General features: G+C 69.0%; 43 protein-coding genes, 1 tRNA gene, 2 pseudogenes and 1 riboswitch. Of the genes and pseudogenes, 23 read left to right on the top strand and 23 right to left on the bottom strand.

The genetic code is table 11. The features are described from left to right. Nucleotides 1–245: 245 nt before the first annotated feature. Both E0500_RS08645 and E0500_RS08640 read left to right on the top strand, forming a co-directional pair. Nucleotides 246–1043, top strand: a complete 798-nt coding sequence (locus E0500_RS08645) for a helix-turn-helix domain-containing protein (RefSeq protein ID WP_309505000.1) — start codon at nucleotides 246–248, stop codon at nucleotides 1041–1043. Nucleotides 1044–1141: 98 nt separating this feature from the next. Beyond that, nucleotides 1142–1579 (top strand): SsgA family sporulation/cell division regulator, encoded by a 438-nt coding sequence (locus E0500_RS08640; RefSeq protein WP_131558479.1) that lies wholly within the window; start codon nucleotides 1142–1144, stop codon nucleotides 1577–1579. A gap of 65 nt (nucleotides 1580–1644) precedes the next feature. Here E0500_RS08640 and E0500_RS08635 read toward each other — a convergent pair whose 3' ends face one another. Then, nucleotides 1645–3177 (bottom strand): YibE/F family protein, encoded by a 1533-nt coding sequence (locus E0500_RS08635; RefSeq protein WP_165934835.1) that lies wholly within the window; start codon nucleotides 3175–3177, stop codon nucleotides 1645–1647. Nucleotides 3178–3248: 71 nt separating this feature from the next. After that, nucleotides 3249–3405, top strand: a riboswitch (TPP riboswitch). Between E0500_RS08635 and thiC the strand changes: the two genes are divergently transcribed. From thiC to E0500_RS43630, 3 genes and pseudogenes are all read left to right on the top strand, one after another. Next, nucleotides 3399–5246, top strand: a complete 1848-nt coding sequence (gene thiC / locus E0500_RS08630; protein WP_131558481.1) for a phosphomethylpyrimidine synthase ThiC — start codon at nucleotides 3399–3401, stop codon at nucleotides 5244–5246. It overlaps the preceding riboswitch by 7 nt. A 327-nt stretch (nucleotides 5247–5573) precedes the next feature. Continuing rightward, the gene (locus E0500_RS08625; RefSeq protein WP_131558483.1) at nucleotides 5574–6098 is read left to right on the top strand and encodes a hypothetical protein; all 525 of its coding nucleotides are present in this window, start codon (nucleotides 5574–5576) and stop codon (nucleotides 6096–6098) included. A 10-nt stretch (nucleotides 6099–6108) separates the two neighbouring features. Next, nucleotides 6109–6219 (top strand): annotated as a pseudogene (locus E0500_RS43630) (thiamine biosynthesis protein ThiC); the annotation flags it as partial. Nucleotides 6220–6532: 313 nt separating this feature from the next. Here the strand turns inward: E0500_RS43630 and E0500_RS08620 are convergent. The 3 genes from E0500_RS08620 to E0500_RS08610 form a co-directional block, all read right to left on the bottom strand. Then, the gene (locus tag E0500_RS08620) at nucleotides 6533–7405 is read right to left on the bottom strand and encodes a hypothetical protein (protein ID WP_131558485.1); all 873 of its coding nucleotides are present in this window, start codon (nucleotides 7403–7405) and stop codon (nucleotides 6533–6535) included. Between the two features lie 194 nt (nucleotides 7406–7599). Beyond that, complete coding sequence (locus tag E0500_RS08615) at nucleotides 7600–8694, bottom strand: metallophosphoesterase (RefSeq protein WP_309505212.1); 1095 nt, start codon at nucleotides 8692–8694, stop codon at nucleotides 7600–7602. 221 nt (nucleotides 8695–8915) lie between these two features. Beyond that, nucleotides 8916–10028, bottom strand: coding sequence for a LacI family DNA-binding transcriptional regulator (locus E0500_RS08610; protein WP_131558489.1), 1113 nt, complete (start codon nucleotides 10026–10028; stop codon nucleotides 8916–8918). A gap of 417 nt (nucleotides 10029–10445) precedes the next feature. On the opposite strand from E0500_RS08610, the gene hisC reads away from it, so the two are divergent. The 3 genes from hisC (at nucleotide 10446) to cydB (ending at nucleotide 14622) form a co-directional block, all read left to right on the top strand. After that, nucleotides 10446–11525 (top strand): histidinol-phosphate transaminase, encoded by a 1080-nt coding sequence (gene hisC / locus E0500_RS08605; RefSeq protein WP_131558491.1) that lies wholly within the window; start codon nucleotides 10446–10448, stop codon nucleotides 11523–11525. Nucleotides 11526–12088: 563 nt separating this feature from the next. Next, the gene (locus tag E0500_RS08600; RefSeq protein WP_131558493.1) at nucleotides 12089–13597 is read left to right on the top strand and encodes a cytochrome ubiquinol oxidase subunit I; all 1509 of its coding nucleotides are present in this window, start codon (nucleotides 12089–12091) and stop codon (nucleotides 13595–13597) included. A gap of 20 nt (nucleotides 13598–13617) precedes the next feature. Beyond that, entirely contained in the window at nucleotides 13618–14622 is a 1005-nt protein-coding gene (cydB, locus tag E0500_RS08595; RefSeq protein ID WP_131558495.1) for a cytochrome d ubiquinol oxidase subunit II, read from the top strand. Nucleotides 14623–14650: 28 nt separating this feature from the next. On the opposite strand, the gene E0500_RS43625 is transcribed toward cydB, so the two are convergent. Then, entirely contained in the window at nucleotides 14651–14878 is a 228-nt protein-coding gene (locus tag E0500_RS43625) for a hypothetical protein (protein ID WP_258573620.1), read from the bottom strand. Here E0500_RS43625 and cydD point away from each other — a divergent pair. Beyond that, on the top strand, nucleotides 14783–18226 hold the full coding sequence (gene cydD, locus E0500_RS08590) for a thiol reductant ABC exporter subunit CydD (protein ID WP_258573215.1): 3444 nt from the start codon (nucleotides 14783–14785) through the stop codon (nucleotides 18224–18226). The genes E0500_RS43625 and cydD overlap by 96 nt on opposite strands. Nucleotides 18227–18488: 262 nt before the next feature. Beyond that, complete coding sequence (locus E0500_RS08585) at nucleotides 18489–19553, top strand: M23 family metallopeptidase (protein ID WP_131558498.1); 1065 nt, start codon at nucleotides 18489–18491, stop codon at nucleotides 19551–19553. Between the two features lie 117 nt (nucleotides 19554–19670). On the opposite strand, the gene E0500_RS08580 is transcribed toward E0500_RS08585, so the two are convergent. After that, nucleotides 19671–20561, bottom strand: coding sequence for an HAD family hydrolase (locus tag E0500_RS08580; RefSeq protein ID WP_165934836.1), 891 nt, complete (start codon nucleotides 20559–20561; stop codon nucleotides 19671–19673). A 283-nt stretch (nucleotides 20562–20844) separates the two neighbouring features. On the opposite strand from E0500_RS08580, the gene E0500_RS08575 reads away from it, so the two are divergent. Further along, entirely contained in the window at nucleotides 20845–21756 is a 912-nt protein-coding gene (locus tag E0500_RS08575) for an LLM class flavin-dependent oxidoreductase (RefSeq protein WP_131558502.1), read from the top strand. A gap of 82 nt (nucleotides 21757–21838) precedes the next feature. On the opposite strand, the gene E0500_RS08570 is transcribed toward E0500_RS08575, so the two are convergent. The 3 genes and pseudogenes from E0500_RS08570 to E0500_RS08560 all read right to left on the bottom strand — a co-directional run bounded on the left by E0500_RS08570 (nucleotide 21839) and on the right by E0500_RS08560 (nucleotide 24826). Then, the gene (locus tag E0500_RS08570) at nucleotides 21839–22387 is read right to left on the bottom strand and encodes an RNA 2'-phosphotransferase (RefSeq protein ID WP_131558504.1); all 549 of its coding nucleotides are present in this window, start codon (nucleotides 22385–22387) and stop codon (nucleotides 21839–21841) included. 300 nt (nucleotides 22388–22687) lie between these two features. Further along, nucleotides 22688–22952 (bottom strand): annotated as a pseudogene (locus tag E0500_RS08565) (MerR family DNA-binding transcriptional regulator); the annotation flags it as partial. Between the two features lie 92 nt (nucleotides 22953–23044). Further along, nucleotides 23045–24826, bottom strand: a complete 1782-nt coding sequence (locus tag E0500_RS08560) for an SDR family oxidoreductase (protein ID WP_131558505.1) — start codon at nucleotides 24824–24826, stop codon at nucleotides 23045–23047. A gap of 500 nt (nucleotides 24827–25326) precedes the next feature. Between E0500_RS08560 and E0500_RS08555 the strand changes: the two genes are divergently transcribed. The 5 genes from E0500_RS08555 to E0500_RS08535 all read left to right on the top strand — a co-directional run bounded on the left by E0500_RS08555 (nucleotide 25327) and on the right by E0500_RS08535 (nucleotide 29504). Beyond that, nucleotides 25327–26316, top strand: coding sequence for an ABC transporter ATP-binding protein (locus E0500_RS08555; protein WP_131558571.1), 990 nt, complete (start codon nucleotides 25327–25329; stop codon nucleotides 26314–26316). Beyond that, a complete protein-coding gene (locus tag E0500_RS08550; RefSeq protein WP_131558507.1) occupies nucleotides 26306–27223 on the top strand; it encodes an ABC transporter permease in 918 nt (305 codons plus the stop codon). Before E0500_RS08555 ends, E0500_RS08550 begins: the two co-directional genes overlap by 11 nt. 220 nt (nucleotides 27224–27443) lie before the next feature. Continuing rightward, on the top strand, nucleotides 27444–28355 hold the full coding sequence (locus tag E0500_RS08545; protein ID WP_131558509.1) for an ABC transporter ATP-binding protein: 912 nt from the start codon (nucleotides 27444–27446) through the stop codon (nucleotides 28353–28355). Nucleotides 28356–28365: 10 nt separating this feature from the next. Beyond that, entirely contained in the window at nucleotides 28366–29085 is a 720-nt protein-coding gene (locus tag E0500_RS08540; RefSeq protein ID WP_131558511.1) for an ABC transporter permease, read from the top strand. 149 nt (nucleotides 29086–29234) lie between these two features. Further along, on the top strand, nucleotides 29235–29504 hold the full coding sequence (locus E0500_RS08535; RefSeq protein ID WP_131558513.1) for a hypothetical protein: 270 nt from the start codon (nucleotides 29235–29237) through the stop codon (nucleotides 29502–29504). Between the two features lie 914 nt (nucleotides 29505–30418). Here E0500_RS08535 and E0500_RS08530 read toward each other — a convergent pair. The 9 genes from E0500_RS08530 to E0500_RS08490 all read right to left on the bottom strand — a co-directional run bounded on the left by E0500_RS08530 (nucleotide 30419) and on the right by E0500_RS08490 (nucleotide 41245). Then, nucleotides 30419–31237, bottom strand: a complete 819-nt coding sequence (locus tag E0500_RS08530) for an HAD family hydrolase (RefSeq protein ID WP_131558515.1) — start codon at nucleotides 31235–31237, stop codon at nucleotides 30419–30421. Continuing rightward, complete coding sequence (gene serS, locus E0500_RS08525; RefSeq protein WP_131558517.1) at nucleotides 31234–32511, bottom strand: serine--tRNA ligase; 1278 nt, start codon at nucleotides 32509–32511, stop codon at nucleotides 31234–31236. The genes E0500_RS08530 and serS overlap by 4 nt, the downstream gene beginning before the upstream one ends. A 676-nt stretch (nucleotides 32512–33187) precedes the next feature. Then, nucleotides 33188–34123 (bottom strand): prephenate dehydratase, encoded by a 936-nt coding sequence (gene pheA / locus E0500_RS08520; protein WP_131558519.1) that lies wholly within the window; start codon nucleotides 34121–34123, stop codon nucleotides 33188–33190. Between the two features lie 169 nt (nucleotides 34124–34292). Further along, on the bottom strand, nucleotides 34293–35762 hold the full coding sequence (efeB, locus tag E0500_RS08515) for an iron uptake transporter deferrochelatase/peroxidase subunit (protein ID WP_131558521.1): 1470 nt from the start codon (nucleotides 35760–35762) through the stop codon (nucleotides 34293–34295). A gap of 8 nt (nucleotides 35763–35770) precedes the next feature. Further along, nucleotides 35771–37921, bottom strand: coding sequence for a copper resistance CopC/CopD family protein (locus E0500_RS08510; protein WP_131558573.1), 2151 nt, complete (start codon nucleotides 37919–37921; stop codon nucleotides 35771–35773). A 23-nt stretch (nucleotides 37922–37944) separates the two neighbouring features. Next, complete coding sequence (locus E0500_RS08505; protein WP_181586916.1) at nucleotides 37945–38544, bottom strand: copper chaperone PCu(A)C; 600 nt, start codon at nucleotides 38542–38544, stop codon at nucleotides 37945–37947. Beyond that, entirely contained in the window at nucleotides 38541–39221 is a 681-nt protein-coding gene (locus E0500_RS08500; RefSeq protein WP_131558523.1) for an SCO family protein, read from the bottom strand. Before E0500_RS08500 ends, E0500_RS08505 begins: the two co-directional genes overlap by 4 nt. A gap of 141 nt (nucleotides 39222–39362) precedes the next feature. Then, nucleotides 39363–40112 carry a YcnI family protein gene (locus E0500_RS08495; protein WP_131558525.1) on the bottom strand — a complete coding sequence of 250 codons (750 nt, stop codon included), beginning with the start codon at nucleotides 40110–40112 and terminating at the stop codon, nucleotides 39363–39365. A gap of 341 nt (nucleotides 40113–40453) precedes the next feature. After that, entirely contained in the window at nucleotides 40454–41245 is a 792-nt protein-coding gene (locus E0500_RS08490) for a hypothetical protein (RefSeq protein WP_131558527.1), read from the bottom strand. A 422-nt stretch (nucleotides 41246–41667) separates the two neighbouring features. On the opposite strand from E0500_RS08490, the gene E0500_RS08485 reads away from it, so the two are divergent. Beyond that, a complete protein-coding gene (locus tag E0500_RS08485) occupies nucleotides 41668–42117 on the top strand; it encodes an ATP-binding protein (RefSeq protein ID WP_131558529.1) in 450 nt (149 codons plus the stop codon). A gap of 317 nt (nucleotides 42118–42434) precedes the next feature. Then, on the top strand, nucleotides 42435–43256 hold the full coding sequence (locus E0500_RS08480; protein ID WP_131558531.1) for a triphosphoribosyl-dephospho-CoA synthase: 822 nt from the start codon (nucleotides 42435–42437) through the stop codon (nucleotides 43254–43256). 174 nt (nucleotides 43257–43430) lie between these two features. Here E0500_RS08480 and E0500_RS08475 read toward each other — a convergent pair whose 3' ends face one another. Then, complete coding sequence (locus tag E0500_RS08475; RefSeq protein ID WP_131558533.1) at nucleotides 43431–44918, bottom strand: aminopeptidase P family protein; 1488 nt, start codon at nucleotides 44916–44918, stop codon at nucleotides 43431–43433. A 99-nt stretch (nucleotides 44919–45017) separates the two neighbouring features. Next, a complete protein-coding gene (locus E0500_RS08470) occupies nucleotides 45018–46574 on the bottom strand; it encodes a PP2C family protein-serine/threonine phosphatase (RefSeq protein WP_131558535.1) in 1557 nt (518 codons plus the stop codon). Nucleotides 46575–47056: 482 nt separating this feature from the next. Between E0500_RS08470 and E0500_RS08465 the strand changes: the two genes are divergently transcribed. Together E0500_RS08465 and E0500_RS08460 are read left to right on the top strand one after the other, a co-directional pair. Then, the gene (locus E0500_RS08465) at nucleotides 47057–47722 is read left to right on the top strand and encodes a bifunctional DNA primase/polymerase (protein WP_131558537.1); all 666 of its coding nucleotides are present in this window, start codon (nucleotides 47057–47059) and stop codon (nucleotides 47720–47722) included. 166 nt (nucleotides 47723–47888) lie between these two features. Next, entirely contained in the window at nucleotides 47889–48590 is a 702-nt protein-coding gene (locus tag E0500_RS08460; RefSeq protein ID WP_309504997.1) for a hypothetical protein, read from the top strand. Between the two features lie 243 nt (nucleotides 48591–48833). Here E0500_RS08460 and E0500_RS08455 read toward each other — a convergent pair whose 3' ends face one another. The 3 genes from E0500_RS08455 to E0500_RS08445 all read right to left on the bottom strand — a co-directional run bounded on the left by E0500_RS08455 (nucleotide 48834) and on the right by E0500_RS08445 (nucleotide 51801). Continuing rightward, the gene (locus E0500_RS08455; RefSeq protein ID WP_131558539.1) at nucleotides 48834–49823 is read right to left on the bottom strand and encodes a DUF5926 family protein; all 990 of its coding nucleotides are present in this window, start codon (nucleotides 49821–49823) and stop codon (nucleotides 48834–48836) included. A gap of 354 nt (nucleotides 49824–50177) precedes the next feature. After that, nucleotides 50178–50810, bottom strand: coding sequence for an ATP-binding protein (locus E0500_RS08450; RefSeq protein ID WP_131558541.1), 633 nt, complete (start codon nucleotides 50808–50810; stop codon nucleotides 50178–50180). Nucleotides 50811–50991: 181 nt separating this feature from the next. Beyond that, nucleotides 50992–51801 carry a glycerophosphodiester phosphodiesterase gene (locus E0500_RS08445; RefSeq protein ID WP_131558543.1) on the bottom strand — a complete coding sequence of 270 codons (810 nt, stop codon included), beginning with the start codon at nucleotides 51799–51801 and terminating at the stop codon, nucleotides 50992–50994. Between the two features lie 326 nt (nucleotides 51802–52127). Here E0500_RS08445 and E0500_RS08440 point away from each other — a divergent pair, with 326 nt between their 5' ends. From E0500_RS08440 to E0500_RS08430, 3 genes are all read left to right on the top strand, one after another. Next, nucleotides 52128–53633, top strand: a complete 1506-nt coding sequence (locus tag E0500_RS08440; protein ID WP_131558545.1) for a S1C family serine protease — start codon at nucleotides 52128–52130, stop codon at nucleotides 53631–53633. Between the two features lie 45 nt (nucleotides 53634–53678). After that, nucleotides 53679–53765, top strand: a tRNA-Ser gene (locus tag E0500_RS08435). A gap of 1787 nt (nucleotides 53766–55552) precedes the next feature. Continuing rightward, nucleotides 55553–57082, top strand: a complete 1530-nt coding sequence (locus tag E0500_RS08430) for a hypothetical protein (RefSeq protein WP_131558549.1) — start codon at nucleotides 55553–55555, stop codon at nucleotides 57080–57082. Nucleotides 57083–57671: the final 589 nt, after the last annotated feature.

Below are 57671 nucleotides of genomic sequence, written 5' to 3'. Positions count from 1 at the left end.
GAGCTCGCTGCGGGGGCGACCCCGCGGGCGGCGCACATCCCCCGTGTTCCCTCGCACGGGCGGCCCTCCTCGTGCTTCGGGAGTGACCCTTGGCCACGGCTGACACCGTACCCGCCGATCCGCAGACCCGGCCCACGACGCCCACCAGAGCGCCGGCTCCCCCCGTGCAGCCCCGTAGCTCACCCGGGGAGCCGCCCGTCCGACCGCCGGAGCCCCGTTCGCCCCGCATCGCGACAGCCACGGCGGTGCGCCTTCCCTCCCCGAAGCCTCCCCCGGCGCCGGCCGGGGAGACGCACCCCACCACTCTCATCGGCTCGGTGCAGCGCGCGATGCGGCTGCTGGAGGCCGTGGCCGCGCGTCAGCACGGGGCGCCTGCCAAGCAGTTGGCCCGGGACGCCGGACTCGCCCTGCCCACGGCGTACCACCTGCTGCGCACGCTGACGCACGAGGGCTATCTGCACCGGGACAAGGGGCTGTTCTTCCTCGGTGAGGCGGCCGAGCGGCTCAGCAGCAGCGGGGCGCAGCAGAAACGTCGCAGCACGGTGAGCGACGTCCTCGCGCACTGGAGGGACATCATCGGCGCCCCCGTGTACTACGCGGTCTACCGCGAGGGCGAGATCGAGGTCATGTGCGTCGCCGACAGCCCGGGAAATCCAGCGGTCGAGGAGTGGGCCGACTTCCGTGAGACCGGGCATGCGCACGCCGTCGGGCAGTGTCTGCTGTCGCAGCTCGGCGAGGAGGCGCGGAGCGATCACCTCGACCGCTATCCCGTGCGGGCGATCACTCCGTACACGGTGCGTGACGAGCAGGCCCTGTCATGGCGCCTCAACCGGATCGGACGGATGGAACCGGTGGTCGAGCGACAGGAGTACGCGCTGGGGACGGTCTGTGCCGCGATCCCCCTCACGCTGGGAACGACCGCCGCGACCATGGCCATTTCGCTGCCCCTCCATCAGTCCGACCGACTGCTGCCCGCAGCACGGCAGTTGCAGGACGAGATCGGAAGGCTACTGGGGACACTCGCGCTCTCTATCAGCATCTGAAAAATCACTCCTTGTGATCTCTCGTGTACTTTCAGCAAACTGCGGGCAGTGTCAGGGCTGATTCCCGGCCCGTCGATGGCAACTGACGAGGTAGGCGAATGCGCGAGTCAGTACAGGCAGAGGTCATGATGAGCTTCCTCGTCTCGGATGAGCTCTCCTTCCGGATCCCGGTGGAGCTGCGGTACGAGACGTGTGATCCCTATGCCGTGCGGCTGACCTTCCATCTCCCCGGAGACGCCCCTGTTACCTGGGCATTCGGGCGAGAGCTGCTGGTAGACGGCGTGGGGCGGCCGAGCGGTGACGGTGACGTCCATATCGCGCCCGCCGATCCGGAGGTGTTGGGCGAGGTGTTGATCCGGCTTCAGGTGGGCTGTGACCAGGCGCTGTTCCGGTCCGGCACGGCGCCGCTCGTGGCGTTCCTGGACCGTACGGACAAACTGGTGCCGCTCGGGCAGGAGCGTTCCCTCGCCGACTTCGAGACGCACCTCGACGAGGCTCTGGACCGCATCCTCGCGGAGGAGCAGAGCGCGGGCTGAGCCGCGCGCCTTGGGGGTGCCGTAACGCTTCTGCGTGCACGCTGCGGGGACTTCGTATGCCGGTGTCACTGCTTGCGGCGGCGCCCCCTCCCGGTGCGTGCCGGTGTCGCTGCCGCCGCCGGTGTCATTGCCGCCGCCGGCTGAGGAGTCGGGCGATCGGCCGAGACCACCAGCGCGGCCAGGGCAGTGGTCACCGGAACCGAGGCCACAAGGCCGATCGAGCCGACGAGCGTACGGACGATCTCCTCGGCGACCAGCTCGCTGTTGGCCACCGTGCCGACGCTGCTCTGCGCGATCGAGAAGAGCAGCAGCAGGGGCAGAGCGGCACCCGCGTAGGCGAGGACGAGCGTGTTGACGACCGAAGCGATGTGGTCGCGGCCGATGCGGATGCCTGCGCGGTACAGGCCGCGCCAGCCCATCGACGGATTGGCCTCGTGCAGCTCCCAGACCGCCGAGGTCTGTGTCACCGTCACGTCGTCGAGCACACCGAGTGAACCGATGATGACGCCCGCGAGCAGCAGACCGCTCATGTCGATCGACGGGTAGAGGCCGTGGATCAGGCCTGTGTTGTCGTCCGTGTTGCCGGTCAGTGAGGCCCAGCCGATGAACTGCGAGCCGAGCACACCGATCAGCAGCAGCGAGACCAGGGTGCCGAGCACGGCAACCGAGGTGCGGGCGGAGAGGCCGTGGCACATGTAGAGCGCGATCAGCATGATGGCGCTCGCTCCGACCACGCCCACGACCAGCGGATTCGAGCCCTGCAGGATGGCGGGAAGGATGAAGAACGTCAGCACCAGGAAGCTGATGGTGAGCGCGACCAGCGCCATGACACCGCGCAATCGGCCCACCGCCACGACGGCGAGTGCGAAGATCCCGGCGAGCAGCACCATCGGGAACTTCCGATTCACGTCGGTGACCGAGTACTGCAGGTCCTTGGGCGCCGAGGGTTCGTACGCGACCACGACCTCCTGGCCCTGCTCCAGCTGGCGTGACTGATCCGGCTGGACGATCTCGGTGAAGGTGCGGCCCTTGTCCTTGCCGGTGTCGACCGTGATCGTCGCCTTCTTGCAGGTGCCGTTTTCCTGCTGCTGAGCGGATGAACCCTCGGCGGTCGATGTGTCGCCGGTCGGGGGTGTCCCCGAGGCGTTCACGGACTTGCAGTCCAGCTCCTCGACCTTGGTGACCGTGGCCTGTTGTGTCTGCCGGTCGAAGCCGACGCCGGTGCGCTCGTGCGGTGGGGCGCCGCCGGGCCAGAGCACCACGAGGCCCACGACGACCGCCGTCGCGAAGGGGATGAGCACCGCGGCGATGACCTTGCGCAGGTGCCGGGAGACGGGGGCGGCGGGGCCGTGGCTGTGGGAGTGCCCGTGGCTCCCGCTGGAACCCGGGCCGTGCCCTTGCCCTTGCCCCTGTCCACCATGGGGCCCGTGACCGTCATCACCGGCACCGTGACCTCCGTCGGGGCCCCAGCCGCCACCGGATCCATGTCCGGCACCGGAGCCATGCCCGCCATCAGGGCCGCGTTCATGGCCGCGTCCAGGGCCATGTCCGCGTGAGGGCTCCGAGGGTGGGAGCGGGGGCTGTCGCATCCTGGTCACCGACCGATCATCGCAAGAACGGCGGGAGTCCACTGTTCACCGCGCCACATCTGCCGCTAGCGTAGAGGCACCTTTGCACACGCGGGAGCTCGGAGCACCGGGCTGAGAGGGCGCTGACCTCCGCAGACGCGATGTTTCACGTGGAACATCGCCGGGCGGAAACCGCTGCGTCGACCGCTGAACCTGTTACCGGGTAATGCCGGCGTAGGGAGTTCGGTCTCATGACCAACAAGGACGCACGCACACCTGTCTCCAGCCAGACGAACATCTCCAACCAGGCGAACGGGGTGTTCGCCGTATCTCAGGGCGAAATGCCGGAGGAGGAGGGGAAGCCCATCGGCTGGCACAAGGCGTACGTCGGGGGATCACGCCCTGACTTGCGGGTGCCGGTCCGTCAGGTGCACCTCACCAACGGGCAGTCGGTCACCTTGTACGACACCTCCGGTCCGTACACCGATCCGAGCCTCGATACCGATGTTCGCAGGGGGCTCCCCGCTCTCCGCGAGAACTGGATCCTCGCTCGCGGCGACACCGAGGAGTACGCGGGCCGTCCCGCCCGCCCCGAAGACGACGGGATCAAGCACACATCACCGCGGGGTGGGCTGCGCAATCTCGACGCGGTGTTCCCGGGGCGGCCGAGGCAGCCGCGCCGGAGCCGTGACGGCAAGGCTGTGACGCAGCTCGCATACGCGCGGCGCGGGGAGATCACGCCCGAGATGGAGTTCGTGGCCCTCCGGGAGAACGTCCTGCCCGAGGTCGTTCGCGAGGAGATCGCGGCGGGCCGGGCCGTGCTGCCCGCGAACGTGAACCACCCCGAGATCGAGCCGATGATCATCGGCAAGCGGTTCCTGGTCAAGGTCAACGCCAATATCGGCAACTCGGCGGTCACGTCCTCCATCGAGGAGGAGGTCGAGAAGATGACCTGGGCGACCCGTTGGGGCGCCGACACGGTCATGGACCTGTCCACGGGTCGCAACATCCACACCACGCGCGAGTGGGTGCTGCGCAACTCCCCCGTCCCCATCGGCACGGTGCCGCTCTACCAGGCGCTGGAGAAGGTCGACGGCAAGGCCGAGGAACTGACCTGGGAGATCTACAAGGACACGGTCATCGAGCAGGCCGAGCAGGGTGTGGACTACATGACGGTCCACGCGGGCGTGCGCCTGCCGTATGTACCGCTGACGGCCAACCGCAAGACCGGCATCGTCTCGCGCGGCGGCTCGATCATGGCGGCGTGGTGCCTGGCGCACCACAAGGAATCGTTCCTGTACGAGAACTTTGAGGAACTGTGCGAGATCCTCGCCACATATGACGTCACGTACTCGCTCGGTGATGGCCTGCGGCCCGGTTCGATCGCGGACGCCAACGACGAGGCGCAGTTCGCGGAGCTCCGCACTCTCGGGGAACTGAACCGGGTCGCGAAGCGTTTCCACGTACAGACCATGATCGAGGGCCCGGGGCACGTCCCGATGCACAAGATCAAGGAGAACATCGACCTTCAGCAGGAGATCTGCGATGAAGCGCCGTTCTATACGCTCGGCCCGCTGACCACCGACGTCGCGCCGGCGTACGACCACATCACCTCGGGCATAGGTGCCGCGATGATCGCGTGGTGGGGCACAGCGATGCTCTGCTACGTCACGCCCAAGGAGCACTTGGGCCTGCCCCATCGTGACGACGTCAAGACGGGCGTCATCACCTACAAGATCGCGGCCCATGCGGCGGACCTCGCCAAGGGACACCCGGGCGCACAGGAGTGGGACGACGCGCTGTCGGACGCCCGCTTCGAGTTCCGCTGGGAGGACCAGTTCAACCTGGCCCTCGATCCCGACACGGCCCGCGAGTTCCACGACGAGACGCTTCCCGCAGAACCCGCCAAGACGGCTCACTTCTGCTCCATGTGCGGCCCAAAATTCTGTTCGATGAAAATTAGTAAAAGCATCACAGAGCGGTTCGGTGGTGCGGCGGCTGAGGGGGCGTCGCCCGAGGAGATCGCTGAGGGGATGCTGCAGAAGTCGAAGGAGTTCGCGGAGGCGGGGAATCGCGTGTACCTGCCGATCGCTGACTGAGCCTCGCTGCGGGCGGTCCGTGCTTCGAAATGCCCCAAGGGCAAGTCGGTAGCACGGACCACCGTGTCTTCCTTGACGCGGGCCGCTGAACTGCTGGAGCCAACCTGCTCGCGGTACACGCGCGACAGGCGGTCACGATCGCCGGAGTGCCAGGCGTCATCGACGCGCATCGCGCGGGCATTCGGCCGCGAACTGCGGCGGAGGCCACGGTGCGCCGTTCTCAGGCAGCGGCACTCCGCACCTCCTGTCGGCGTCGTTCGGTGGCAGCGTCATCTAACCTCCCGCGATCGATGGAGGGGTCCCCCGATTCGGCGATACTGTTGATTCATGGCAGAGCACGGGAATGGAAAGGGCCACGGCCCGGGGGACAGGACCACTAATGACTTGAGTGGGCAAGTCGACGGGCCGGTGTTTCAAGGGCGTGATTTCGGCGATATCAACATCGGCGCCCAAATGCCTGAAGAAGCAGTTTCCTACTACCGCCGTATGCAAGAGCGCTTGGATGCTGAAGAGCGGGAGAAAGTTGAGCGCCGTGAGGCGGAGGAGCGCAACCGGCGGGAGCTGGCGGAGTCTAAGAGACGGGCGCACCAAGAGGCGTGGAATCGGCGGTGGGATGCTCTGGTTGCAGAGCGCGCAAGGATAAGAAAGCGCGTCGGAGTGGGCTTTTCCATTTGCGGGGGCGGGTTCTCTGTGTCTCTCGTCGGTGGCTGGGTTTTCCCTCACTCAACGTTCTTCGCCTTTGTGATCCTGCTTCTCTTGGTTGCTTCCTTCGTTGGTTTTGTGGTGGGGGCTCAGGGATTCCTTTCGCTGATCAGTAACCAACGAAATATAAACTCACATAAATCGGCCTAGTGTCGTGTGAATCCGCCGCGAACACGGCGGATCCCGGGCCGGGATCGAGGCGGGCATGGTGCAGAAGTCGAAGGAGTTCGCGGCGAGTGGGAACCTGGTGTATCTGCCGATCGCGGACTGAGCCGCGGGGTTCGATGCCCCGGCTCTCCGGGGCATCGCTTCCCTGAGAGCGGAGGAAGACAGCTCTTCGGCTCTCTCAGAGGGAGGGGCTTCATGATGGGGAGAGAACTGGGCAAGGGGTTGTTCGGGCGTGTGTCCGGGAAACCCGGCCGTGCCGCTGCCCTCACCCCAGTGCGGTTCTTCTTCGGCGGAGGCGTTTCGCTCGGCCGGCTTCACAGGCCGGCTCGTGGATCGGTCCTGGCCCATGGCGGGAGCGATGCTCCGGGAGGCCGCCGGGGCCGGAGTGCGGCTCCGGCATGGCGGTTCCCGGTGCGTCACTCCGGCTGGTTGTCCGGTCCTCCGAAGTCCGGGCTCGTGAAGTCCGGGCTGGAGAAGCCGGGGCGGCGGCCCGCGCCGGGGCCGCCCTCGGGGCTGCTGAAGCCCGGACGGTTGTAGCCGAGGTTCGGGATGCGGCTGGGCGGGGTGGACGGGACTGTGGGGCCCATGGCGGTGGCGCCCGGGTCGGTGAGGGCCTCGCGGAAGAACGGCATGATGCCGCGCTCCAGCAGGGCCTCCAGCCACGCTTCCCTCGCCCGGGTCACCTCGTCGTTCAACTCACCCTGGGCTCCGGCGTCCAACGAGGTGGCGCCGTTGCGCAGGGCGGTGAGGAGGAGGCCGACTGCGGCCACGAGGATGGCGGCCGCCGTGATCGCCCCGAAGACCCACCCGGTCGTGGTGAGGGTCTGGGCGATGCCCGGCTCGGGGTCGAGCATCTGCAGGACGTACCCCACGAGCAGGAAGATCGCCGCGGCGGTACCGGCAAGGACGGGAGCGAGGACGGCGACGATGGCTCCGGCGCCCGCCCCGGCCGTCTCGGTGGTCTCCCCCATGGTGGTCGCGAGCCCCACCGCGGTGCCGCCCGGCTCGGCCGAGCCGGAGGTGCCTTCGCGGGACGACGGGTTGGACGGCGCCGGATGGCGCAGTTCCTCGCGGACCTTGACGTAGTAGTCGTATTCGGTCGCCGCGGCAGCTGTGATGAGCCCGGTGGCGTTGAGCGCCATGGTGCGCAGCTGCTCCGGGTTGAGCCGCCGGCCGACTGCGGCGAGTTCCGGGCGGTGTGGTGCGGAGCGCAGCGCCTTGCCGAGGATCCGCTCGAAATCTTGGCGGTCCTCGCTCGGCAGGTGCTGCGGAACGCTGTTCATGTGCATCCCCCGATGCTCCGTAGGGCTTGTGGCTCGGCATGCTGACGAGCCGTCGGGCAGAAACGGAGGGGAGCCTGCTACGGATAAGCCGATGGTAGAGCGATGAAGGTACGCGGTGACAGGGGGTTTCCAGAAAATGGCCCCTGGCCAGCACAGTTCTTCTGCGGTGCTCCGTGGGGGGACACGTGCCCGGAGAACGTTCAGCTGTCCAACGGCAGTTGCTGGACCAGCAGCTTTCCGGCCATGGTCACTCCGCCGTCCATGGCGATGGCCAGTCCGTCCGCATAGATGTGCGGTCCGTCGACCACGGGCCCCGACTCGTCCTCGCCGTCCTCCGAGCCGACCTCGCCCAGGAGGTACGGGATGGGGCTGTGGCCGTGGACGATGCGCGTGCCGCCGTAGACGTCGAGGAGGGAGCGGACGGCGTCGGCGCCGCCCTCGTCGCGGAAGGAGAAGCGCTTGGTGAACTTGCGGAAGAGGTCCCAGACCTCGTCCGCGTCGTTGCGGGCGATGGTCTCGCGGACGGTGTCGTTGACCGCCTCGATGGAGTCGCCGTAGTCGAGATAGGCGGTGGTGTCGGAGTGCACCAGCAGGTGGCCGTCGACCAGCTCCATGGCGTCCAGCCGGGCCATCCACTGAAGATGGTGGTCCTGGAGGCGGTCCATGTCGGTCTTCTGGCCGCCGTTGAGCAGCCAGGCGGCGTGGAAGGTGGCGGTGCCCGCGCCGGAGTTGACGGGGGTGTCGCCGAACCGCTTGGCACCGAGCAGCAGCAGTTCGTGGTTGCCCATGAGGGCCTTGCAGTAGCCGCCGGCTGCGGCCGCCTCGGCGGACAGCCGCATCACGAGGTCGATGACGCCGATGCCGTCCGGGCCCCGGTCGGTGAAGTCGCCCAGGAACCACAGCCGCGCGGTGCCCGCGGACCAGTTGCCCTCGGCGTCGACGAGGCCCTTCTCCTGGAGCGCGGCGACCAGCTGATCGAGGTAGCCGTGCACATCTCCGACGACGTAGAGGCGACCCTGCCCGGTCTCGGGCTGGGCGGTCCCCGCGGCCTCGGGGACGACGGAGACCAGAACGGTGTCACCCCGGTTGATCACTGGCAGATCGCGCTGGGTGGGCGTGTACCCCTCGGGATAGTCCTCGGAGTCGTCGAGGGGTGGGACCACCTCGCCCGGGTGTGTGTCCTGCGCGTAGGGACCGGCCTCGTGGACGTACGCGGGTACGCGAAAATCGCGCACCGTCGGCGTCCGCACCTCGGGTCCCTGACCGGCCCCCTGAGTCATCGACTCCTCCACCACCATCGCCCGCATCTGCACCTGATCGGACTGCCTGGTCGTGGCGGCCCGCGGTGTCGTGCGCCCATCATAGGAATGCGGATCGCGCCATGTGATGACCCAGGGGTGGTGAAATGGCGCAGGACCCCGGTTCACCACGGTTTTCTCCCGAATTGGGCGGGGCTTTCCCCGCCCAGTTCCTCATCGGATCCTCGAAGGGCCCTCACCGGATCCTCGATCGGTGGTCACCCCTCCTCGGGTGACCGGGGCGGGCTGATGGTCGTGCGCGGCGAGCGTCGCTCGGAAGAGGTCCGCACGATCAGCTCCGTGGGTATCACCTGCTGAACCGGCTGGTCCGACTTCACTCCTTCGATGGCGTCGATGAGGAGCTGGACCACCGCCGTGCCGATCCGGCGCGGTTTCAGGGACAGCGTGGTGATGGGCGGCTCGGTGCTGGCGTACACGGTGGACTCGCTGCAGCAGACCAGCAGCAGGTCCTCGGGGACGCGCAGGCCGTATCGCCGGGCCGCGGCCAGCAGGTCCGTGCCGTTCGGGTCGAAGAGACCGTAGACGGCGTCCGGGCGGTCGGGCCGGGCCAGCAGCCGGTCGGCGGCCACTGCTCCGGCGCACGGATCGTGCGCCGGATAGGCCTCGTACACCGGATCCTGGCCGACTCGCTCGCACCAGCGCAGGTACGCGGTCGTGGACAGGTGGGTGTACGTGTCGGTCGTGGTGCCCGTCAGGAGGCCGATCCGGCGGGCGCCGGCGTCGGCCAGGTGGTCGAGGATGCCGAGGACGGCGGCCTCGTGGTCGTTGTCGACCCACGCGGCGACCGGGAGCGAGCCGGCCGGGCGGCCGTCGGAGACAACCGGTAATCCCTGGCGGACCAGCTCGCCGACCACGTGATCCTCGTCGGACGGATCGATGACCACGGTGCCGTCCAGGGCCACGTTCGACCACACGTCGTGGCGCGAGGTCGCGGGGAGGATGACCAGGGCGTAGCCCCGGGCGAGCGCGGCCGAGGTGGCGGCCCGCGCCATTTCCGCGAAGTACGCGAACTCGGTGAAGGTGAAAGGTTCATCCCCGTACGTGGTCACGGTCAGGCCGATCAGCCCGGACTTCCCGGTACGAAGTGTTCGGGCCGCGGCCGACGGGCGGTAGCCCAGCCGGTCGGCGACCTCACGGACATGGCGTCGGGTGGCGTCCGGGAGCCGGCCCTTGCCGTTGAGGGCGTCGGACACGGTCGTGATGGAGACCCCGGCTGCGGCGGCCACGTCTCTGATGCCCGCCCGGCCCGGCCGACTGCCTCGGCGGGGAGTGTCTGCCCGGCTCACCTGGTGCTTCCCTGCTGCTGTCATGGCGAGCCGATAGTAGGGCTCATGCGGTGGGGTAGTGCGGACGCATATGCGCTCGTTGACAGGTACGTTTCTGCAAGGTCAAACTCCATCAATTACCTTGGAACACAAGGGACTTGACCCAACGAATATCAGTAGGTGACTTGTCGGCGCGCACGGGCCTGCCAAGTAGCTCACGTCTCGAAGAGGTCTCAACTCACCTTCACGAGGGATGCGCGCCACGGCGCGAGCCACCGGCGCGTGTGGTTGAGAGCGGCGCGCCCCCCGTTTCGTACGCCTTCGTGCGGTGATCACTGTGCGACGTGCGTGACCGTTGGAGGCGTAGGGGACGGGGAGGCAAGGGGTTGTCCACAGGCCGTTCGCAGTGGGGCCGAATCCTCATAAAGTGAGGATCATTAGGTGTCGACGAGGAGGACTGCGGTGAGCGAGACGAGCCCCAAGCTGCGAGCCGAGCTGGACGGGATCCCCACCTACAAGCCCGGCAAGCCCGCCGCTGCGGGTGGCCCCGTGGCCTACAAGCTGTCCTCCAACGAGAACCCCTACCCGCCGCTGCCCGGCGTGCTGGAGAGCGTGATGGCGGCGGCCGGTTCCTTCAACCGGTACCCGGACATGATGTGCACGGCCCTGATGAACGAGCTGGCGGACCGCTTCGGGGTGCCGGTATCCCATCTGTCCACGGGCACGGGCTCGGTCGGCGTGGCCCAGCAACTGCTCCAGGCGACCTCCGGTCCCGGCGACGAGGTGATCTACGCCTGGCGGTCCTTCGAGGCGTATCCGATCATCACGCAGGTCAGCGGGGCCACCTCCGTGCAGGTGCCGCTGACGCCGGGCGAGGTGCACGACCTGGACGCGATGGCGGACGCGATCACCGACCGGACGCGGCTGATCTTCGTCTGCAACCCCAACAACCCGACGGGCACGGTGGTCCGCCGGGCCGAGCTCGAGCGGTTCCTCGACCGGGTGCCGGGCGATGTGCTGGTGGTCCTGGACGAGGCGTACCGGGAGTTCATCCGCGACACCGGCGTCCCGGACGGGGTCGAGCTCTACCGCGAGCGGCCGAACGTCTGCGTGCTGCGCACCTTCTCCAAGGCGTACGGCCTCGCCGGGCTCCGGGTGGGCTTCGCGATCGCCCACGAGCCGGTGGCGGCCGCCCTGCGCAAGACGGCCGTGCCGTTCGGAGTGAGTCAGCTCGCCCAGGAGGCGGCCATCGCCTCGCTCCGCGCGGAGGACGAACTCCTCGGCCGCGTCGGCGCACTGGTCTGCGAGCGTACGCGCGTCGCCGAGGGGCTGCGGTCGCAGGGCTGGACGGTGCCCGAGACCCAGGCGAACTTCGTATGGCTGCGCCTGGGCGATCGCACGGTCGAATTCGCCACGGCGTGCGAGCAGGCCGGCGCCGTCGTCCGGCCGTTCCCCGGTGAGGGCGCCCGCGTGACGATCGGCGAGCCCGAGGCGAACGACATCTTCCTGAAGGCTGCGGACTCGTTCCGCAAGGATCGGTAGCGTCGGCGACTGCGAGGGCGCTCCGCCGACTGAGAGGGTCCGTCGGCGGGGCGTCGGGTCGATGTCGTCCGTGGTGGCGTCGGGTCGACGCCATCAACGCTGGTGTCGGGGCGACGTCGTCGGTGGTGGCGTGGGGTGGCGGGCTGGGCGCCGGTGGTTCTGGGGCTGTCAAGGTGTGACGAGTTCCACACGGGTCGGGTCGTCGTCATGCGCGGCGTAAGGAGACGCGGGTCGCGTCGGCGTGGCCCAGCACCTTGCACGGGCCTGTGAAGAGGCGGTCGTTGCCCCGCGAGCCCGGCGCGGGCCGGCAGTGAGGGCGAGTCGGCCGCCGGGGGCTGCAGCTTCGTCCCGGTGCTGCGCACGGGACGTGGATTGGCCAATCTGTTGAAGTTGCCGCAGGGGGGTTGACTCAAAGAGGGAACCCCCCCTTGGGGCGCCGCAACGGCATGCCGCATAATGGCTTGTGAATGTGAACGCGTTCACAAGCTGCCCGGTTGCTCCCGAGGTATGGGTGACACAACGGGCGAAACTGCCGCCATGACCACGGCATGTAAGGAGAAGACGTGGACATCGCTTTGGCGCCGGAGACTCTGGCGCGATGGCAGTTCGGCATCACCACCGTCTACCACTTCCTCTTCGTCCCCCTGACGATCTCGCTCGCCGCGCTCACCGCGGGACTGCAGACCGCTTGGGTCCGCACGCAGAAGGAGAAGTACCTCAGGGCCACCAAGTTCTGGGGCAAGCTCTTCCTGATCAACATCGCGATGGGTGTCGTCACCGGCATCGTGCAGGAGTTCCAGTTCGGCATGAACTGGTCCGACTACTCACGCTTCGTCGGCGACGTCTTCGGTGCTCCGCTGGCCTTCGAGGCCCTGATCGCCTTCTTCTTCGAGTCGACCTTCATCGGCCTGTGGATCTTCGGCTGGGACAAGTTGCCGCCGAAGATCCACCTCGCCTGTATATGGATGGTCTCGATCGGCACGATTCTGTCCGCGTACTTCATCCTCGCGGCCAACTCGTGGATGCAGCACCCGGTCGGCTACCGGATCAACGAGCAGAAGGGCCGCGCCGAGCTGACCGACTTCTGGCTCGTCCTGACCCAGAACACCACGCTGACCCAGGTCTTCCACACCCTCACCGCTGCCTTCCTCACCGGCGGCGCGTTCATGGTCGGCATCGCCGCCTACCATCTGGCCCGCAAGAAGCACATCCCGGTGATGAAGACCTCGCTGCGGCTCGGCCTGGTCACCGTGGTCATAGCCGGCATGCTCACCGCGATCAGCGGCGACCTGCTCGGCAAGGTCATGTTCAAGCAGCAGCCGATGAAGATGGCGGCGGCCGAGGCCCTCTGGGACGGTCAGGCGCCCGCACCCTTCTCGGTCTTCGCCTACGGAGACGTCGACAAGGGCCACAACAAGGTCGCCATCGAGATCCCGGGTCTGCTGTCCTTCCTCGCCAACGACGACTTCGACTCGCACGTCCCCGGCATCAACGACGTCAACAAGTCCGAGCAGCAGAAATACGGGCCCGGTGACTACCGGCCCAACATCCCCGTCGCCTACTGGGGCTTCCGCTGGATGATCGGCTTCGGCATGACGTCCTTCGCCCTCGGCCTGGTCGGACTCTGGCTGACACGCAAGAAGTTCCTGCTGCCCCAGCACCTGCGGGTGGGCGATGACGAGGTGCCCCATCTCGTGCTGCTGCCAGGGAAGGCCCTCGGTCCGACCCTCACCAAGTGGTACTGGCGCGTCGCGTTCCTCACCCTGGGCTTCCCTCTGATCGCCAGCTCCTGGGGCTGGATCTTCACCGAGATGGGCCGCCAGCCCTGGGTCGTCTACGGCGTGCTGCGCACCCGCGACGCGGTCTCCCCCGGAGTCTCGCAGGGCGAGGTCCTCACCTCGATGATCGTGTTCACCACGCTGTACGCAATCCTCGCCGTCGTCGAGGTCAAGCTGCTCGCGAAGTACGTCAAGGCCGGGCCGCCCGAGCTCACCGAGGCCGATCTCAACCCGCCCACGAAGATCGGCGGAGACTCCCGTGACGCCGACAAGCCGATGGCCTTCTCCTACTAGGCCGAGGGAGCTGCACAGTCATGGAACTTCACGACGTCTGGTTCGTCCTCATCGCGGTCCTGTGGATCGGCTACTTCTTCCTGGAGGGTTTCGACTTCGGGGTCGGCGTCCTCACCAAGCTGCTGGCCCGGAACCGCCCGGAGAAGCGGGTCCTCATCAACACCATCGGACCCGTCTGGGACGGCAACGAGGTCTGGCTGCTCTCGGCGGCCGGTGCCACCTTCGCGGCCTTCCCCGAGTGGTACGCCACGCTCTTCTCCGGCTTCTACCTGCCGTTGCTGCTCATCCTGGTCTGTCTGATCGTCCGCGGAGTCGCCTTCGAGTACCGGGCGAAGAGGCCGGAGGAGAGCTGGCAGCGCAACTGGGAGACCGCGATCTTCTGGACCTCGCTGCTCCCCGCGTTCCTCTGGGGTGTGGCCTTCGCCAACATCGTGCGCGGGGTGAAGATCGGCTCCGACCTGGAGTACGTGGGCAACGTCGCGGACCTCCTCAACCCGTACGCTCTCCTCGGCGGTCTGGTCACACTGTCGCTCTTCACCTTCCACGGGACGGTGTTCGTCGGACTCAAGACTGTGGGGAACATCCGCGAAAGGGCGCGCAAGCTCGCGCTGCGCGTCGGCTTGGTGACAGCCGTGCTGGCGCTCGTCTTCCTGCTCTGGACGCAGGCCGACAAGGGCGACAACACGTCGCTGGTCGCACTGATCGTGGCGGTGGCCTCGCTTGCTGCCGCGCTGGGGGCGGCTCAAGTGGGCCGTGAGGGTTGGGCGTTCGCACTGTCGGGTCTCACTATCGTGGCGGCGGTCGCGATGCTCTTCCTGGTGCTGTTCCCGAACGTCATGCCGTCCTCGCTGAACGCGGACTGGAGCCTCACGGTCACCAACGCCTCGTCGAGCCCGTACACCTTGAAGATCATGACCTGGTGCGCGGGGATCGCCACACCGATCGTGCTGCTCTACCAGGGCTGGACGTACTGGGTGTTCCGTAAGCGCATCGGTACGCATCACATCGCCGACGCCGCGCACTGAGTCCGGCAGGGAGGTGTGTTGCGCGGTTTCACGTGAAACACACCTCCCCGGGCCGAAGGGCATGTTTCACGTGAAACGTGCCTGCTGAGAAGAGGGTGTGTTTCACGTGAAACCGATCGACCCGCGACTGCTCCGGTACGCCCGTGCCACCCGCCTCTTTCTGGGAGCGGTTGTCGGCCTGGGCGTTGCCGGGGCTGTTCTCGTCATCGCGCAGGCGATGCTCCTTGCCGAAGTGGTGGTCGGTGCTTTCCAGCATGGGATGGGTGCCTCCGAACTGCGCACCCCCCTGCTGCTGTTGATCGTCGTCGCATGTGGCCGGGCGCTGGTCTCCTGGCTCACCGAACTCGCCGCGCACCGTGCGAGTGCCGCGGTGAAGTCGGAGTTGCGGGGGCGGTTGCTGGAGCGGGCCGCCGCGCTGGGGCCCGGCTGGTTGAGCGGGCAGCGCACGGGTTCGCTGATCAACCTCGCCACAAGGGGCGTGGACGCCCTCGACGACTACTTCTCGCGCTACCTGCCGCAGTTGGGGCTCGCAGTGGTCGTGCCCGTGGCGGTGCTCGCGCGCGTCGTCACCGAAGACTGGGTGTCGGCGGCCATCATCGTCGGCACGCTGCCGCTGATCCCCGTCTTCATGGTGCTGATCGGTTGGGCCACGCGCTCGCAGATGGACCGACAGTGGCGGCTGCTGTCTCGGTTGTCCGGGCACTTCCTGGACGTGGTCGCCGGGCTGCCGACACTCAAGGTGTTCGGCCGAGCCAAGGCGCAGGCCGAGTCGATCAAGCGGATCACTGGCGAGTACCGCCGAGCGACCATGCGGACGCTGCGGATCGCGTTCCTGTCCTCTTTCGCGCTGGAGTTGCTTGCCACGATCTCTGTCGCGCTGGTCGCGGTGACCATCGGGATGCGGCTCGTGCACGGCGAGATGGACCTGTACATCGGATTGGTGATCCTCGTCCTCGCGCCTGAGGCGTATCTGCCGCTGCGGCAGGTGGGGGCACAGTTCCACGCGGCCGCCGAGGGACTCGCGGCGGCCGAGGAGATCTTCGAAGTGCTGGAGACGCCCGTGCGGGCCTCCGGCTCGCTGCCCGTGCCGTACGGCGGGGTTCGCTTCGAGGGCGTGACCGTCCGGTACCCGGGTCGGTCGTACGACGCGGTCGCGGACGTGACCTTCGAGGTCGCGCCCGGGGAAACGGTGGCTCTGGTCGGGCCGAGCGGTGTGGGCAAGTCCACCCTGCTGAATGTTCTGCTGGGTTTCGTGGAGCCGACTGCGGGGCGGGTAGGGATCGGGGGCGCCGACCTGGCCGGCCTCGATCTGGAGGAGTGGCGCTCACGGGTGGCCTGGGTGCCGCAGCGGCCCCATCTCTACGCCGGGACCATCGCCGAGAACGTACGACTTGCGCGGCCGGACGCGCACGACGGGGACGTGCGGCGGGCCCTCACCGATGCGGGAGCGCTGGACTTCGTCGACGCGCTGCCCGCCGGGCTCGACACGGCCCTGGGCGAGGACGGCGCCGGTCTCTCCGCCGGGCAGCGCCAACGGCTGGCCCTGGCGCGGGCATTCCTCGCGGACCGGCCCGTCCTGCTGCTCGACGAACCGACGGCTTCCCTCGACGGGGAGACCGAGGCGGAGGTCGTGGACGCCGTACGGCGGCTCGCTGCCGGCCGGACCGTGCTGCTGGTGGTGCACCGGCCGGCATTGCTGGAGGTGGCTGATCGGGTGGTCCGGCTGGAGCCCGAGACAACCGCCACGGTTTCCTCTGCGCCGCGGACCGGAGGGTCACGGACGGACATGCGAGCCGAGGATGCAACCCCGCTCCTCACTCGCGAGGAGGAGCTGCCGCTGGAACGGCATCACTCCGTGCTGACCCGCGTCCGTGCCATGGCCGGCCCTCGTCGCGGTCGCCTCGCGCTTGCCCTGCTGCTGGGCAGTCTCGCACTCGGCAGTGCCGTCGGCCTCATGGCGACCTCCGGCTGGCTCATCTCGCGGGCGTCCCAGCAGCCGCCGGTGCTGTATCTGATGGTCGCCGTGACGGCCACACGGGCGTTCGGGATCGGGCGGGCGGTGTTCCGGTACACGGAGCGGCTCGTGTCGCACGACGCCGTGCTGCGGATGCTGGCCGACACCCGGGTGGCCGTCTACCGGCGGCTGGAGCGGCTGGCGCCCGCGGGCCTGCGGCGCACCCGGCGCGGGGACCTGCTCTCGCGGCTGGTCGCGGATGTGGACGCGCTGCAGGACTACTGGGTGCGGTGGCTCCTGCCGGCCGGGGCCGCGATCGTGGTGTCGGTCGCCTCTGTCGGGTTCACCGCATGGTTGCTGCCCGAGGCCGGTGCCGTACTCGCCCTGGGACTGCTCGTGGCCGGTGCCGGGGTTCCGTTGGTCACCGGAGCCGTGGCGCGGCGCGCCGAACGCCGGCTCGCCCCCGCCCGCGGCACGCTGGCCACCCGTGTGGCCGATCTGCTCACCGGGACCGCCGAACTGACGGTGGCGGGCGCCTTGCGCACACGTACCGCCGAGGCGCGTCGGGCCGACGCCGAGCTGACCCGGATCGCGTCCCGTGCCGCTACCGCCACCGCGCTGGGCGACGGGCTCACCGCACTCGTCACCGGGCTCACCGTGGCCGCCACCGCGTTCGTGGGGGCGCAGGCGGTCGCCGACGGCCGGCTCGGCGGAGTCGTGATGGCCGTAGTCGTCCTCACTCCGCTCGCCGCCTTCGAGGCCGTCATGGGCCTGCCTCTCGCCGTGCAGTTCCGGCAGCGGGTGTGCAAGAGCGCGGAGCGTGTGTACGAGGTGGTGGACGCCCCCGATCCCGTACGCGAGCCCGAACAGCCCGTGCCCGTTCCGCAGTCGCCGTTCCCTCTCGTTCTCAGGGGGCTCGCCGCCCGGCATGCCGAGCAGGACCGGGACGCGCTCGCCGGGATCGACCTCACCCTCGACCAGGGCCGCAGGATCGCCGTGGTCGGCCCCTCGGGATCGGGCAAGACGACACTCGCGCAGGTGCTGTTGCGGTTCCTGGACGCGCATGAGGGGACGTACACACTCGGAGGAGTGGACGTCTATGCGCTCGAAGGGGATGCCGTACGGCGACTCGTCGGGCTGTGTGCCCAGGACGCGCACCTCTTCGACAGCTCCGTGCGTGAGAACCTGCTGCTGGCCCGAAAGGACGCCACGGAGGCGGAGTTGCGGGACGCGCTCGAACGGGCGCGGCTTCTGGACTGGGTCGACGGACTGCCGGACGGGCTCGACACCCTCATCGGTGAGCACGGGGCGCGGCTGTCCGGCGGCCAGCGCCAGAGGCTTGCCCTGGCTCGTGCCCTGCTCGCCGATTTCCCCGTTCTCGTCCTGGACGAGCCCTCGGAACACCTCGATCTGGCGACCGCCGACGCGCTCACCGCGGACCTGCTGGCCGCGACCGAGGGCCGTACGACGCTGTTGATCACCCATCGACTGGCCGGGCTGGAGGTCGTGGACGAGGTCGTCGTTCTCACGGAAGGGCGCGTCGTGCAGAGGGGTCCCTTCGCGGCACTGGCCGCGGAGGACGGCGCGTTGCGGGCGATGGTGGAGCGGGAGAGGGCGGGGGAGCTGCTGGCCGGCGCGCAGGGACGCTGACGGTCGCGACTGGCGATGGCGATGGCGATGGGCCGGAGGGCGGCGGGCGACGGGCCGGCGGGCGCGGCGGGCCGGCGGTCGCGAAGGTGCCGGGACGTCGCGTGAGGAGTGCGCACACGTCCGCTGGCAAGCCGCCGTGCGGGAATCCCTCGTTTCGGTCCCCTGTTCGGCTCAGCGTGCCTGGTCCATTCGTGGCACCCGATCCCCCAGCCGTACGACTCGAACAGGACCTCGCGTCTCGGAGGGCGCCACGATCGCTGGCATGCGTTCATCTTGTCGACGTCACTCATTGCTCGTCCCGGCGCTGTTGTGCGCCTGCGTGGTCCTCGTCGCGCAGCCGACGGCTGCCGAGGGCGACAGCCGGGGCGTGCAGGCCTCCGGTGCCTCCGAGCCCGGCCCCCGGGTGGCGCGGCTGTACCAGGAGGCGGCCGCGACGACGCAGCAGTACGAACGGGTGCGGCGCGAAGCCAAGGTGCGGCGGGCGGAGGCACAGCGGCTGCAGAAGCTCCTGGCGCGCGAGCGGCAGCAGGTCAAGGCGCTGCACAAGGACCTCGGACGGATCGCACGTGCCCGGTACCGCGGGGGCGGGGGACTGCCCTCCACCATGCGTCTGCTGCTCGCGGACACTCCCGAGGAGCTTATGCGCGGCCACCGGGTCGTGTGGCAGACGGACCTGGCGATCGACCAGAGGGTGGCCAGGAGCCTCCGCGCGGAGGCGCGGCTCGCGGCCGACGAGAAGCAGGCGGCCGCCGAGTCGCGGAAGCTTCAACGGCGGAACGCCGAACTCGCCAAGAAGAAGCGGGCGATCGAGAAGAAGCTCGAAGACGCGCAATGGAGGCTCCAGAGACAGGCGGACGCTTCGGCGGCAGCCGGTGCCTGCCGGAAGGCCACCCGGCTGGACCAGCCGGACAGGGGTTCCAAGCGCGGGTGGGTCGCGCCTGTGGAACGGTACGCACTCTCCGCGCGCTTCGGCGGAAGCGGTGCGCGCTGGGCGAGCCGGCACACAGGGCAGGACTTCGCGGTGCCCATCGGAACACCGGTACGGGCAGTCGGGCAGGGACGGGTCGTGGGGGTGTCCTGCGGGGGCGCCTTCGGCATCCAGATCGTCGTCCGGCACACCGACCGTGACTACACGCAGTACGCCCACCTCGCCGCCGTCGCCGTCAACCCGGGCGAGCGGGTGGCTCCTGGCCAGTGGATCGGACAGGCGGGCACGACCGGCAACTCCACCGGTCCGCACCTGCACTTCGAGGTACGGAGCACACCGGAGCTGGGGTCCGGGGTCGATCCGGTGCCGTGGCTGCTGAAGCACGGTGTGAAGCTCTAGATGTGAAGCAGTAGAGAAGTACGGCGTCGAGCTCTGCGACGGACGGGGACCAACGGTGACGCACCTGGGCCAACGGTCGTCTCCCGCCGCGACCGATGGCCCCGGGCCGGGCGGCCGCTACGCCTGCGACCGCTCGGCCTGCAACCGCTCCGCCACGATCCGCTCGATCACGACAGCGACTCCGTCCTCGTTGTTGGCGACGGTCTGCCCCGAGGCCGCGGCGATCACATCGGGGTGCGCGTTCCCCATGGCGTACGACCGGCCCGCCCATGTCAGCATCTCGACGTCGTTCGGCATGTCCCCGAAGGCGACGACCTCCTCGTGGGAGATGCCGCGCTCGGCGCAGCACAGCGCGAGCGTGCTGGCCTTGGAGACGCCGGGGCCGCTGATCTCCAGCAGCGCGCTGGGGCTGGAGCGGGTGATGGTGGCCCGGTCACCGACGGCGATGCGAGCGGTGGCGAGGAAGTCGTCGGGGTCGATCTCGGAGTGGTACGCGAGGATCTTGAGCACCGGCTCGTCGGCGGCGACCCCGTCCGGCGCCAGCAGCTTCTCCGCGGGCGCGAGGGTGTCGGGGATCTCCATGTGCAGCTTCGGATACCCCGGCTCCTGGTGGAAGCCGTAGGTCTGCTCGACGGCATACACGGTTCCCGGCGCGGCCGCGCGCAGCAGTTGTACCGCGTCGAGCGCGTTCTCCCGCATGAGCTCGCGGATCTTGACGAAGCGGTGGGTGCCGGGACCGCCGTGCAGGTCGACCACAGCGGCACCGTTGCCGCAGATCGCCAGGCCATGTCCGTGGACGTGGTCGCTGACGACGTCCATCCAGCGGGCCGGGCGGCCGGTGACGAAGAAGACCTCGATGCCCGCCTCCTCGGCTGCCGCGAGAGCGGCGACAGTGCGCTCGGACACCGACTTGTCGTCGCGCAGGAGTGTGCCGTCGAGGTCCGTGGCGATCAGTCGGGGCGGGACGGTCGGGGCCGGGGTCGCGGGCTGTCTCGTCGCTGAGGTCACGGACTCATTCTCGCGCATATGCCTGCACGCCAGTGCGGGGGTCCGCACGGGTGAGTGATTCTGCCCCCTCAGGGGCGTGACCGTGACTCCGATGACCAAGGTCCTGCTGAGGTCCGGCACCGCTGTGACCAGCGACGACACCGAGCGCGCGGCGCCACCCTCTGGGCGGAGGCCGCCGCGGTCGCGGGCAGCGCCGCACTCCGGCCCGGCACTCGTGGGGCAGGAACATGCTGTACGCCGGGTATTTCTCAGAAGCGGCGAGCAGCACCGTAGGCTCTGAACCATGAGTCTGCGCCTGAGCACCGTGATCCTCCCGTACCGCCGCTGGCACGAAGGCGGGCGCGACGCGTGGCAGCGGGCCGAGCAGCTCGGGTTCCACACCGCGTACACCTACGACCACCTCTCCTGGCGCTCGTTCCGCGACGGCCCGTGGTTCGGGGCGATGCCGACGCTGACGGCCGCCGCGGGTGTCACGGAACGGATGCGCTTGGGCACCCTCGTCACGTCGCCCAATTTCAGGCACCCCGTGACCCTCGCCAAGGAGCTGATCTCGCTCGATGACATCTCCGGCGGCCGGATCACGCTGGGCATCGGCGCGGGCGGCAACGGCTTCGACGCCACCGTGCTCGGGCAGGAACCCTGGACACCGAGAGAGCGCGCCGACCGTTTCGCCGAGTGCGTTTCGCTGCTCGACCGGCTGCTGACCGAGGACGGGACGAACGGTGTCTCGTACACCGGCGACTTCTACTCGGCGCATGAGGCGCGCAACATCCCCGGCTGTGTGCAGCGCCCCCGGCTGCCCTTCGCAGTGGCCGCCACCGGCCCGCGAGGGCTGCGGCTCGCCGCGCGCCACGGGCAGGCGTGGGTGACCACGGGTGACCCCAAGCTGTACGAGACGGGTACTCCCGAGCAGTCCCGGCGGGTCCTGCGCGACCAGGTCGAGAAGCTGGGCAAGGCGTGTGCGGACGCCGGCCGCGACGCCAACGCCATGGACAAGATCCTGCTCACCGGTTTCACCCCGGACCGCGGCCGTCCGCTGGAGTCCCTCGGCGCCTTCGTCGACTTCGCCGGCAAGCACAGGGAGCTGGGCTTCACCGAGATCGTGATCCACTGGCCCGTCCCCGACTCGGACTTCGCCGCGGACGAGGGCGTCTTCGAACGCATCGCCACGGAGGCGGTCGCACAACTGGGCTGACGGGCTTCACCATCCGCCGAGGCCCGACGGCCCAGCTCGACGGCCGAGACTCGATGGCGGAGCGTGGGCGGTGGCAGCGTGATCAGTGCGGCTGGGGAAAGCGCAGGTACCGCGGTGGTACGGCCTCGGTGAGCCACACCCCGTTGTCGCTGACGCGGAACACGTGGCCGTCGCGGTGCATGGTGCCGGCATCCACGGAGAGCACGACGGGACGCCCGCGGCGGGCGCCGACGCGGGTGGCGGTCTCGCGGTCGGGCGAGAGGTGCACGTCGTGCCGGTTCATGGCACGCAGCCCCTCGGCCCGGATGGCGTCCAGACTGCGGGCCACCGTCCCGTGGTAGAGGTACGGCGGTGGTGTGGCCGTGGGCAGGCCGAGGTCCACCTCGACGGTGTGGCCCTGGCTGGCGCGGATCCGGGTGCCCTCGACGGCGAAGCGCTGTTTGTGGTTGGTGGCGACCACGTGGTCGAGCTCGGCTCTGGTGATCCGGAAGCCGTGTACGGCGGCCGCCGCGATCAGGGTGTCGATCTCGATCCAGCCGCCGTCGCCGAGCGTGAGTCCGATCCGCTCGGGCTGGTGGCGCAGGTGCTTCGACAGGTACTTCGACACCTTGACGGTGCGGCGATCATCCATCCGTCTCGTCCGTTCGCTCTTTCATCCCGATCATCTCGCCCATCCCGCCAGCGTGCCTGGAGAGACGCGTATCACGCACGTGATTTTGATCGGGATGTTTGATCCACAGCCAAGTACGGTTATCCACAGGCGATTTGGCGAGCCTGTGGACAACTCGATTGATCATTCAGGTGATTTCGCAAAACTTATCCCGTTTGGTGTGATTTGCCGAGAGTGAGTCCAAGGCTCTTGCCGGCGCCTCCCGTTCGGCAGCCGGCGTTCGAGCGGCCCCTGATGTTGTACGAGCGTCGCTGCCCCGGCTGCCTCCGCGTCGGTGCAGGGACCGTCGGCCTCGGCGACCAGGCCGAGTATGCCGCCGAGGCCGCGTCCCGTGTCCCAGGCCTCGCACCCGCGGCCATGGAGCTCCTTGATCGAGGTCGTCCGAGTACACATTGGCCCGGCCCCGGCGCTCAGGGCTGGGGAGCAGCCCGCGGTCCTGGTAGGCGCGGATCGTCCGGACCGCGGCGCCGCTGTGGTGCGCCAGGTCCTCTATGCGATACGCGATGCCGACGGACTCGTCGTTCACCGTCCCTGCCTTTCCGTATCCCCGTACTCGGCTCCCCGTACTCGGCAGCCTTGCGCGGGAATCCCCCAGGTGCCCGGCTCCCTGAAGACCGTTCACAACGGCGGCTCCAGTCGTGCGATCGCGTGCAGAGCTTTCGGCGCGAAGCGGGACAGAAGACGGCCGCCGCGGGCCTCCGGGGTGACCGGGACAACAGCCTCATTGCGCACGACGGCGCGCAGGATCGCATCCGCGACCTTCTCCGGCGGGTAGTTGCGCAGTCCGTACAGCCGCGCGGCTTTCTTCCGGCGCCGCTTCTCCTCGTCGGCGTCGACGCCCGCGAAGCGGGCGGTCGAGGTGATGTTGGTGTTCACGAACCCCGGGCAGATCGCCGACACCCCGATGCCGTGGCCGGCCAGCTCCGCGCGCAGGCACTCACTGAGCATCAGGACGGCGGCCTTGGAGGTGCTGTAGGCGGGCAACGTCTTCGACGGCAGGTACGCTGCCGCCGACGCGATGTTGACGATATGGCCGCCCTGGCCGCGCTCGGCCATCTGCCGGCCGAAGAGCCGACATCCGTGGACAACGCCCCCCAGGTTGACGTCGAGAACCTTCTTCCAGTCCTCGGGGGTGGTGTCGAGGAAGGACCCCGACAGGCCGATCCCGGCGTTGTTCACCAGCACGTCCACCACGCCGTACCGCTTGGCGACCCTCTGGGCGAGCTGCTCCATGGCCTGCTCGTCGGAGACGTCGACTGGTTCGGCCCATGCCTCGGGAGCGCCGGTCAGGCGGGACCGCTCCGCCGTGCGGGCCGCGCCCTCCGCGTCCCGGTCGACGGCCACCACGCGCGCGCCGGCCTCGGCGAACGCCAAGGCGGTGGCCCGCCCTATGCCGCTGCCCGCGCCGGTGACCAGCACCAACTGCCCGCTGAACCGGTCGGCGTACTTCCCGGTGGCCGCCGGAGCGGGTCTGCCGTCCTCGGTGGCCGTGACGAAGTCGGTGATCCAGGCGGCCAGCTGATCGGGGCGCGTCCGGGGGATCCAGTGTTTGGCCGGGAGCGTGCGACGGGTCAGCTGCGGAACCCACAGCTCCAGCCCGTCGTAGAGCCGCTCCGACAGGAACGCGTCCCGCAAGGGCGTGATGAGCTGTACGGGCGCGTGTGCGTACGCGTCGTCACGGGGGCGCGAGAACCGCGCCCGGACGTTGTCCCGGTACAGCCACGTGCCGTGCGCCGCGTCCGTGCTCAGCGAAGGGGTCGGGTAGTCGCCCGCGGGGAGCCTCTCGGTCCGCTGGAGCATCCGGGGCCACCGCTTGCCGAGGGGGCCGCGCCAGGCGAGCTCGGGCAGAGCCGGAGTGTGCAGCAGGTAGATGTACCAGGACCTGGCGCCCTGGCCGAGGAGCTGGCCCACTCTGCGCGGCGTCGGACGTTTCACCCGCTGCTTGATCCAGTGCCCGAAGTGGTCGAGGGAGGGCCCGGACATCGAGGTGAAGGACGCGATCCGGCCCTCGGTGCGCCCGACGGTCACAAACTCCCAGCCCTGCACCGAACCCCAGTCGTGCCCCACCAGGTGCACGGGCCGCCCCGGGCTGACCGCGTCCACGACCGCCCGGAAGTCGTCCGTCAGTCTCTCCAAGGTGAACCCGCCGCGCAGCGGCTGCGGAGCCGTCGACCTGCCGTGCCCGCGGACGTCGTACAGGACGACGTGGAAGCGGCCGGCCAGGCGCGGTGCGAGCTCGGACCACACCTCCTTGGAGTCGGGGTAGCCGTGGACGAGGACGACCGTGGGCTGGTGCGGGTCGCCCAGCTCGGCGACGCACAGCTCGACGTCGCCCGACCGCACGCGCCGCTCCCGCGCGCCGTCGAGGCTGCCGCCCGACACCTGTTCCCTGTCGCTCATGCGTATCCCTTCTCGGCCCGGCGCCACATGTGCGGTAGGCGGTGCGCCCGCACAGCCTCACTGGGCGCCCAGCGCCGCGCACACGGGCAGTTCCGCTGCCACAGCCATGTCACAACCCGGGTTCAGTGACTGCGGTACGTGTCCGTAACGTGACACTGACGAATGTGACAATGGCCGGCGGCTGCGTCAACAGCCGTGCGGGCGGCCTGTGGATAACCGTCCGTGGCCGCACTCACCGAACTCGGCGCGACCTCATCGATGTCACGGACCTGGCTGAGCACGCAGGCCTGGCCGGCCTCCGCAGGCCTGGCTGGCCGCTCCGGCCCATCTGCCGAGATGACGGCGGTCGAGGCCCCGCCCGCCGATGCCCGCCGGCCCTGCGCGGTTGTTCGACCTCAGGGTGACCCTTACGGGCCCGTAATACTCCAGAGTGACTCGCAGACAGCTCTGCGGGGTGACGACCGGCTGTGGCCCGTGCCACTAGCGTCGAAGGCGTGACTGTGATCGCGACCGAAAGCCTGAGCAAGCGGTTCCCGAGGGTAACCGCGCTTGACCGGCTCTCCGTGGACGTCGGGCCCGGTGTGACCGGACTCGTCGGTGCCAACGGGGCTGGCAAGTCCACACTGATCAAGATCCTGCTGGGTCTGTCCCCCGCCACCGAGGGCCGTGCCGAAGTGCTCGGACTCGATGTCGCCACCAAAGGCGGCGCCATCCGCGAGCGGGTTGGGTACATGCCGGAGCACGACTGCCTGCCCCCCGACGTCTCGGCCACCGAGTTCGTCGTGCACATGGCCCGCATGTCCGGCCTCCCTCCCACCGCCGCGCGCGAGCGCACCGCGGACACGCTGCGCCACGTCGGCCTGTACGAGGAGCGTTACCGCCCCATAGGCGGCTACTCGACGGGTATGAAGCAGCGCGTCAAGCTCGCCCAGGCCCTCGTCCACGACCCGCAGCTGGTCTTCCTGGACGAGCCGACCAACGGCCTCGACCCGGTCGGCCGCGACGAGATGCTCGGCCTGATCCGCCGCATCCACACCGACTTCGGCATCTCGGTCCTGGTCACGTCCCACCTGCTGGGCGAGCTGGAGCGCACCTGCGACCACGTGGTCGTCATCGACGGCGGCAAACTCCTGCGCTCCAGCTCCACCACGGACTTCACACAGACCACAACCACGCTCGCGATCGAGGTCACCGACACCGACGAGCACCCGGACGGCACCCGGGTGATGCGCGAGGCGCTCCACGCGCGCGGGGTGGAGACCCACCAGGGCGACGGCCTCCCCGGGGCGGGACACATCCTCCTGCTCACCGCGCAGGGAGAGCAGACGTACGACCTCGTGCGCGACGTGGTCGCCGACCTCGGCCTCGGCCTGGTCCGCATGGAGCAGCGAAGGCACCACATCGCGGAGGTCTTCAAGGACGACGAGCGGGCGGAAGCCCAGGCCACCGCATCGGACGCACGGAAGGAGGCGGTCGGCCATGGCGGTTGAGCAGCCACAGGCACCGGCCATGGTGCGCGCGGGTGAGCAGACCCGCATCCACGACATCGGCTACCGCAGCTACGAGGGCCCCCGCCTGGGCCGCGCATACGCCCGCCGCTCCCTCTACTCGCAGTCCCTGCGCGGTGCGTACGGGCTGGGCCGTTCGGCCAAGTCCAAAGTGCTGCCGATGCTGCTGTTCGTGGTGATGTGCGTCCCCGCGCTGATCATGGTGGCGGTCGCGGTCACCACGAAAGCGAACGACCTGCCCGTCGACTACACGCGCTACGCCATCATCATGCAGGCCATGATCGGCCTGTACGTGGCTTCCCAGGCACCCCAGGCCGTGTCGCGCGACCTGCGCTTCAAGACCGTACCGCTGTACTTCTCACGCCCCATCGAGACCGCCGACTACGTGCGCGCGAAGTACGCGGCGCTGGCCTCGGCGCTGTTCATCCTGACGGCCGCGCCGCTGCTCGTCCTCTATGTGGGCGCGCTGCTGGCCAAGCTCGACTTCACCGACCAGACCAAGGGATTCGCACAGGGACTGGTTTCCGTGGCACTGCTCTCGCTGCTCTTCGCCGGCCTCGGCCTGGTCATCGCCTCGGTCACCCCGCGCCGAGGCTTCGGCATCGCGGCCGTGATCGCCGTACTGACCATCTCCTACGGCGCTGTATCCACGCTCCAGGCCATCGCGGACGCGCAGACCAGCACCGGAGCCATCGCCTGGATCGGCCTGTTCTCGCCCATCACGCTCATAGACGGGGTGCAGTCCGCCTTCCTGGGCGCGAACTCGGCGTTCCCCGGGGGCATCGGCCCGTCGAACGGCGAGGGTGTCGTGTACATCCTCGCCGTCGTCGGTCTCATCGCCGCAAGCTACGGCCTCCTGATGCGCCGCTACCGAAAGGCGGGACTTTGAACCCTCCCCCTCGCGAACGAGGAGGATTCCTGGCTCACGCCGCTCGGCCGCTCAGCGAGCGATCGAGTCCTACACGATCAACACCAGCCGGGTTGGAACCAGCCCGGTTCCCCAATGGAATGGAGGGTGTTGTGCCAGCTTGGTTCTCGCTCAGCACGCCGCGGGCGTACCGCAGTTCCGGGCCGCGCAGCGCCCAGAGCCGGAATATCCGGAGGTTCGGGTGACCACGCTCAGCATCGACCACGTCTCCCGCTGGTTCGGCAACGTGGTCGCCGTCAACGACATCACCATGACGGTCGGCCCCGGAGTCACCGGCCTGCTCGGCCCGAACGGTGCCGGAAAGTCCACCCTCATCAACATGATGGGCGGCTTCCTCGCCCCGTCCACGGGCTCCATCACGCTCGACGGCAAGCCGGTCTGGCGCAACGAGCAGATCTACAAGCACATCGGCATCGTCCCCGAGCGCGAGGCGATGTACGACTTCCTCACGGGCCGCGAATTCGTCGTCGCCAACGCCGAGTTGCACGGTCTCGGTGAGAAGGCCGCCACGCGGGCCCTCGCCACCGTCGAGATGGAGTACGCGCAGGACCGCAGGATCTCGACGTACTCCAAGGGCATGCGACAGCGCGTGAAGATGGCGAGCGCCCTCGTCCACGACCCGTCGCTGCTCCTGCTGGACGAGCCGTTCAACGGCATGGACCCGCGTCAGCGGATGCAGCTCATGGACCTGCTGCGACGCATGGGCGACGAGGGTCGCACGGTGCTGTTCTCGTCCCACATCCTCGAAGAGGTCGAGCAACTCGCCGCCCACATCGAGGTGATCGTCGCCGGGCGGCACGCGGCGAGCGGTGACTTCCGCCGCATCCGCCGCCTGATGACCGACCGCCCGCACCGCTACCTGGTGCGCTCCAGCGACGACCGGGCCCTGGCGGCCGCGCTGATCGCGGACCCGTCGACCGCGGGCATCGAGGTGGATCGGGCCGAGGGTGCGCTGCTGATCCAGGCCGTCGACTTCGGTCGCTTCACGGCGCTGCTGCCCCGCGTGGCCAGGGACCACGGCATCCGCCTGCTGACGGTCTCGCCGTCGGACGAGTCCCTTGAGTCCGTCTTCTCGTATCTGGTCGCGGCGTAGGAGGCCGAAGATGTACGACCCCACAGTCGCCCGGCTCACCTACCGGGCCCTGCTCGGCCGCCGTCGGGCCCTCATCCTTGGCGCGCTGCCCGTGCTGCTGATCGTGATCTCGGCGGCCGTGCGAGCCTTCAGCGGCGCCGACGATCAGGTGGCCGCCGACGTCCTCGGCGGGTTCGCACTCGCCACTATGGTGCCGATCATCGGCGTCATTGCGGGAACAGGTGCGATCGGACCCGAGATTGACGACGGTTCGGTGGTGTACCTGCTGTCCAAGCCCGTGAAGCGGCCGGCGATCATCTTCACCAAGCTGATCGTGGCGATCGCCGTGACGATGGTGTTCTCGGCGGTCCCGACCTTCGTCGCCGGCCTGATCCTCAACGGCAACGGCCAGCAGATAGCGGTCGCGTACACGGTGGCTGCCCTGGTCGCGTCGATCGCGTACGCGGCGCTCTTCCTCCTGTTGGGCACGGTGACACGGCACGCGGTCGTCTTCGGCCTCGTCTACGCGCTCGTCTGGGAGGCCCTTTTCGGCTCCCTGGTGTCCGGTGCACGCACGCTCAGCGTCCAGCAGTGGGCCCTCGCGGTCGCCCAGAAGGTCGCCGGCGGAGATCTCGTCACCTCGGACGTCGGACTGCCGACCGCGGTGATCCTGCTGGCGGCGGTCACCGCGGGAGCGACCTGGTACGCGGGCCAGAAGCTGCGAACGCTGAAGCTGGCCGGGGAGGAGTGACCGGGCGCCCCGAGGGTGTGGGCGGACTCCGCGCGCGTGGGACTCCCTTCGCGTGAGGACCCACACCCGGAGGGCTCCGGGCCTTGACGGGGGCTTCACACGTGTCCGGGCACACTGGGCAAAGGGGATGGACGACCAGGAGGACGGGGATGGCAGCGGAGGAGCCGAAGGGCGATGCCGAGAAGGCATCGGGAGCCGACGCCGGGGCCCGCGCCGGGTCCGGTGAGGTCTGGGACGACGTGGTGTTGGACGAGGACTTCATACGGTCCGCGGAAACGTCCGAGCCGTCCGCGCGGGCCAGGATGCTCGCCGCCCGCTGGCGCAGGCAGGCACCCGATCCTCAGCCCTGGCGGTCCGACGAGCCGCCCGCGGGCTGGTTCTTCAGCAAGGCGCGCCGACGGAAGTGGCGTCGCCGGTAGAAATCTCGGTCGGGCCACCGGTGGCTGATTGGCCGGGTCGTGGTCGGCAGGGTCGCTGTCGGCCGGGGCGCGCGTTGGCGGGGCCGCCCGTCGGCAGGGGGCTTTCGACTGCTGGGTGCCGGTTTATTCGGTGGCGTCCGACTTGGTGCAACCGTCACAGTGGATCTGTCCCCGAGCCGGTGTGAGCCGGCGTCACCATCTGGGAGCGGGGTCCGGCGCGTCCATGCGTCAGACTCCCGACAGGGCAGCCCGCGGCGGGCTCCGGAGAGCTGCCTCTCCGTCGAGCCCTTCCCGCACGGGGAGCTGCCCGGGGCGGCCGCTTCGAGCGCGCGATCCCGCGCGGGCCGCCCTACCCGGGCCTTCGCCCAGTGGCTCGGCGGGTTCAGGTCCGCCGAGCCACAGTGGTGCTTCCCCCTGACGCACGGCCCGGTGTGGGCGCCTTCTCGGGCACGCGGATGGGAAGAAACACGCGGGCGGGTGAGAACGAGAGTGGGCAAGTCCACGGCATCAGCCCTGCTACGACCAGCGCGCCGCCCCCGGCCATTGCGTCCTCGGCACAAGCGACCTTCCTCGGCACGCCGGAGCCTCCTCGGCACACCCGACCCATGCCGAGTTCGGCCCCGGAGCGGGGCGCACCCGTCGGTCCGCACCCCGCCTTGGCGACTTCGACTGTGACTCGTCGGTCCTCGGGCCCTTCTGATGGATCTCCGCGGCGTCGCGGCGTCCGGCACGCTCCCCCACTGCCTTAAGGGCGTGGGAGGTACTCCCACTCGCCGCACGGCGCGGAGGGACAGGTGGCTCCGCCACATGACCCTTCACTCCGCACGCCTGGGGGTCCCCACGCCCTTTGAGGGCAGTGGGGGAGCACGCACCGGACGCCGCTCCTTCCTCCACGGAGATGCATCAGAAGGGCCCTAGCCCAGCAACCGTTCCAGGACCAGCGCGATGCCGTCCTCATCGTTGGAGGACGTCACCTCGTCGGCGATGGCTTTGAGTTCCTCGTGGGCGTTGGCCATGGCGACGCTGTGTGCTGCCCAGGCGAACATGGGGATGTCGTTGGGCATGTCGCCGAAGGCGAGGGTGTCGGCGGCGCGGAAGCCGAGGCGGCGGGCGGCCAGGGAGAGACCGGTGGCCTTGGTCAGGCCGAGGGGGAGGATCTCCACTATGCCCTCGCCCGCCATGACGACTCCCACCAGGCCACCCGCGATCTGGCGGGCCGTATCGGCGAGTTCGTCGTCGGAGAGGGTCGGGTGCTGGACGTACACCTTGTTCAGGGGTGCGGCCCAGAGGTCCGCCGCGTCCCGTATCGGCTGGTAGGGCAGCGGGCCGTCGTGGACGCGGTAGCCGGGGCCGACGAGTACTTCGCCGTCCAGGCCGTCACGGCTCGCGGCCAGCAGCAGGGGTCCGACCTCTGCCTCGATCTTGGCCAGGGCCAGTGTCGCGAGCTGCCGGTCAAGGGTCACGGAGGTGAGCAGCCTGTGCTCACCCGCGTGGTACACCTGCGCCCCTTGGCCGCAGACCGCGAGTCCGCGGTAGTCGAGGTCGTCCAGGATGTGCTTCGTCCACGGCACTGAGCGTCCCGTGACGACGATGTGCGCGGCGCCCGCCGCCGTGGCGGCGGCGAGTGCCGCGCGCGTGCGCTCCGAGACCGTGTCGTCGGAGCGCAGCAGTGTCCCGTCGAGGTCGGTCGCGATCAGCTTGTACGGGAGGTCCTGGGGAGCGGCCTCGCTCACTTGGCTACCGGTTCCAGGACCTCGCGGCCGCCCAGGTAGGGGCGCAGCACCTCGGGCACCCGCACGGAACCGTCGGCCTGCTGGTGGTTCTCCAGGATCGCGACGATCGTGCGCGGGACGGCGCAGAGCGTGCCGTTCAGCGTCGCCAGCGGGCGGACCGTCGTGCCGTCACGGAGGCGGATCGACAGACGACGGGACTGGAACTCGGTGCAGTCCGAGGTCGAGGTCAGCTCGCGGTACTTGCCCTGGGTCGGGATCCACGCCTCGCAGTCGAACTTGCGAGAGGCGGAGGCGCCCAGGTCGGCGCTCGCCACGTCGATCACGCGGAACGGCAGCTCCAGCGAGGTCAGCCACTGCTTCTCCCACTCCAGCAGGCGCTGGTGCTCGGCCTGCGAGTCCTCCGGAGCGACGTACGAGAACATCTCGACCTTGTCGAACTGGTGAACGCGGAAGATGCCGCGCGTGTCCTTGCCGTGCGAACCGGCCTCACGGCGGAAGCACGGGGAGAAGCCGGCATAGCGCAGCGGGAGGCGGTCGCCGTCGAGGATCTCGTCCATGTGGTACGCGGCCAGCGGGACCTCGGAGGTGCCGACGAGGTAGAGGTCGTCCTTGTCGAAGTGGTAGACGTCCTGGGCTGCCTGGCCGAGGAAGCCGGTGCCTGCCATCGACTGCGGGCGGACCAGCGCAGGGGTCAGCATCGGGGTGAACCCGGCGGCCGTGGCCTGCGCCATCGCCGCGTTCACGAGGGCCAGCTCCAGGAGGGCGCCGACACCGGTGAGGAAGTAGAAGCGCGAGCCCGAGACCTTCGCGCCGCGCTCGACGTCGATCGCGGCGAGGATCTGGCCGAGCTCCAGGTGGTCCTTGGGCTCGAAGCCCTCGGCTGCGAAGTCGCGGATCTCGCCGTGCGTCTCCAGCGTGACGAAGTCCTCCTCGCCGCCGACGGGTACGTCGGGGTGCACGAGGTTGCCGAGCCGGAGGAGCAGCTCCTGGGTCTCGGTCGCGGCCGCGTCGCGCTCGGCGTCCGCCGTCTTGACGTCGGCGGCCAGCTGACTCGCCTTCTTCAGCAGCTCGGCCTTCTCGTCGCCCGAGGCCTTGGGGATCAGCTTGCCGAGCGTCTTCTGCTCGGCGCGGAGCTCGTCGAAGCGGACGCCGGACGACCTGCGCCGCTCGTCGGCAGACAGGAGGGCGTCGACGAGCGCGACGTCCTCTCCACGGGCGCGCTGCGAGGCACGCACACGGTCGGGGTCCTCACGGAGAAGGCGAAGGTCAATCACGCCTCAAGGCTACCGGTGCACGCTTCCGGCCCACGACTTGAAATTGCAATACGCGACCTTTGTGGGCTTTTGCCTGGAATGTTGCCCCTGTGGAGGTCGCCGTGGAGTCGCCGCAGGAGTCGCTGTGGGGCGTCAAGCGAAAGGAGATCGACTCCCTGAAAGAGGGTGGCGTTGAAGTCCCTCGTTGACTCTATTCCCTTGTGGGGAACGGGACTTGGTGATCGGCTGTCCACAGGAATCCACAGCCTCGGGGAAGTTATCCACAGGCTGTGCGAAAGATCTGTGGACTTCCTTCGTGATCATTTCGAGGGTGGTGCGCGAAGCGGAGAATTCCCGGCTCAAACCATCTCCATACCTACTTTCGAGTGGAAATGGGTCGCCTCAAAGGATCGCCTGAGGGAAATGGGTGGACGAAGGGTGATCTGTGGGGCTGGAGGCGAAGTTGGTCCCGATAGGGAGATTTGTCGACGATGCGGCATTGCCCTGTCGACTTGTCCCCAGGTCGAGAAGCGAACCTGTGGATAACTTCTGCGGATTGAGAAAATCAGCAGGTAGGACTGGTTGTGAGGGGCTGTGCACAACCGGAATCGCTCCCTCTGGGAAGCGTCCGCGGGGCGAACCGGAGGCGTCCTGAAGGTGGCCCGAAAGCGTCGCCCAGTCGGCCCGGGGGCGCGACCTAGAACCTGCCGTCCTGGCAGCGCGCCACCCAGTCCGCGGCCGTAACGAATTCCGCGTCGGACGTCCCCGCCAGCGGGGTGCGGACGTCCTTCACGGTGGCGTCCGCGCGCGGGTACGACCCGAGGTACCGCACCTCCAGACAGATCCGCTTGAGCCCCATCAGGGCCTCCGCCACTCGCCGGTCGGAGATGTGTCCTTCCGCGTCGATGGCGAAGCAGTAGTTGCCGATGCCCTGGCCGGTCGGACGGGACTGCAGCAGCATCAGGTTGACGCCCCGCACGGCGAACTCGCCCAGCAGGTCGCGCAGCCCCCCCGGGTGGTCGTCGCGCTGCCAGATGACCACCGAGGTCTTGTCCGCGCCGGTGGGTGCCGCGGGGCGGGCGGGGCGGCCGACGAGCACGAAGCGGGTCTGGGCGTTCTCCGCGTCGTGGATCCCGCTCTCCAGGGGCTCCAGGCCGTACCTGGCCGCCGCGAACTCGCCCGCGAAGGCCGCGTCGTACCGGCCCTCCTGGACGAGCCGGGCGCCGTCCGCGTTCGATGCCGCCGACTCCCAGACGACGTCGGGCGGCAGGTTGGCCTTCATCCAGTTACGGACCTGCGGCTGGGCGGCCGGGTGCGCGGTGACCGTCTTGATCTCCGACACCTTCGTGCCGGGCCTGACCAGCAGGGCGAAGGCGATGGAGAGGAGCACCTCGCGGTAGATCATCAGCGGGGCGCCGGCGACCAGCTCGTCGAGCGTGGTCGTGATGCCGCCCTCGACGGAGTTCTCGATCGGTACGAACGCGGCCTCGGCCTCGCCGTTGCGGACGGCGTCGAGTGCGGCGGGCACGGACACCATGGGGACGAGCTCACGGGTCGCCGCCTCCGGCAGAGTGCGCAGGGCGACCTCGGTGAAGGTGCCCTCGGGACCGAGGTACGCGTAACTGGCTGGCATGGCCTCACCCTAATGGGCCTTGCGGATCCCGGCGCACGCTTCCCGGTCCCACCACCCCGGAGGGCGATGACCGGCGCGCGAGCGCCCTCGCGCCTGCGCGGGGCTCCCACGGAAGCGCACCCGTGAGTACCCCCATAGTGCGCCCGTGAGTGCCCCGCGGGGCGGCCCCTCACCCCTCCAGCAGCCGCTGTCCCACGTACTCGCCCTCTGCGGCCCCACCCGGAACCGCGAACAGGCCGCTCGCCTCGTGACGGATGTACTTCGACAGGGCGTCCCCCCGGTCGAGCTTGCGCTGCACCGGGACGAAGCCGCGCAGCGGGTCGGCCTGCCAGCAGACGAAGAGCAGGCCCGCGTCGGGCACCCCGTCCGTGTCGATGCCGTCGTGGAAGGAGAAGGGGCGGCGCAGCATGGCCGCGCCGCCGTTCTGGTCGGGGCGTGTGATCCGGGCGTGGGCATTGATCGGGATGATCAGCCTGCCTCCGGGGTCGGTCTTCTCCAGGTCCGGCTCGGTCGTCTCGCTGCCGCCGGACAGGGGTGCGCCGGTGGACTTCTTCCGCCCGATGACGTCCTCCTGGTCCTTGAGCGAGAGTGTCTCCCAGTCGTCGAGGAGCATGCGGATACGGCGCACGACCGCGTAGGAGCCGTTCGCCATCCACGCCGGGTCGCCGGAGCCGGACGCGGGCACGAAGATGCGCTGGTCGAAGTCGGTGTCGGTCGGTTTCGGGTTGCGGGTGCCGTCGATCTGGCCCATGAGGTTGCGGGCCGTCATGGGCTGGGCGGTGGCGCCCGGCGAGCGGTTGAAGCCGTTCATCTGCCAGCGGACGCGTGCCGCGCTGCCCGCGTCCTTCTGGATCGCGCGCAGGGCGTGGAAGGCGACCAGCGCGTCGTTGGCACCGATCTGTACCCACAGGTCGCCGTTGCTGCGCGCCTTGTCGAGGTGGTCGGAGGAGAAGTCGGGCAGCGGGTCCAGCGCGTCCGGGCGCTGCTTCTCCAGCCCCGTACGGGCGAAGAAGCTGTACCCGAAGCCGAACGTGACCGTCAGGGACGAGGGTCCCGCGTCGCGCGCCACGTCCGTGTCGTCCTGTGCGGACGCTTCGCCCGCCATCAGCCGCCGGGCGGTCTCCGACCAGCGTCGCAGCAGCGCGGCAGCTTCCCTTCGGCCCGCGCCGGCGGCCAGGTCGAACGTGACGAGGTGCCCGCGGGCCTGGAGGGCGGTGGTGATTCCGGGCTGATGTTTCCCGTGAAACATCACCTGGTCCGCGCCGACGGAGCTGAGCGGCGTGGTCGTGTCGGCCGAGGGCGCGGCCGCGTATCCGGCGGCTCCGCCCACGGCGCCCAGCGCGAGCCCGGTCGCCCCGGCGGTGCCCAGCAGACGCCGCCGCGAAAAGGCCCCTCCCGAAGGGGACGCCTCTCCGAGAGGTGCCCCCTTCGGGGAGGAGGCGCCCGTGGAGGACGCCGATGGCGCGGTGCGCTCCGAAGAAGTGCTCCCCGGGGCACCCGCGGAGCCTGAAGCACGCGCGGAACTCGGGGAGCCCCCGGAACTCGGGGAGCCCCCAGAACCCGGGGCACTCGCGGAATCCGCAGTGCCCGTGGAATCCGCTCCCGGTGCGGGAGCCTCGGGTGTGGACTGGTCAGCCATGATGTGGTTCAGCCGATCTGCGCGTTCTTCGTGACGGTCACCTGGTCGATGTCGGACGTCCGTACGGTGACCGCGACCTCCCAGTTGCCCGCCATGGGGATCTGCACCCCGATGGCCGTCCAGTGGCCGGTGGCGATGCGGTCGGGGACGACGGGCAGCGGACCGATGTCCTTCGCCTTGAGCGTGAAGGCGACCTTCACCTCGGGGATGTCGAAGACCCTGCCGTTGGACCGCTGTACATAGACGTGCATCTCGTTGCCGCCCACGCGCGCGGGGTCGATGTCGACCCGTACGACCCCCTTGCCGTCCTGACTCCCCGTGTCGAACGGGATGTCCAGGGCCAGCGCCCCGGAGTCCCCGGCCACGTCGGACTGCTGTGCCGCGGACGTGGCCGCCTCGGCCTCCTCCACGGTGCGCCCGGGCTCGGTCACCGTCAGCGCCGTCGTCACGGCCAGCACTACGAGGGCCACGGCCGCCTCGGCGAGCACGGACCGGCGCAGTCCTCTGCGGCCCGGATCGGCGTCCCGGATGCGCTTCTCGCGCGTGGTGGCCATGGCGGCCCGCTGGCGGGCGAGTTGGGCGGCGCGCTCGGGATCCTCGGAGTCCTGCCCGGAGTCCGCCGAGTCCTCGGAGCCCCTGACCTCGTCCTCCGTGGCCGGAGCGGAGCCCTCCAGGGTCGTACTCGCCCCCTTCGCGCCCCCACCCGAGATCACAGCCTTACGAGCCCCGTCCGTACGAGCCCCATCCGTACGCTGCACGGCCCCGGACGCCACGGAGGCTGGGGAGGCCGGGGAAGCCACGCTCTCCGCCGGAGTGTCCGCCAACAGGGCCGTCCACCGCCGGGAGATCCACGCGATGCCCACGAGCACTACGACGAGCCCGATCTTCACGAGCAGCAGTTGTCCGTACGAGGTCCCGGTCAGCGCCGACCAGGAGCCGACCTGGCGCCACGACTGGTAGACGCCGGTCGCCGTCAGGACGAGCACGCTGCCGAACGCGACACGTGAGAAGCGGTGTACGGCCGCCGCCTCGACCGGGGCCTCCGCGGGCGCCCGGAACAGCGCGACGAGCAACGCCGCGAGCCCGCCCAGCCAGGTGGCGACCGCCAGCAGATGCACCACGTCGACGGGCATCGCGATCCCCGTCTGGATGCCGGCCGAGGCATGCTCGGCCATGGCCCAGCTCGCGGCCAGACCCGCGGCCACCACGCTCCCGCCGATCGCGAGCCCGAAGGTGAGGTCCTTCTTGTCGGCGTACGGTTCGGCGTCGCTGTCCCCGTCCCCCTCCCCGTGGGGGTCGCTGTCCGTGTGGGCGGGACTCTCCGCATCCGTCTCGCTGTCCTGGCCGTCGCCGTTCGCGTTCTCCTCGGCCTCGTCCCGCCGCGCGTACGCCCCGAAGAGCACCGCGATGAACAGTGCTGCCGCCGCGAGCAGCAGCAGCCGGGACACCAGCGCCGCGCCCGACTTGGTCTGCAGCACGGTTCCGAGCAGGGTCAGGTCGAAGATGTCACCGACCTTCCCGGACCCGGTGTACGAGCCGCGCAGCAGCAGCATCGCCAGGGTGGCCGCGGTCAGCGTGAGCCATCCGGACACCACGAGCCGTTGCACGGGCCGTATGCCCGCCCCCCGCTGCCAGCAGGCGAGCACGAAGGCGGCGCCGCCGACCAGGAGGATGAAACCGGCGTACGCGGCATAGCGTGCGAACCCGTAGAGTCCGCCGACGATCCCGCCGCCCGCCGTCTGCTCGGGTACCGCGGCGGTGGTCTTCGAGGGCGCGCCCACGGAGAACGTGTACGCGCCGGAGATGGGGTGGCTGTCTGCGGAGACCGCCTGGTAGGTGACGGTGAACGTGCCCTCGGGCAGCCCCGAGTGCAGCTTCACCCCGTAGGCGTTGCCGCCCAGGTCGGACGTCTTGCCGGTGTCGACCTGCTTGCCCTTGGGGTCGTACACCCGCACCGAGCCGTCGGACATCGCGATCTTCTCGGAGAAGGTGAGCGACACCTGGGTCGGCGCCTCCTTGACCACCGCCCCCTGCTGCGGGTCGCTCCCGGTCAGCGCGGCGTGCGCGGAGACCGGCACGGCGCCGGCGAGCAGGGCGCCGGTCACGGCGACGAACAGCAACAACAGCGCCCGGACACGAGGAGCGATGGCCTGCCTCAGGGGGCTCAACGGTGGTCCCTCCCTCAGTGGTGCGACGACGACGATGACGCCGCAGACGAAGTCGAAGACGACGACGAGAACGCCAACGACGCGAACGACAACGACGAGAACGACAACGACGAGAACGGCGAGAACGACGACGACGCGGACGACTTGGTCGATGTGGTCGACGCCGGCTGATACGTGGCCGACTTCACCGGCATCTCGACCTTGACCGGGTCGGTCTTCGCGAAGTGCAGTTCCACGGACACCGTCTCGCCCTCCTTCGGTTTGCGCTTCAGCTTCTCGAACATCAGGTGCATCCCGCCGCTCTCCAGGACGAGCCTGCCGTGGGCGGGGATGGCGCGGTCGGCGCTGCCGGCGCTCTCCATCGTCTGCCCGGACGTCGTGTGGATCGTGACGTCCTGGGCGATGTCGCTGGTGACGGACCGGAGGGTGTCGGGGGCGTCGCTGTCGTTCTCGATGACCAGGTAACCGGCTGCCATGGCGGCGGTGACCGGCTGGGGCATGTAGGCGGACTGCACCTTCAGGCCGGCCCCTTGGCTCCCGGTGTCCTCTCCGCCGCAGCCGGCGAGGGCGAGTACGGCGGCCATGGCCAAGGCCGCCCCGATGCGGAGCCTCACGGGTTCTCACCCTTGAGGAGCTTCGGCAGGTCCTTGGTGTAGTCCTCGACGGTCGCGTCCTCCCCGTACAGCACATAGCCGCCGTCGGTCTTCGGCGAGAACGCGATGACCTGGGTGCCGTGCATGGAGGTGACCTTGCCGTCCTTGCCCTTCGTCGGCGGATCGATCGAGATGCCGACGGTGCGGGCGCCGGCCTGGATCGTGTCGAAGTCGCCGGTCAGGCCGACGACATCGGGGTCGATGCCCTTGAGCCACTCGCCGAGGGCTTTCGGGGTGTCCCGCTCCGGGTCGGTGGTGACGAAGACGATGCGCAGGTTCGCCAGTTCCGACTTCGGCAGCTTCTTGGACACCTCCTTCTCGGCGACGGCGATGTTGTTCATCGTCAGCGGGCAGACGTCGGGGCAGTTGGTGTAGCCGAAGTAGATCAGCGTCGGCTTGCCCTCGGTCTCCTTGCGGAAGTCGTACGACTTGCCCTCCGTGTCCGTGAGGACGAGGTCGGGCTTCTCGAACGGCTTGTCGAGGACCGTCGCAGCCTTGGTCGTGCCGGACTCCTCCGACACCTCGGCGACAGAGGCGTTCGCGTCGTCACCGCTGCTGCCGCAGGCGGAGAGGGTGAGGGCGGCGGCGGCGAGCAGGGCCGCCGCTGCGTACGTCTTCTTCGGGCTGTTCGTGCGCATAGAAAAATGTCCCAGATGTTTGATGCTTGGCCCGCGCCGGGGTCGTATGACGACGGACGGCAGTGGTGTGGTCCGACGGCGATGTGCCGTCGTGCCGACGAGGCTGTACGACCCCGGGGCGCGCGTCGGGGGCGGACGAGGTCAGACGCTGGTACGGCGGCGACCGGCCAGCACGCCGTAGGCCACGCCGGCGGCGCCCACGACGATGCCCACGACGCCGAGGACGCGGGCGGTGGTGTCGGTGCTGTCGGCGGGTTGGGCGGCGGAGGTCTTGGCGGAGGCGGCCTCGGCGTCGTCGGTGTCCGATGCTGAGGCCTGGTCGGCGTCGGCGCCCGCCGCCCCGTGGTGATCCTCGGTGGCGGCGGACAGGGCGAGCACCGGCGCCGGGCTCTCGGGCTCCTCCTGGCCCTTCTCCGGCACCTCGATCCAGCGCACGACGTCGTTGTCGGAGTACGTCTGGAGGGCCTTGAAGACGAGCTCGTCGCTGTCCTCGGGGAGCTGGCCGAGGGAGAGCGGGAACTTCTGGAAGAAGCCGGGCTCGATGCCCTTGCCGGTGGCCGTCCAGGTGACCTTGGAGACGGCCTCGTCGATCTTCTCGCCGTGCAGGTCGACCGGCTTGTCGAGCTTGGAGCGGGTGACCTCGATCTTCCAGCCGGCGACGGCCTCCGGCTGCACCGAGGCGAGCGGGTGGTCCGTCGGGAGGGTCACCTCCAGCTTGGTGGTCGAGGCGTCGTCGCGCTCGTTCGGGACCTTGAAGTTGACCGTCGCGTAGCCGCCCTTGGGGGCGGTGCCCTCGGGCGAGACGCTGACGTGGGCGAACGCGGGGGAGGACAGGACGACGACGGCCGAGGCGGCGACGGCACCGACGACGGCGATACGGGAAGCCTTCATGGCAGATGACACTCCACAGAGACGGATGGTCCGGAGAAGAAGAGGGGTGCGCGTGCGTGCCGGTGCCAGTGGGACCGCGAAAAGCGGCTCCGAGCATCCCCGAAAATCGCTCTCCTGGGGAGACGGCCTGCGAAAAGCGCCCTCTTGGGGAGGTGCCTTTCGGAAAACCGCCTCTACAGGAAGAGCCGTCCTCTGCGGGGAGAACCGTCCTCTACGGGGAGAGCCATCGAGAACGAGGCCCCTGGGACATCGGAAAACGCCGAAGCCCCGGGCCGACGAAAACGACGGGCACGCGCGTGTGCCGGACGACGACGTCCCCTCCGGTGGAGTGGCGCGCCGCGTCAGGCAGCGAGCACGAGTACGGCGGCCGAGGAGGGCGGGCCGCGCCGGATCACCGTGTGCTGAAGCGCGGCCGTACGCGGTGCCGGTGGCTCCTCTTGAGCGGAGCGCGGAGCGTGGGGTGCCTCGTCCGGCGCTCCCGGGAGCCCGGAGCGCAGGGCACCCACCAGTGCGAGGGCCGCGCGCAGGGCACGTACGAGCGTGGCGCCCGCGGACAGCCGCACGATCCGCAGCAGCGCCAGGTCCCCGTGCCGCAGCAACCACCCGGTGGCGACGGCCGCGAGGACGTGGCCGAGCAGCATCGGCAGGGTCGGGAGAACGGAGGCCGAGGAACCCGTTGCCATCGCCGCGTCCGCGGGGCTGTGCGCGGCGTGCGCGTCCAGCCCGGCGTCGGTGAGGATGCGCTGGGCCTGTGCCGGGCTGATCGCGGCCGCGGTCGCCCCGCAGACGAGCCGCGCGGCGCGCTCGATGAGGGCGGCGTCCACGGTGTCGGGGGCACCGGCCGGTGTGGACGTGGCGTGCTGGCCGAGTCCGAACAGCGTGTGCAGCACGGTCTGGCCCAGCGCCAGCAACGTCGCGATGCCCGGCAGCGAGCGCTCGCGCCCGGCGAGCGGCAGCGCGACGGCGAAGACAGCGGCGAACCCTGCGCCCAGCGTCCACAGCGGGACCGTGGCGCAGGAGGCTAGCGCATGACCTGCCGCGGCCAGCACGACGCAGACCGCGGCGAACACCGCGGCCCGCAGAACCCGGAGATCACCTCCGGCGCGCGCCGTGCGCGGGTGGGGGGCAGTCATGGCGGGCTCATCATCCCACTGGCCTTGCACGCCCCATTCGGCAGGTCCACAACGTGACATACGGCCGGAAGAAGGGTGTGCGTTCAGTGGGGACCCGGCGCATGTGCCGAGCCGGACGCTCCGGCACACGACGCACGGGCGAAGGAGGGCTCCCCGCGAGGCCCCCGCGGGTCCCCCCGCTGCGGGCGGTGTCGCCACCCCGCGCTTCGGGCGATGCCGTTCGCATCCTCGGACGTCATACGGATCCTTGGTCGCCTCCTGTGTCCGGTTGGTGAATCCTGCCGCCGGACAACCCCGCATACACCCAGGTCCGTCGTCCGCGCGTCCGCTGTATGGGCGGCATCACGAGATCCATGCGCTTATACACCCGCGCTGGGGGCAATACGTAACGGTATGTCGAGCCGCGGCCAGGAGGCTGGAGCATGAGCATCTGGTGGTCACTGCATCTGCGGCGCGACGCAGCCAGCGTGCCGCTGGCCCGACGGCTTCTGCTCGGCACCATGGAGACCGCGGGCGTCGACCCGGACGTCTCCTACGACCTCTCCGTCGCCCTCAGCGAGGCCTGCGCCAACGCCGTCGAACACGGTGGAGCCACGCCCGGCTCGCCCGAGGCGTACCGGGTGACCGCGTACCTCGACGGCGAGAAGTGCCGTATCGAGGTCGCCGACTCCGGGCCGGGCTTTCCCGCCACGAGAGGGCGCCCACCGATCCGCCATGCCCGCACCGAAGCCGAGAACGGCCGTGGCCTCGGTCTCATCCAGGAGCTCGCCGACCACGTCCACATCGGCAACAAGCCGGGCCGCGGCGGTGCCGTGGTGAGCTTCGACAAGATCCTCAAGTGGCGCGAGGACTCTCCGCTGATGGCGGTCTAGCTGTGTTCGGTCTAGCGATGGCGGTGTAGCGCGTCGGCACCGCGGCGGAGAGTTCGGGCACAGCGGCACCGGAGCGACTCACCTTCACGTTCAGCCGCCCGACCAGGATCCCCGGCAGCCTTCGCCATCCCACACTCTCAGGGCACTCACAGCTCCGCCCCAGCTTCCTGACGGCAGCCCTCACTAACTTTCGGGCCATGACGGGAAACCACAGGAACACATCGATCACCCGGCGTCGCGGAAAGGCCCCATCCGCCGTCGCCTCCCCGACCGACGCCTCCTCCCCGTCCGCCTCGGCCTCCTCGTAAGGCGCGCCGATGAGGAGCCGCGAGGACGAGGCGCTGGCCCGGGCCGCCGTGACCGCGTTGACCCGGCAACTGGAACTGGCCCCCAAGCCCGGACTGCCCGATCCGCGTGACCTCGGCGCCCGCGTCACCCGCCGGGACCACTGCGCCCACCGCTGGTCGGCGAAGGCGCTGGCGCCCGGCCTCGCGGCGATGGCGGCGGCCGCGCGCCGGACCGGTGCGCCGACGCCCGAACTCCGGGCGGAACTGGGCGCCATCGGCCGGTCCACCGAGCATTCGGTGGCCCTGGCCGGTGGCGGTCACCGGGGTGCGACCTGGGTGCTGGGGCTTCTGGTCGCCGCGGCGGCCCTGGAGCCGGGCGCCCGGGGACGTGAACTCGCCGCGACCGCCAAGAAGATCGCCGCCCACCCCGACCGGCTGGCCCCACGACGGCCCTCCCGGGGCTCGTCCGTCTCCGCGACGTACGGCGCTGCCGGGGCGAGGGGCGAGGCACGGGCGGGATTCCCGCACATACGGCGGGCGTTGGACGCCCTGTCCAGGGCACGTTCCGCGGGCGCACCCGAGTCGCAGGCCCGGCTCGACGCCCTTCTCACCGTCATGTCCACCTTGCAGGACACGGAGTTGCTGTACACGGCGGGCCCTCACGGGCTCCGTCGTGTCCAGGCCGGCGCCCGCACGGTCCTCGACGCCGGCGGCACGTCCACGGCCGCCGGCCGCGAGGCCCTGACCGCCCTCGACGCCGACCTCCACGCGCGCGCGTGGAGCCCTCGTGGCAGCGCCTCGCTGCTGGCGGGCGCCCTGTTCGCGGACTCGCTGCCGGTGGTGCCCAGGTAGACGACCTGGTTCGGTGCCATGCCGTGGAGCGCGCCGACCTGCCGCAGACAAGGGCCCGCTCCAGAAAAACTGCCCCCTGGTCACACCAATGGCCGGGTACCCAGGAGGGCACCCGGCCAGCAGTGTCGTTTCAGCCCCCGGCCGGCATCACAGATCTGCCCCCGAGGCCCTTGATCAGCCCTTCAGCGACGCCATCCACGACTCCACCTCGCCGGAACGGCGCGGCAGCCCCACCGACAGGTTCCGGTTGCCGTCCTCGGTGACCAGGATGTCGTCCTCAATGCGGACGCCGATGCCGCGGTACTCCTCGGGCACGGTCAGGTCGTCGGCCTGGAAGTACAGGCCGGGCTCGACGGTGAGGACCATGCCGGGCTCAAGCGTGCCGTCCACGTACGACTCCACGCGCGCGGCCGCGCAGTCGTGGACGTCCATGCCGAGCATGTGACCGGTGCCGTGCAGGGTCCAGCGGCGCTGCAGGCCCAGCTCCAGGACGCGCTCGACCGGGCCCTCGACCAGGCCCCACTCGACGAGCCTCTCGGCCAGCACGCGCTGCGCGGCGTCGTGGAAGTCGCGGTACTTGGCTCCCGGCTTCACGGCCGCGATACCGGCCTCCTGGGCGTCGTACACGGCGTCGTAGATCTTCTTCTGGATCTCGCTGTACGTGCCGTTGACCGGCAGCGTGCGCGTGACGTCCGCGGTGTAGTACGTGTGCGTCTCCACGCCCGCGTCCAGCAGGAGCAGGTCCCCGGAGCGGACGGGGCCGTCGTTGCGCACCCAGTGCAGCGTGCAGGCGTGCGGGCCGGCCGCGCAGATGGAGCCGTAGCCGACGTCGTTGCCCTCCACGCGCGCGCGGAGGAAGAACGTTCCTTCGATGTAGCGCTCGGACGTGGCCTCCGCCTTGTCGAGGACCTTCACCACGTCCTCGAAGCCGCGCACGGTCGAGTCGACGGCCTTCTGCAGCTCGCCGATCTCGAAGTCGTCCTTGACCAGGCGGGCTTCCGAGAGGAAGACGCGCAGCTCCTCGTCGCGCTCGGCGGTCACCTTGTCGTGCAGCGCCGCCTCGATGCCCGCGTCGTAACCGCGTACGACCCGGACCGGGCCCGTGGCCTCCTTCAGCCCGGCCGCCAGTTCGCGCACGTCCGAGGCCTCGATGCCGTACAGCTGCGCCGCCTCGGTGAGCGAGTGGCGGCGGCCGACCCACAGCTCGCCCTGGCCGGAGAGCCAGAACTCGCCGTTGTCACGGTCGGAGCGCGGCAGGAGGTAGATCGTCTCCTTGTGGCCGCTCTTCCCGTCCGGGGAGGTGGTGGGCTCCAGGACGAGGACTCCGTCCTCCGTCTGGTTGCCGGTGAGGTAGGCGTACTCGACGGAGGCGCGGAAGGGGTATTCCGTGTCGTTCGAGCGGGTCTTCAGATTGCCTGCGGGGACGACGACGCGCTCGCCCGGGAAACGCGCGGAGAGCGCGGCGCGGCGGGCGGCGGTCTCGGCGGCCTGGGCGATCGGCTGCAGGTCGCGCAGCTCCGTGTCTGCCCAGCCGGACTTCATGTTCTCGGCCAGCTCGTCGGACACGCCCGGGTACAGGCCGTTCTTGCGCTGCTTGACCGGCTCTTCTCCGGCATCGGTCGCCTCGGTCTCCGGGGTCTCCGGTTCGAGCTCGTCCGCCACGGTCATCCTCCTCGATAAGGCACTGGACGTCCCCCATCGTACGGTCGTACCGAAAAGGGACCAGGGTGCCTGAACCGGTGCGGGAACCCGGCCGCCCGGTCACTCGAAGCGGGCCGCCAGCAGCACCACGTCCTCGTCGCTGCCGTCCGCCGGTCCCGGCTCCGTCCGGTTGTGAGGTGCCCTCACAACCGGCCCGTCGGGCAGCACGCTGCCCAGGATGTGGTCGGCGACCGCACCGGGGTCGGCGCGCACCGGTCTGGGCAGAGCTGCCGCGGCGGCGTGCAGCCGGGCGAAGGCGCGGTCCATGGGGCCGCCCATGCGCCGCAGCAGGCCGTCGGTGTAGAGCAGCACCGTCTCGCCCGGCTCGGCGCACAGCTCGATGCTGGGCGCCTCCCAGCAGGCGAGCATCCCCAAGGGGGCCGACAGGGACGTCTCCACGAACTCGGTGCGCCGCTCGCCGATCACCAGCGGCGGGCTGTGCCCGGCCCCGGCCAGCGTGATCCTGCGCAGGGCGGGTTCGCAGTAGGCGAAGAGGGCGGTCGCCGAGCGGGCGGGTTCGGTGAGCCTCAGGAGCAGTTCGAGATCGGACAGGACGGCGACGGGGTCCTCGCCCTCCATCACGGCGTACGCCCTCAGGGACGCCCGCAGCCGCCCCATCGCGGCGATCGCGCTGGGCCCCGACCCGGTGACGGACCCGACCGCGAGGCCGAGCGCGCCGTCGGGCAGCGGCAGCGCGTCGTACCAGTCGCCGCCACCGCGCGGGCCGGTGCGGTGGCGGGCGGCGAGCTGGAGGCCGGCGAGGCGGGGCAGCCGGGAGGGAAGCAGTTCCTCGGCGATCGTCCTCATACACGCGCGCGTGCGCTCTGTTTCGACGGTCCGGGCCAGGTGCTCGGTCGCGTAACGGGCGTAGAGGCCGACCAGGTGCCGCTGCCGCTCGACCGGCTCGGCGGGTTCGTCGTAGAGCCAGACGGCGGCACCCAGGCGGCCCGCTGCCTCCGTGGTGAGCGGCAGCGCGTAACTGGCGGCGTAGCCGAGACGGGCGGCCACCTCACGGTGGCGGGGGTCGAGCCCGTCCTCGGCGAAGAGGTCCGGCTGTGCGATCTCGCCATCGCCGCCCGGAAGTCCGGCCGGTGTGTCGAGGAGCCGGCCGTACGACATGGAAGCGCGCGGCACCGTCTCGATGTGGCCGAGATCGGCCCGGCCGAGGCCGAGGCCGACGGTCCTGTCCGGGCCGAGCCCGTCGCCCGGTTCGAGGACGACGAGACCGCGCCGGGCGCCTACGAGGGCGGCTCCGGCGCGCAGCAGTTCCTGGAGCGCGTCGCCGAGTGAGTCCGTGCGTGCCAGGCGCTCGGTGAGTTCGTGGAGGGTCGTGAGATCGGAGACCCGGCCCGCGAGTCGGTCCTGGAGAACGGCCCCGGCGGCGATGGACGGCGCGGCCGGAGGAGCGCCCGTGGCGGCGGGTGTGGGCACGACAGTGTGTGCGGGCGAAGGAACGGTTGAATCGATTCCAGCCACTTTCGGAAGGTGAGGGGCGTTCATGGTGTCCGACTTTCGGACCGGCGCGTATTGCTCCATAGCATCGCAAACCCCCATGTCATTTTGCGCCGCTAGCGGTGTCTCCACATGTACACGCACTCGTGAGGAGATGTCCAGCATTGTCCTGCGGGGATATCTGGTGTCTGTGGGATCCGGTGAGTCTCTTGTGAAATAGTAAAGTTGGCTTAAAAGTGCCTCAGGGAACGGCGTATTGCGGTCGACTGGCCTTGTTCGACAGAGCGTCACAGCGGTCGTGATGGGTACGTACTCGGTGAGAGCCAGGGGTGGCGGGGGCCACCTGGAACCTGGCGCCCCAGCCGAGCGTCCTATCCACCGACGACCGTGCCCCATCCTCCCGTGGCGGAGGCGGCGAGCAAGAGCGGGACGGCAAATCGCCGGGCGTCGCCACCCTTACGCCATGCCCGCGCTTTAGAGCAGACGCAGTATGGACACGGAAGCAGCCAGTGCTCGGCCCATAGGGGTTCCCTTTGTCTTGGGCAAGGGTGTGCTGCGCCAGCAGGTACGCACAGTGAAGTGATCGACACATGATGTGATGTGGACCGCGGTGTTGCCAGGCGTGCAACGGAAAGGAGCGAGCGCTCATGCGCGAGATCCCCGGAAAGCGACGCAGGCTCCTGCCCCAGCGGAACGGCGGGAGGTCTGAGATGCTTCACCAGGCCCTGACGTTCGCGACCGAATGGCAGTGGCCCGTACTCCCGGGCGTGGCTCCGGATCCGCAGGGCCGGGCCCGCTGCGGATGCCCCGACGCGGAGTGTGTGGTGCCCGGCGCCCACCCCTTCGACCCCGGTCTCCTCGCGGCCACCACCGACGAGCGCATGGTGCGCTGGTGGTGGAGCAACCGGCCCGCGGCGCCCATCGTGCTGGCCACGGGAGGCAGGGCGCCCTGTGCGGTGAGCCTGCCGGCCCTCGCGGCGGCCCGCGCCCTCGAAGCGCTCGACCGCATGGGGATGCGCCTCGGCCCGGTCGTCGCGACCCCCGCGCGCTGGGCGATTCTCGTGGCGCCCTACTCCATGGAGCAACTGGGCGAGTTGCTGTACGCCAAGGACTTCGTGCCTGGTTCCCTGCGCTTCCACAGCGAGGGCGGCTATCTGGCGCTGCCCCCGTCCGAGACCGGCATCGGCCAGGTCCGGTGGGAACGGGCGCCGCTGCCCGGCTCGGCCGCGCCCTGGGTGCCCGACGTGGAGGCTGTCGTGGACGCGGTGGTGGAGGCCCTCACTCGTACGGGTGTGAGCGCACCCGAGTTGTGAGGGTGTCGGGCGCGCGGGGAACCGGGCGCCCGCTGTGGGGCGTTATCTTCCGCTCATGCAGTTTCATTCCGGTCGGCTTCCTTCCGGTCGGCACAGAGCCTCATGGCTGCGGCGTCGCGGGCCGGGGGCCCGAAGGGTTCGCCTGGGGACGCTGATCGGGGTCGCGGTGGCCGCCGTCGCCCTGCCGCTGGCTGTGGCGTCCGCGGGGACTGTCGGCGACGCGGGACGGATGGTCGCCCGGGTGTCCGGACTCACCGACGACGCGGCGCGAACCGCCGAAGGCGGAGCGCGCGAGGGCGAGACGTGGCACGACGGGTCGGCTGACGACGGAGCGCGTCAGGACGCAACGCGTGACGGCCGAACGCACGGTGACGCACCAGCGCACGACAACGAGCGAACGCGGGGTGGCGAGCGAACATACGGTGACGACGGGCGCACCGGTGTGTCCCATGCCGGCGCGGCGCGCGGCGAGGGGGTGCCGGCCCACTCGCGGTCGCTCCTGTCGCTGGGCTTCGACCTCGCCACCGCCACCCGCTGCGGCCCCGACCTCTCGTCCCCCGGCGGCATCGAGGCGCAGACCTGTGTGCTGACCCGGGGCGAGGAAACCTGGGCGCGCACCTATTACCACAACGCGACGGGCGAGGAACTGAGTTCCTTCCTCAGTCTCATGGCGCCCGACGGGCGTTCCGTGCGGATGCGCTGCGTCGTGGGTGCGCAGGACGAGCCCGGAGTGTGTGAGACGCCGAGGGAGCGAACGCGAGGCGAGCTGGGGGCGTACACAGCCGTCGCGGAGTTCGCGGGGAGCGCCGGACAAGGGCCACTGCTGCTGCGCTCGGGGAGCAACTCGTCCCAGGCGAACGTCGGTTGACGCCCGACCCGGTTCCGTACAACTGACCGCGTCCGAACTCGGGCATGGAAAGACCCGGTTGCTGGCGACGGGGGATGCACCAGCAACCGGGCTACTGGAACGGTAACAAGAGATCGGCTGTTAGCAAATTCGATCTCGGCTATTCAGACACCGATTTCCTTGTCACAGAGGGGAGTTGTGACAGGAGTCACCTGCTCCGTGAACGCCGGGTCGGCTGACCGGTCGGTCAGCCGACAGCGTGTCTCAGCTGAGCGTGACCTGTCGGTTGGTCAGCCCGCCGCGTGCCCGTCGCTCGTCCGCGGTGAGCGGTGCGTCCGAGGCCAGAGCGGTGGCGAGGCGCTCGGCGAACTCGGCGGCAGGCTTCTCGATGTCCTCCGCGCCGATGCTGCTCGGCAGGTCCCAGACCGGCACCGTGAGACCGTGCGCACGGAAGGAGCCCACCAGACGGGTGCCCTCGCCGAGTGCCGACTGCCCGACCGCGTGCAGTCGCGCGAGGGCGTCCAGAAGCTGCTCCTCGGCGTGAGGCATGACCCAGCGCAGGTGGTTCTTCTCGGGTGTCTCGCACCAGTACGCGGCGTCCACACCCTGGAGTTTCACGGTCGGGATGGCGGCGGCGTTGGCCCGCTCCAGGGACGCGGCCACATCCGGAGTCGCGTTCTCCGCGTCCGGAACCCAGAATTCGAAGCCCGTGTGCACAACTGGCTCGAACGCGCCTTCGGGATCGATCAGATCCTGCAGCCGCGGGCCCTCGGCCGGGGCGCGGCGACCCTGGACCGGAGTGCCGGGCTCCGCGACGAGCGCGCGCTGGAGGGTGTCGGCCAGGTCGCGGCTGATGTCGCCCGACGCCGTGTCGTTCTGCAGGCCGAGCAACACCGAGCCGTCGTCGCGACGCAGGGCGGGCCATGCCATCGGCAGGACGGTGGCGAGCGTGACCGACGGGACGCCCTCCGGGAGGCCCTCCTTCAGAGTCAGCTCGACGGTGGCTGCCGGCACCAGCTCGCGCAGCGCGATCCAGTCGCACTCCCCCGGGAGCCCCTCGAAGGGGCGCTGCACCAACTCGGTCACCGCGTGCGCGGCTGCCCGGCCGTGGCAGGCCTTGTAACGGCGGCCGCTGCCACAGGGGCAGGGTTCGCGCGCGCCGACAACCGGAACGTGGCCGTCAGCGCCTGCGGCGCCGGCTCCGCCCGTGTTCTGCGGGCGCTTGGCCTTCGTCTGGGGTCGCTTCTTGGCCATCGTGGGTGTCTCCCGGTTACGGCTCGTTTCGTACAGTCGGGAGCCTAGCCGCTCGTACGGCGACTGACGGGAACCTGTGGACAACGCACCGAGTCGTCCCGGAACCAGCGGTTCGATCCGGGTCCGCTCCAGGCGAGGTGGTGGCTGCCAGGCAAGGGGTGGCTGCCGGGGGTGCCTGCCGGTCGGGGGCAAGCGCCGTGTTCCGGATCGCAGATCCCTCGTGGCCGAGTCACCCGTCGCTCGCACCCGGCCGAAGGCCCCGCGTATCCGCGTTGCAGACCACCGTGCCCGAACCGAGCCAGGCCACGCACATCACGCACCCGGGCCGTCTGTTCCCGGGCGGTGCGCCCCGTGCTAGTCCATGTCCTCGAAGGCGTCCGCCAGTTCCAGGCCGGGTATCGCGGAGACCGGCGGAGCCGTGACGCGGGTGACGAAGTCGTCGCGTCGGCGGGCGCGGTCCACGTTCTCCTGGACGACGACCCATACGGTGACCTCTCCGCGCGCGTCGTTCCGGACGCCCCAGTCGTCGGCCAGCGCGGTGATGATGTTCAGGCCACGGCCGCCATGGGCGGTGACCGAGGGTGTGGCCGGAACGGGGCTGGTCGGGCCACCGCCGTCCGTCACCTCGACGGTGAGCCGGCCCGACGGGTCGACGCACCACGCCGCGCGCACGTCGCCGTCCCCGGCGAGGGCTTCGTCGCCCAGTGGTCTGCCGTGCTTGCACGCGTTACTGAGTAGTTCGGAAAGGATCAGTACGGCATCGTCGATGACCGCTTCCGCCACACCACCGGTGCGCAGCTGGTCACGCATCCTGTGTCTTGCTTCCCCCACGCCCGCAGGGCCATGGGGTACGGCCATGCTCGACGACGTGGGCACCTCCTGTGCCACCACCAACGCCACCCCCGAGACCTCCTTTGCCCCACGCCACGGTGTGAATGCCCCATTGGGCTGAACTGGAAACCGGCCAATCCGCGTGCACTGACGCACTCGTAACGATCAAATACGGACCGAACGCGCCGGTGCACTCCCCGTAATCGCGTGGCTGGAATCCGGTGCTGTTATGTGGCTTCTCGTGGCCTTCCTGTGGCCCCTGGTTCTTCTCAGGAGGCATCGGTTCTTCTCAGGGGTCACCCCGGGCGGATGGTGGCGCGCCGCGGCTCCGGCGGCGTCAGTGATCCAACTGCCGCAGCACCGCGCGCGGGCGGTTGGTGATGATGGCGTCGACGCCCAGGCCGACGCAGAGGTCGACGTCCTCGGGCTCGTTCACGGTCCACACGTGCACCTGGTGACCGGCCCGCTTCAGGCGCTCGATGTACGCCGGGTGATTGCGCACGATCCGGATCGAGGGCCCGGCGATCCGGACGCCCGCCGGCAGCCGTCCGTCGCGCAGCCGGGGCGAGACGAACTGCATCAGGTAGACCGTGGGCAGCGTCGGGGACGCGGCTCGGACGCGGTGCAGGGAACGCGCGGAGAAGCTCATGATCCGTACCGACGACTCGGCGGCGGGCTCCGGGGCGTCCAGTCCGAACCGCTTCAGCAGGAGCAGCAGCCGCTCCTCCACCTGACCCGCCCAGCGCGTCGGGTGCTTGGTCTCGATGGCCAGGTCCATCTGGCGACCCGCGTCGGCGACCAGCTCCAGAAGGCGCTCCAGGGTGAGGACGGAGGTGTCCTCCCGGTCCTCGGGGCGGTGCTCCCAGTCGGGCTCCTCGTCACGGCTCTTCCAGGAGCCGAAGTCCAGGGTGGCCAGGTCGGCGAGCTCCAGGGCCGAGACCGCGCCGCGGCCGTTGGACGTACGGTTGACGCGGCGGTCGTGCACGCAGACGAGATGGCCGTCCGCAGTCAGCCGTACATCGCATTCGAGGGCGTCCGCACCGTCCTCGATCGCCTTCTTGTACGCGGCCAGGGTGTGCTCGGGGGCCTCTTCGGAGGCGCCGCGGTGGGCGACGACCTGAATCGGGTGCTGTCGTGCGTGGGTCACGGCGTCATGGTGCCACCGTGAAGGGGTATGCGTGAGGGTGGTCGCGTCACAAATCTGTCTGTTTAGTCCGATAGGTATGACAGGTCCGATATAAAGGATGGCCGCGGACCCACAGCCGCCGCTTATGGTGCTCTGACGGTCCATGGGAAAAGCTGACGGCAGACACAATCACATGACAAGCACATGCACAGATGTACGGATGCACAGATGCGCAGCTTCATCGCGCCGGACCGCCGGATCGCCGGACTGTCGAAGCGTGAACGCGTCTGACCGAGTGTGACCGAGTGCGACCAAGGAACAATAGCCGTGGATCGAGGAGAAGAGCTGTGAGCACCGAGAACGAGGGCACCGCGGTACCCCCCGCCCCGTCCGCACCTCCCGTGCCGGTGGAATCTCCCGCTGCTTCCGCACCGGCCAAGGCGCCCGAGTCGAGCGCCCCTGCCGGTGATGCCGCCGCACAGGACGCGCCGACGACTCCGATTCCGGCGGCGCCCACGGGGGCGCCGCCGTACGCGTCCGCCGACGGTCAGGGCGCCGACGGCCACGCGCAGCCTCAGGGAATCCCCGGAGCGCCCACCGGCGGGGCGACCTCGCCCGCGGCCGCCGGCTGGCCTCCGCCTCCGCCTCCGGCCATGCCGTCGTACGCGGACGGCGGCGGCTCGGGCACCGGCTGGGGCGCCTCGTACCAGCAGCCCGCGCCGAAGCCCGCTGGCAGGCGCGGCGGACTGCTCGCCGCGGTCCTCGTCGCCGCCCTCGTGGCGGGCGGTGTGGGCGGCGGCATCGGCTACACGCTGGCCGACCGCAACGAGAACTCCACGGGTTCGACGACGGTCTCCGCCTCGCAGAGCGGCGGCGACCTCAAACGTGACGCGGGCACCGTCGCAGCGGTCGCCGCCAAGGCGCTGCCCAGCACGGTCACCATCGAGGCCGAGAGCAGCAACGGTGAGGGCGGTACCGGCACCGGCTTTGTCTTCGACAAGCAGGGCCACATCGTCACCAACAACCACGTGGTGGCGGGCGCCGTCGACGGCGGCAAGCTCACGGCGACCTTCCCCTCCGGTAAGAAGTACGACGCCGAGGTCGTCGGGCACGCCCAGGGCTACGACGTCGCGGTCATCAAACTCAGGAACGCTCCCTCGGACCTGAAGCCCCTGACCCTCGGCGACTCCGACAGGGTGGCCGTAGGCGACTCGACCATCGCCATCGGCGCGCCCTTCGGCCTTTCCAACACGGTGACCACGGGCATCATCAGCGCCAAGAACCGCCCTGTCGCCTCCAGCGACGGCAGCTCCAGCACCAAGGCGTCGTACATGAGCGCCCTGCAGACGGACGCGTCGATCAACCCCGGCAACTCCGGCGGTCCGCTCCTGGACGCGCAGGGCAACGTCATCGGCATCAACTCGGCGATCCAGTCCTCCAGCAACGGCGGCCTCGGCGGCACCGGCCAGTCCGGGTCGATCGGCCTGGGCTTCGCGATCCCGATCAACCAGGCGGAGAGCGTCGCCCAGCAGCTGATCAGGACGGGCAAGCCGGTCTACCCGGTGATCGGCGCATCGGTCTCCCTGGAGGACGGCGCGGGCGGAGCGACGATCAGCAACCGGGGCGAGGGCGGTGCCAACTCGGTCACCCCGGGCGGCCCCGCGGCCAAGGCCGGCCTCAAGCCCGGTGACGTGATCACCAAGCTCGACGACTCCCCGATCGACAGCGGCCCCACCCTCATCGGCGAGATCTGGACGCACCGGCCGGGCGACAAGGTGACCCTCACCTACCAACGTGACGGCAAGACCCGCACGGCCGAGGTCACCCTGGGCCAGCGCGAGGGCGACAGCTAACAGTTAGTCTTGTCCCCGCGCGCCCGACGATCGTGGGGCGCGCGGGGAGGCGTGCCCGAGCGGCCGAAGGGAACGGTCTTGAAAACCGTCGTGGCAGCGATGTCACCGTGGGTTCAAATCCCACCGCCTCCGCGCGATGAGCAGTGAGAACGGCCCCTGACCTGGGTGTTTGGTCGGGGGTCATTCTCTTGTCCGGCTGCCGTGGCTGTCCGGTGTTCCCCGTGGGTTCCCGCTCTATCGGGCACGGGTGGGGCACGGGAAGCTTCTGATTCGTAGCTCTAGAGAGATCGGTCAGTGACGGTCATCCCGGCCGCGTAACCGCCCCGGAGAGACGCTGCTAGTCAGGGGCGGCCACGGCGGTTGCGGTACTTCGCTGCTGTACGCCGCCACGGCAGGCGGCCCCGTGTAAGAAGATCGTCGGGTGGGCCCCTATCACAAACCCCATATGGGTGTCAGCTCTATTCGTTGATCCGCTCTGTGGGCGACTCTCGCTGATAGCGTACGAGCAGCAGGCCATTCCAGTGCGAGCCGACATGTCGCATTGGAACTGGGTGATCCGTGAACCACGACCCGGACTCCTGCCTCCGCCGTCCGCCTGTGGCGCCCATTGGGCACGCCGCCTGACAAATCCCCTTTGCACGACCCTGAGCTTTACTGTCGGCGTGGATCTCAGTTTTGACCGTTCATGTTGCGGTCGGACTGAGTGGATTCACCCGAGTTCGACCGCTGATTAGAAGGTGTCGACCGGGTGGATTCTCAAATCATTCTCTCTTTGCTGGCAGCTTCCAGCGTGGTGACCATCCTGTTGTTTGTTGTACGGGGATTGCTTGACCAGCTACTGGACGTGTTTGCGGCATGGCAGCGCGTGAAGAGGGCTTATAGGGCAGATGCGTCGCCAGTAGATGAGGGGCGAGACGTGGAGGGGCGTGGGGCGGACATGCGGGAGCAATAAGCACGCGATCAGTCGAGCAGCTTGAGGGCGAGTGATCTTGGAGCTTGCTCCCAGTCACGGCCGGCCCCTGTTGTCGTCTGCCGTCGACCCACGCGGAGGGATAGCGGACCAGGCTTCTGGGGCCCAGGTCGTTCGTCCAACAGGGCGCGCTCTACCTGGGCCCCAGAAGCCTGGTCCGCTATGGCTTGCCTGGGTTGACGGCAGACGGGATGACAGCTCCCCACCCAGACTACGAACCGGCCCGCGGCCGCAGAACTGGCCCTGCTCATCCCGGAGCCTGAGCGCCCCCGCCGGAGGCATACGTTCTCCACCCCATCGAGCCCTCAACCCGTGGCACGCGGCCGGCGGTCCGGACTGCGGATGCGCTGATCGACCAGGCGCGCGTGTGTCTCGCTGCGCCCCCACTGGCCTGCACCACGCTGCCAGTGCCGTCGTCCAGAGAAAGCCACGACGGTCGGCACATGATGACGGTGCCTGAGCCCTCAGCTTGGGAAGCTCGGGTTCTCTGGGAGCAGTTGTTGCGCTGACGTGCGGTTGAGTGGTGTTGGATGACTGGCCGCACCAGCAGTTAGTCCCCCATGTTCCCCGTGGTTCTCCGCACGATCTGGCACGTGAATGGCACGTCCCCTTCGCTCTTGAATGTCCTGGGCGGAGACTGGCACTGGGAGTGTTTGCGGCTCAGTCAACGACAACCAGCCACGACGGTGGTCCAGTCGGCCGACTACGCACGCGTGTGCCTCGCTGCACCCCACCGGCCTCAGCCATGCTGACCGTGCCGTCGACTTGAGCGAGCCTCGCTGGCCGCACCGCATAACTGAGACATGCTCCGCCGCGGGGACTGTGGCTGCCGTTGGCGAGTCAACAGAGGCCCGGACGCTGCTGATTCGCAGCGTGGCGCTAGGTCCCGCAGGCCAGCCGGTGCTAGCATCGACGCTTCGCGTCGTTAAAGCGCAGCGGGGAGCAGCGAATGCAGATCGAGTGCCTACGTTCTCACATTTCCAGCGGAAGCAAGGTATTCCCGATCTACATAGGATTTGCATCCGCTGCCGAAATCACAAATATCGCAGTCGCTCCCGCCTTCACCAAGCAGACCGACCATCAACAGATCGCTGCAAATATCACTGCGGAGCCCGTGCGAGACTGGCAGCGTCCTATCAACTATGATCGGGTCGATCAAATCGCGCAGGTGTTCAACAATTCTGGCGGCCTCATGCCTAATCCTGTGCTACTCGCCAAGAATGCTTTTACTTCCGGGATTACTATCGCGCCCAAGCGGATCGACTCCACTTCCTACGATACAGGTACCTTCATTGTCGACGTCCCGGAGGACGTAGATGATCCTGCGCAGAAGCCGCTGTGGATTCTTGATGGTCAGCACCGTATTGCTGGATTGAGTAAGTCGGCACAATCTGGTGATCCGGTACCTGTTGTGCTTTTGCTGGACGATGGTAGCAACTCCTATAGCAGCCCACTGCTGGCAAACCTGTTTGCCCAGGTAACAACAGCAGCCACAAAGCTGGACGAACTGCACAATGAGTGGCTAACCTACGCCTTTGACCTGGGAAAGTACTCTGCGGTAAGAAATCCTAGTGGTGCCGCAAAGCAGGCCTTTAAGGCTGTCGTTGAGCTCTGCCGAACGCCCACTTTTCGAGGAGTCTCTAACCCATTCTTCAATAACGTGCAGTTCAACGAGCATCGTCCAGCTAACCCTACCTATGGTGGATTTTCGTTCAAGTGCAATGCACTCGGTGATTTGATTAGTCGGCACTACTATAATCTCCCAGTCCAACACCACAGCCACCTCAATCCGTCCGAGTTGGCAGCGGAATTGAGCCATGCTTACATTGCTCTCCACCAAACCGTAGGTAACCATGCCTCTTCAGTGTTCTTCGGGAAGCCGCCAAGTCAGCAGACAATCATGCAGGAAGCTTTTATAGTAGGTGTTCTTGCTCGGGCCCTGTTCTACGGACCGACGGCGGACTACCGTTCCTTGTTGCAGGCACTTAAGTTTCAAAATACCAACTGGGATTTCTCATGGGTTCGAACCCTTAGTGGGCCGGCTAACACCATCAGCAAGAAGATCGCGCGCAACGTCCTTGAGGACGCCTTGGTCCAAGCCACACTCCCAGAAGCAAGTGGCAATCTCGCCGATCACCTGAAGGGGAATGGCGCCGCAGTAGTCCTCGCGTTCAGCAAAGTAACTCCGGCGGGGCGTCCTGCCAAACAAGGGAAAGAACAGTACAAGATGCTCCGCGGCGCAACGGGGAGCCATAACGCTGGGACAACAACGCACGTAAAGGTAACGGAACAAACGTCAAACGTCGGCGACTTTGAGATTCTTGACGCAAAGACAGTGGGGCGCCCCTTGCGTTATAAAGAAATGGAGGGGAAGGGGCTAATTCTCAGCGACAAGTACTCGAAGCCTCTGGAAATTGTAGTCGTCATGAAGCATTATGGCGACCTGTCTAGTCAGTCAGAGTTGCAGATTAACTGGTGATCGGTCTAGATGTAATGCGACTGCGCTTCAGTCACGCTTTCGATTACCTCCAGTCCGTGAGCGACCTCGAGGGGATCTCTGGCGACGTTTGGAAGCTGCGATATGCCGACGCTCATGCTCGTCGTTCCCTCCCTGCGGCGCTTGCGCTTCTTCATCCCAGAGTTGCCCCGATCTCTCGCGAATCTTGGATCAAGTGCATTGGGCCTCGGTCGTTCAATATCACTCGCCCAAGAAGGACGCATTGCGCCTCTCGTTTGATATGGGGGTACGAGTGCCCGCAGGTACGTACTGCCCACCAAATTGATCACTTCTGGCCCTACAGCTTAGGTGGACGCAGTGTTGTGGAGAATGGTCTTTGGCTCTGCGATATCCACAATCGGGCGAAGTCGGACGATGTCCACTCTTATGCTTGGGAGGAGAGTCAGTTCCCTTCCTGGCTGTCCATCACTCTTTCTCATGTCGATTCGTATTTAGAATCGACATGAAAATGTAGAAATTTGTAGGGAGGCACCTGCCCAAGTAAGTCACCCTTGGCCCTCGGTCGCTGACATTGCCAGGGGCCGACCAGTAGAGAGTCCTCCCCACCCCC

The sequence above is a fragment of the Streptomyces sp. KM273126 genome, assembly GCF_004337435.2.
Classification (GTDB): Bacteria; Actinomycetota; Actinomycetes; order Streptomycetales; family Streptomycetaceae; genus Streptomyces; species Streptomyces acidicola.
The sequence above is the reverse complement of the archived record's forward strand: the minus strand, read 5'-3'. Positions and strand labels throughout refer to the sequence as shown.

What these genes read in the sequence shown, in the direction of transcription:
- E0500_RS08640 (WP_131558479.1), top strand. Translation starts at nt 1,142, where the DNA reads ATGCGCGAGTCAGTACAGGCAGAGGTCATGATGAGCTTCCTCGTCTCG.
- thiC (WP_131558481.1), top strand. Translation starts at nt 3,399, where the DNA reads ATGACCAACAAGGACGCACGCACACCTGTCTCCAGCCAGACGAACATC.
- E0500_RS08625 (WP_131558483.1), top strand. Translation starts at nt 5,574, where the DNA reads ATGGCAGAGCACGGGAATGGAAAGGGCCACGGCCCGGGGGACAGGACC.
- E0500_RS08620 (WP_131558485.1), bottom strand. Translation starts at nt 7,405, where the DNA reads ATGCACATGAACAGCGTTCCGCAGCACCTGCCGAGCGAGGACCGCCAA.
- E0500_RS08610 (WP_131558489.1), bottom strand. Translation starts at nt 10,028, where the DNA reads ATGACAGCAGCAGGGAAGCACCAGGTGAGCCGGGCAGACACTCCCCGC.
- cydB (WP_131558495.1), top strand. Translation starts at nt 13,618, where the DNA reads ATGGAACTTCACGACGTCTGGTTCGTCCTCATCGCGGTCCTGTGGATC.
- E0500_RS43625 (WP_258573620.1), bottom strand. Translation starts at nt 14,878, where the DNA reads ATGCTGGAAAGCACCGACCACCACTTCGGCAAGGAGCATCGCCTGCGC.
- E0500_RS08585 (WP_131558498.1), top strand. Translation starts at nt 18,489, where the DNA reads ATGCGTTCATCTTGTCGACGTCACTCATTGCTCGTCCCGGCGCTGTTG.
- E0500_RS08575 (WP_131558502.1), top strand. Translation starts at nt 20,845, where the DNA reads ATGAGTCTGCGCCTGAGCACCGTGATCCTCCCGTACCGCCGCTGGCAC.
- E0500_RS08570 (WP_131558504.1), bottom strand. Translation starts at nt 22,387, where the DNA reads ATGGATGATCGCCGCACCGTCAAGGTGTCGAAGTACCTGTCGAAGCAC.
- E0500_RS08560 (WP_131558505.1), bottom strand. Translation starts at nt 24,826, where the DNA reads ATGAGCGACAGGGAACAGGTGTCGGGCGGCAGCCTCGACGGCGCGCGG.
- E0500_RS08550 (WP_131558507.1), top strand. Translation starts at nt 26,306, where the DNA reads ATGGCGGTTGAGCAGCCACAGGCACCGGCCATGGTGCGCGCGGGTGAG.
- E0500_RS08540 (WP_131558511.1), top strand. Translation starts at nt 28,366, where the DNA reads ATGTACGACCCCACAGTCGCCCGGCTCACCTACCGGGCCCTGCTCGGC.
- E0500_RS08535 (WP_131558513.1), top strand. Translation starts at nt 29,235, where the DNA reads ATGGCAGCGGAGGAGCCGAAGGGCGATGCCGAGAAGGCATCGGGAGCC.
- pheA (WP_131558519.1), bottom strand. Translation starts at nt 34,123, where the DNA reads ATGCCAGCCAGTTACGCGTACCTCGGTCCCGAGGGCACCTTCACCGAG.
- efeB (WP_131558521.1), bottom strand. Translation starts at nt 35,762, where the DNA reads ATGGCTGACCAGTCCACACCCGAGGCTCCCGCACCGGGAGCGGATTCC.
- E0500_RS08500 (WP_131558523.1), bottom strand. Translation starts at nt 39,221, where the DNA reads ATGCGCACGAACAGCCCGAAGAAGACGTACGCAGCGGCGGCCCTGCTC.
- E0500_RS08495 (WP_131558525.1), bottom strand. Translation starts at nt 40,112, where the DNA reads ATGAAGGCTTCCCGTATCGCCGTCGTCGGTGCCGTCGCCGCCTCGGCC.
- E0500_RS08490 (WP_131558527.1), bottom strand. Translation starts at nt 41,245, where the DNA reads ATGACTGCCCCCCACCCGCGCACGGCGCGCGCCGGAGGTGATCTCCGG.
- E0500_RS08485 (WP_131558529.1), top strand. Translation starts at nt 41,668, where the DNA reads ATGAGCATCTGGTGGTCACTGCATCTGCGGCGCGACGCAGCCAGCGTG.
- E0500_RS08480 (WP_131558531.1), top strand. Translation starts at nt 42,435, where the DNA reads ATGAGGAGCCGCGAGGACGAGGCGCTGGCCCGGGCCGCCGTGACCGCG.
- E0500_RS08470 (WP_131558535.1), bottom strand. Translation starts at nt 46,574, where the DNA reads ATGCTGGACATCTCCTCACGAGTGCGTGTACATGTGGAGACACCGCTA.
- E0500_RS08465 (WP_131558537.1), top strand. Translation starts at nt 47,057, where the DNA reads ATGCGCGAGATCCCCGGAAAGCGACGCAGGCTCCTGCCCCAGCGGAAC.
- E0500_RS08455 (WP_131558539.1), bottom strand. Translation starts at nt 49,823, where the DNA reads ATGGCCAAGAAGCGACCCCAGACGAAGGCCAAGCGCCCGCAGAACACG.
- E0500_RS08430 (WP_131558549.1), top strand. Translation starts at nt 55,553, where the DNA reads ATGCAGATCGAGTGCCTACGTTCTCACATTTCCAGCGGAAGCAAGGTA.